Genomic DNA, 50,066 nt, shown 5'->3' with positions numbered 1-50,066 from the left:
CCCACGGATTCAAGGCTGCGGGCGGGCACACCGAGCCGGAGGCGAGGTGCCGAGTGGTGGGGCAAGAGCCTTTTGGTTACTTTTGGGCTCTTTTCAAAAGTGACCCGCTGTAAGAGCGGAACCAATACCCGCCTTAACCACAACAACGGATATACACCCAGCACCCCAACCCCACACCCCCAAAACCCGTACTTCTCAGCTCTTTTCAAGACCTTACCCACCCCCACAACACACCAACCACGATTGCGTGTTTCGTTTTTCTCCTTCCTGTGGTATAAAATGCGCCGCTTTCCGGGGATACCCCGCAAAGCTTAAATCCACACACGTGTCGACACGATGACCTGGGTGCCGGAGGCGAATGCCGCTGGTTGGTCATTGGGATACGTGGAGGCCAAACCCGACTTATTAAGGAACTATCATGTCCCAAGTCAACATGCGCGATATGCTGAAGGCCGGTGTGCACTTCGGTCACCAGACCCGTTACTGGAACCCGAAAATGGGTAAATACATTTTCGGCGCGCGTAACAAGATCCACATTATCAACCTTGAAAAAACCCTGCCAATGTTCAACGAAGCACTGACCTTCGTAGAGCGCCTGGCCCAGGGCAAAAACAAGATTCTGTTCGTCGGCACCAAGCGTTCCGCTGGCAAGATCGTTGCTGAAGAAGCAGCACGTTGCGGTTCGCCGTACGTCGATCACCGCTGGTTGGGCGGCATGCTGACCAACTTCAAAACCATCCGTGCTTCCATCAAGCGTCTGCGTGACCTTGAAGTGCAAGCCGAAGACGGTACTTTCGCCAAGCTGACCAAGAAAGAAGCGCTGATGCGCTCCCGTGACCTGGAAAAGCTCGATCGTTCCCTGGGTGGTATCAAGGACATGGGCGGTCTGCCTGACGCACTGTTCGTTATCGACGTTGATCACGAGCGCATCGCGATCACCGAAGCCAACAAGCTGGGCATCCCTGTTATCGGCGTAGTCGATACCAACAGCAGCCCGGAAGGCGTTGACTACATCATCCCAGGCAACGATGACGCAATCCGCGCTATCCAGCTGTACATGGGTTCGATGGCTGACGCTGTAATCCGTGGTCGTAACCACGTTGCTGGCGGTACCGAGCAGTTCGTTGAAGAAGCTCCGGTAGCAGCCGCTGAGTAATTGACGCCCTGGCGTTGACTCAGTAAGCAAAAAGGGGGCTTGGCCCCCTTTTTGCCACCTCGAAAACCATTTGTGGGCGCCCTTGTGTCAGCGCAACCTAGCGACTGTAACGTGCAGCGGCCTACAACGGAGATTCGGGAAGAATTGATCGCCCGTTTGATCGGGTGGAATGGTTGAAAACCTATCCAAGAGGATTTTGAAATGGCAGAGATTACTGCAGCGTTGGTTAAAGAACTGCGTGAGCGTACCGGCGAAGGCATGATGGATTGCAAAAAGGCCTTGACCAAGGCCGGCGGCGACATCGAAAAAGCCATTGATGACATGCGTGCTTCGGGCGCCATCAAGGCTGCCAAGAAAGCAGGCAACGTCGCTGCTGAAGGCGCTATCGCTCTGGTTGAAGACGGCAAAGCCGCTGTTCTGCTGGAAGTGAACTCCCAGACCGACTTCCTGGCTCTGCAGGACGACTTCAAAGCGTTCGTGGCTGCCAGCGTCAAGAAAGCATTCGACGACAAGCTGACTGACGTCGCTCCGCTGATCGAAGCTCAAGAAGCTGATCGCCTGGTACTGGTCGGCAAGGTTGGCGAAAACGTCAACATCCGTCGCCTGGCTCGCGTTGAAGGTGATGTGGTTGGCGGCTACCTGCACGGCAACAAGATCGGTGTAGCAGTTGTTCTGAAAGGCGGCGATGTTGAGCTGGCCAAAGACATCGCTATGCACGTTGCGGCAAGCAACCCTGAGTTCCTGCTGCCTTCGGAAGTTTCTGCCGAAGCGATCGAGCGTGAAAAAGCTGTGTTCCTGCAGCTGAACGAAGAAAAAATCAAAGGCAAGCCAGAAAACATTGTTGAGAACATGGTCAAAGGCCGTATCAGCAAGTTCCTGGCTGAAGCAAGCCTGGTTGAGCAGGCGTTCGTCAAGAACCCTGAAATCAAGGTTGGCGAACTGGCCAAGAAAGCCGGTGCTGAAATCGTTTCCTTCACTTACTTCAAAGTAGGCGAAGGCATCGAGAAGCCGGTCGACAACTTCGCTGAAGAAGTTGCTGCCCAGCTGGCTGCCGCCAAGCAATAAGACGGTTTTCAACTGTCGCCCAAAAGAGGCTGCCCGCTCACGCGCGCAGCCTCTTTTCAAATGGGAAGGTCGATTTTATTTGGCTTCCCCTCGGAACTGGCTTACAAAGCCGTGTTCCGATGGCGCTGTGACAGCGTCCAGCTAGAGTGAACGCAAGCCGTAAACGGCTCGCCAAGAATTTTTAAAAAATACGCCGCAGGAGAGATTCGCAATGGCTCAGCAGGGCAGTGGTTATCAGGCTCGCTATAAACGCATTCTACTCAAGCTTAGCGGCGAGGCCCTGATGGGCTCGGAAGAGTTCGGGATCGATCCCAAGGTGCTTGATCGCATGGCGCTGGAAGTCGGCCAGCTGGTCGGTATCGGCGTACAGGTCGGCCTGGTGATTGGCGGCGGCAACCTGTTCCGCGGCGCGGCACTCAGTGCAGCTGGCATGGATCGGGTCACCGGCGACCACATGGGCATGCTGGCCACTGTGATGAACGCCCTGGCCATGCGCGACGCCCTGGAGCGTGCCAATATCTCGGCTATCGTGATGTCGGCTATTTCCATGGTTGGCGTGACCGATCACTATGATCGCCGCAAAGCCATGCGCCACCTGAACTCCAAAGAGGTGGTGATCTTCGCTGCCGGCACGGGTAACCCGTTCTTCACCACCGATTCGGCGGCATGCCTGCGTGCCATTGAAATCGATGCCGACGTGGTGCTCAAAGCCACCAAGGTGGATGGCGTGTACACCGCAGACCCATTCAAAGACCCGCATGCCGAGAAGTTCGATCATCTGACCTACGATGAAGTGCTGGATCGCAAGCTGGGTGTGATGGACCTGACGGCTATTTGCCTGTGCCGCGACCACAAGATGCCGCTGCGCGTATTTAACATGAACAAGCCCGGCGCCCTGCTGAATATCGTACACGGCGGCGCAGAAGGGACTCTGATCGAGGAAGGCCAACAATGATCAACGAAATCAAGAAAGACGCCCAAGCGCGTATGCAAAAATCCCTGGAGTCTCTGAGCCACGCATTCGGCCAGATTCGTACCGGTAAAGCGCACCCGAGCATCCTGGGTAGCGTGATGGTGCCTTACTACGGCGCCGACACCCCGCTGAGCGGCGTGGCCAACGTCACCGTGAAAGACTCGCGCACCCTGCAAGTCGTGGCCTTCGAGCGCAACATGCTCGCCGCCGTCGACAAAGCCATCCAGAGCGCCGGCCTGAACCTCAACCCCACCAACCTGGGTGAGCTGCTGCTGATCTCCATGCCGGCCCTGACTGAAGAAACCCGCAAGGGCTTCACCAAGCAGGCGCGCAGCGCGGCTGAAGATGCGCGCGTTGCCGTGCGTAACATCCGTCGTGATGCCTTGGGTGACCTCAAGAAACTGGTCAAGGACAAGGAAATCAGCGAAGACGAAGAGCGTCGTGCCGTCGCTGATATCGATAAGCTGACCAAAGATGCCGAGGCCCAGATCACCAAGGCTACCGAAGAAAAAGAAAAGGACCTGATGGCCGTATAAGGGGTCAGGACGCCTTCATGGAAAAGACCAAGCAGACTGTGCCCTCTGTGGTGCCGCGCCATGTCGCGATCATCATGGATGGGAATAATCGCTGGGCGAAGAAACGCTTTATGCCGGGTGTTGCCGGGCATAAGGCGGGTGTCGATGCGGTACGGGCGGTGATTGAGGTGTGCGCCGAAGCCAAGGTTGAGGTGCTGACCCTGTTTGCCTTCTCCAGTGAGAACTGGCAGCGCCCGGCCGAAGAGGTCAGTGCCTTGATGGACCTGTTCTTCAAGGCCCTGCGTCGTGAGGCCAAGCGCCTCAATGACAACAATATCAGCCTGCGTATCATCGGTGATCGCTCGCGGTTCCATCCGGAGCTGCAAGCGGCCATGCGCGAGGCCGAGGCCATCACCGCGGGCAGCGATCGTTTTGTGTTGCAGATTGCAGCCAATTACGGCGGCCAGTGGGATATTGCCCAGGCTGCACAGCGGCTTGCCCGCGAAGTGCAGGCCGGCCATCTGCGCCCGGACGACATCACGCCCGAACTGTTGCAAACCTGCCTGGTTACTGGCGACCTGCCGTTGCCGGACTTGTGCATCCGTACCGGTGGCGAGCACCGCATCAGCAACTTCCTGCTGTGGCAGTTGGCCTATACCGAGTTGTACTTCTCCGACCTGTTCTGGCCGGACTTCAAACACGATGCCATGCGCACTGCGCTGGCCGATTTCGCTTCCCGTCAGCGTCGCTTCGGTAAAACGAGCGAGCAGATCGAAGCTGGAGCCCGGGTTTAATGCTTAAACAACGAATCATCACAGCACTGATCCTGTTGCCGATCGCCTTGGGTGGGTTTTTCCTGCTCGAGGGTTCCGGCTTTGCGCTGTTTATTGGCTTGGTCGTGAGCCTGGGCGCCTGGGAATGGGCACGCTTGGCGGGCTTCAATGCTCAATTGCCGCGTGTGGCGTATGCCGCTGTCGTGGCGCTGCTGCTGTTCCTGATGTACATCCTGCCGGACGTTGCGCCCTGGGTGTTGGGCGCGGCGGTATTGTGGTGGGCGCTGGCGACATTCCTGGTGCTGACGTACCCGAAAACCAGCGCGCATTGGTCCAGTGTGGCCTGCAAGCTGGTGATTGGTTTGTTGATCCTGCTGCCGGCCTGGCAAGGGCTGGTGGATATCAAGCGTTACCCGATGGGTAACTGGCTGATCCTGGCGGTGATGGTGCTGGTCTGGGGCGCCGATATCGGTGCCTACTTCTCCGGCCGCGCGTTCGGCAAGCGCAAGCTGGCCCCGGCGGTCAGCCCAGGCAAGAGTTGGGAAGGCGTATACGGCGGCCTCGCGTTGACGCTGCTGATCACGTTGGTGGTGGGTATGGTGCGTCACTGGTCGGTGAAGGAGATCTTCCTGGCGCTGTTGGCCACGGCAGTCGTCGTCTTCATCTCGGTGGTGGGTGACCTCACCGAAAGCATGTTCAAGCGCCAGGCCGGGATCAAGGACAGCAGTAACCTGCTGCCGGGGCATGGCGGCGTGCTGGACCGCATTGACAGTCTGACGGCGGCAATCCCGATTTTCGCCGTCCTGCTCTGGATGACCGCTTCGTGAGCCGCCTGCAACAAGTGACCGTGCTGGGGGCAACCGGCTCGGTAGGGTTGAGCACCCTGGATGTAATCGCCCGTCATCCGGACCGCTATCAGGTGTTTGCCTTGACCGGTTTTACCCGCTTGAGCGAGTTGCTGGCCTTGTGTGTTCGCCACACGCCGCGTTTTGCCGTAGTGCCAGAGGCTGACGCCGCGCGGGGCCTGCAGCAAGACCTGCGGGCTGCCGGGCTGGCCACTCAAGTGCTGGTAGGGGAGGAGGGCTTGTGCCAGGTGTCGGCCGATGCCGAGGTGGACACCGTGGTTGCTGCCATTGTCGGCGCTGCCGGCCTGCGCCCGACCTTGGCCGCCGTCGACGCTGGCAAGAAGATCCTGCTGGCCAATAAAGAAGCGCTGGTGATGTCCGGCGCACTCTTTATGCAGGCCGTGCGCAAAAGTGGCGCGGTACTGCTGCCTCTCGACAGCGAGCACAATGCGATCTTCCAGTGCATGCCCGGTGATTTCGCCCGTGGGCTGAGCCAGGTGGGTGTACGCCGGATTCTTCTGACGGCATCCGGCGGCCCGTTCCGGCAAACTCCGCTGGCTGAGTTGGAGCATGTGTCGCCTGACCAAGCCTGCGCGCACCCCAACTGGTCCATGGGGCGCAAGATTTCCGTCGATTCGGCAAGCATGATGAACAAAGGCCTGGAGTTGATCGAGGCGTGCTGGCTGTTCGATGCCCGGCCGGATCAGGTTGAGGTCGTGATTCATCCGCAAAGTGTGATCCATTCCCTGGTCGACTACGTGGACGGCTCGGTATTGGCGCAGTTGGGTAACCCCGATATGCGTACGCCCATCGCCAATGCCCTGGCTTGGCCGGAGCGTATTGATTCGGGTGTGGCGCCACTGGACCTGTTCGCTATCGCGCGGCTGGACTTCGAGGCGCCGGACGAGCAGCGTTTTCCCTGCCTGCGTCTGGCACGGCAAGCGGCGGAGGCGGGTAATAGTGCGCCGGCGATGCTCAATGCGGCCAATGAAGTGGCTGTGGCGGCGTTTCTCGAACAGCGCATCCGCTTTCCGCAGATCGCGAGTATCATCGAGGACGTTCTGGCGCTTGAGCCTGTGGTGGCGGTAAATGATCTGGGGGCGGTATTCGAGGCTGATACGAAAGCCCGGGCCCTGGCCGAGCAATGGCTGAGCCGCAACGCGCGTTAGTCTGTGGGCGTGTTTGAGCCTTGAGGCACTGGATTGGAATGCGGAGAAATTAGATGAGTGCGCTTTACATGATTGTCGGCACCCTGGTTGCTCTGGGTGTACTGGTTACCTTCCACGAATTCGGCCACTTCTGGGTCGCGCGTCGTTGCGGCGTCAAGGTACTGCGCTTTTCCGTCGGTTTCGGCATGCCGCTGTTGCGCTGGCACGACCGCCGCGGCACCGAGTTCGTGATCGCGGCCATCCCGCTGGGTGGCTACGTCAAGATGCTCGACGAACGCGAAGGCGAGGTCCCGGCTGATCAGTTGGACCAGTCGTTCAACCGCAAGACCGTTCGTCAGCGTATCGCGATCGTTGCCGCCGGCCCGATCGCCAACTTCCTGCTGGCGATGGTGTTTTTCTGGGTCCTGGCCATGTTGGGCAGCCAGCAGGTGCGCCCGGTTATCGGCGCGGTCGAAGCCGACAGTATCGCGGCCAAGGCCGGTCTGGTTGCTGGGCAGGAAATTGTTTCTATTGATGGCGAGCCCACCACCGGCTGGGGCGCGGTCAACTTGCAGTTGGTTCGTCGCCTAGGCGAGAGCGGTACCGTCAATGTAGTCGTGCGTGAGCAGGACTCCAGCGCCGAAACCCCGCGTGAGTTGGCCCTCGACCATTGGTTGAAGGGCGCTGACGAGCCTGACCCGATTAAATCCCTGGGCATTCGTCCGTGGCGTCCTTCGCTGCCACCGGTACTTGCCGAGCTGGACCCGAAAGGGCCGGCGCAGGCCGCAGGTCTGAAAACCGGCGACCGTCTGCTGGCTCTCGATGGTCAGGCGTTGGTTGACTGGCAGCAAGTGGTCGACCTGGTACGTGTACGTCCTGATACCAAAATTGTGCTGAAAGTTGAGCGCGAGGGTGCTCAAATCGACGTCCCGGTGACCCTGTCCGTTCGTGGGGAAGCCAAGGCGGCCGGGGGTTACCTGGGTGCCGGCGTCAAGAGTCCCGAGTGGCCACCTTCGATGGTGCGCGAGGTCAGCTTCGGGCCGTTGGCAGCGATTGGCGAGGGTGCAAAACGTACTTGGACCATGAGCGTGCTGACCCTCGAATCGCTCAAGAAAATGTTGTTCGGCGAGCTCTCGGTAAAAAACTTGAGTGGACCGATAACCATTGCTAAAGTGGCGGGCGCTTCTGCCCAGTCGGGTGTCGCGGATTTCCTGAATTTCCTGGCTTATCTGAGTATTAGCCTGGGTGTTCTGAATTTGCTGCCCATCCCCGTATTGGATGGGGGGCATCTGTTGTTTTATCTGGTCGAGTGGGTGCGTGGTCGCCCCTTGTCGGATCGGGTGCAGGGTTGGGGGATACAGATCGGTATCAGTTTGGTGGTCGGGGTGATGTTGTTAGCCCTTGTCAACGATCTGGGTCGACTGTAACGCTTCGCTGAATTGCGAATCTGCCGCATTTTGCGGCAGTTTGTTTATTGCCAGTTGGAATAAGAAAGGACTTCATGAAACGTCTGCTGCTAACTGCGGTTCTCACCGTATTGATGATCGCCGAAGTTCACGCCGAGTCCTTCACCATCTCCGATATTCGCGTCAACGGCCTCCAGCGGGTTTCCGCGGGTAGCGTCTTTGGTGCCTTGCCGTTGAACGTTGGGGAACAGGCTGATGACCGTCGCCTGGTGGAATCCACTCGTGCGCTGTTCAAAACCGGTTTCTTTCAAGACATCCAACTGGGTCGCGAAGGCAACGTCCTGGTCATCACTGTCGTCGAGCGACCGTCCGTCGCCAGTATCGAGATCGAAGGTAACAAGGCGATCTCGACTGAAGACTTGATGAAAGGCTTGAAGCAATCCGGCCTGGCCGAAGGCGAGATCTTCCAGCGCGCCACCCTTGAAGGTGTGCGTAACGAACTGCAACGCCAATACGTTGCCCAGGGCCGCTACTCCGCGACCGTGGAAACCGAAGTGGTCCCGCAACCTCGTAACCGTGTCGGCCTCAAGGTCAACATCAACGAAGGTACCGTTGCGGCGATTCAGCACATCAACGTGGTGGGCAATACCAAGTTCGCTGATGAAGACCTGATCGACCTGTTCGAACTCAAGACCACCAACTGGCTGTCGTTCTTCAAGAACGATGACAAGTACGCCCGTGAAAAACTCTCCGGTGACCTGGAGCGCCTGCGTTCCTACTACCTGGACCGTGGCTATATCAACATGGATATCGCTTCGACCCAGGTGTCCATCACTCCGGACAAGAAGCACGTCTACATCACGGTCAACGTCAACGAAGGCGAGAAGTACAAGGTTCGCGACGTCAAGCTGAGCGGCGACTTGAAAGTGCCTGAAGACCAGGTCAAAGCGCTGCTGCTGGTGCAGAAAGACCAAGTGTTCTCGCGCAAGCTGATGACCACCACGTCCGAGCTGATCACCCGCCGTCTGGGTAACGAGGGCTACACCTTCGCCAACGTCAACGGCGTACCGACCCCGCACGATGATGACCACACCGTGGACATCACGTTCGTCGTCGACCCGGGCAAGCGTGCCTATGTGAACCGCATCAACTTCCGTGGCAACACCAAGTCTGCGGACGAAGTGCTGCGTCGTGAAATGCGTCAGATGGAAGGTGGCTGGGCGTCGACTTACCTGATCGACCAGTCCAAGACCCGTCTTGAGCGCCTGGGCTTCTTCAAGGAAGTGAACGTCGAAACCCCGGCCGTACCGGGTGTGGATGACCAGGTTGACGTGAACTACGCCGTGGAGGAGCAAGCATCGGGTTCCATCACCGCCAGCGTCGGTTTCGCGCAGAGCGCCGGTCTGATCCTCGGTGGTTCGATCACCCAGAACAACTTCCTCGGTACCGGTAACCGTGTCTCCATCGGCCTGACCCGAAGCGAATACCAGAGCCGATATAACTTCGGTTATACCGACCCCTACTGGACTGCAGACGGTGTGAGCCTGGGCTACAACGCCTTCTACCGCACCACCGACTACAAAGACCTCGACGTTGACGTTGCAAGCTATGCGATCGACAGCCTCGGCGCCGGTGTCAACATCGGTTACCCGATCAGCGAGACATCGCGTCTGACGTTCGGCCTGACCGCACAGCAGGATGAGATCAAGACCGGTGTGTACACCGTGGACGAGATCTTCGACTTTACCCGCCGTGAAGGTGACAAGTTCCTGAACTTCAAAGCGTCTGCCGGCTGGTCTGAGTCGACCCTGAACAAAGGTGTACTGGCAACCCGTGGTCACTCTCAGAGCCTGACCCTGGAAACCACCACGCCAGGCAGCGACCTGTCGTTCTTCAAACTCGATTATCGCGGCCAGTTGTTCACGCCGTTGAGCGACAACTACACCATGCGCCTGCACACTGAACTGGGCTATGGCGATGGTTATGGTTCCACCGACGGTCTGCCGTTCTATGAGAACTACTATGCGGGTGGCTTCAACTCCGTACGTGGTTTCAAAGACAGCACCCTGGGCCCGCGTGGTACGCCGAGCCGTGGTGTTCGTCAAACGGGTAACGTAGGTACCGTTGCGGACTCCGACAACGACCCGCTGCCATTCGGTGGTAACGTGTTGATCCAGGGTGGTGCGGAGATTCTGTTCCCGCTGCCATTCGTCAAGGACCAGCGTTCGCTGCGTACGTCGGTATTCTGGGACGTGGGTAACGTGTTTGATTCCAAGTGCGATCAGATCACCAACCCGAGCGGCTTGAAGTCCAACACCCAGTGCAACGACGTGAGCCTGAGCAACCTGGCAAGCTCCGTGGGTGTGGGTGTGACCTGGGTGACTGCGCTTGGCCCATTGAGCTTTGCTCTGGCCATGCCGATCAAGAAACCGGATAACGCTGAAACCCAGATTTTCCAATTCTCCCTCGGCCAGACGTTCTAAGCGTCTGACCCAAGATAACGACAACGGATTCTGTAGGAGTACATCGTGCGTAAGTTGACTCAATTGGTTCTGCTGGCCACTGTGCTGGTAGCCACCCCGGCCTTCGCCGAAATGAAAATTGCCGTTCTGAACTATCAGATGGCGTTGCTGGAATCCGACGCGGCCAAGAAGTACGCCGTCGATGCCGAGAAAAAATTTGGTCCGCAACTGACCAAGCTCAAAACGCTGGAAAGCAGCGCCAAGGGCATCCAGGATCGTCTGGTAGCCGGTGGTGACAAGATGCAGCAAGGCGAGCGTGAGCGTCTGGAGCTTGAATTCAAGCAAAAGGCCCGTGACTACCAGTTCCAGTCCAAGGAGCTGAACGAAGCCAAGGCCGTTGCCGACCGCGAAATGCTGAAACAGCTCAAACCGAAACTCGACAGCGCTGTGGAAGAAGTCATCAAGAAAGGTGCCTTTGACTTGGTGTTCGAGCGTGGCGCGGTAATCGACGTCAAGCCTCAATACGACATCACCCGTCAGGTGATCGAGCGCATGAACCAGCTGAAGTAAGCCATGACCGCGACTATCAAGCTCGGCGAGTTGGCCGAGTTCCTGGGGGCCACCTTGCGTGGCTCCCCGGAGAAGGAAATTACTGGGCTAGCCACTTTGCAAGAGGCTGGCCCAGCTCAGTTGAGCTTCCTCGCAAACCCCCAATACCGTAAATACCTCGTCGACAGCCAGGCTGCAGCCGTATTGCTGAAAGCGGCTGACGCCGAAGGGTTTGCCGGGGATGCGCTGGTGGTGGCCGATCCGTACCTGGCGTACGCGCGGGTGTCGCACCTGTTCGATCCGAAACCCAAGGCAACTGCTGGTATTCATCCGTCAGCGGTCATCGCTGAGGATGCCCAGGTTGACCCTGCGGCCAGCATCGGTGCCTTTGCGGTGATCGAGAGCGGTGCGCGCATTGCAGCCGGCGTAACGGTCGGTGCGCATTGCTTTATCGGCGCACGTTGCGAAATCGGTGCCAATGGCTGGCTGGCCCCCCGAGTGACCCTGTACCACGATGTGCGTATCGGTGAGCGGGTGGTTATTCAGTCCGGCGCCGTGATCGGGGGCGAAGGCTTCGGCTTTGCCAACGCGAAAGGCATCTGGAACAAGATTGCCCAGGTCGGCGGCGTATTGATCGGCGACGACGTGGAAATCGGTGTCAACACGGCAGTCGATCGCGGGGCCTTGGCCGATACCGTGATTGGTAACGGCGTGAAGCTCGATAACCAGATCCAGATCGCCCACAACGTACAGATTGGCGATCACACCGCCATGGCGGCCTGCGTGGGGATCTCCGGCAGCACCAAGATCGGCAAGCATTGCATGCTCGCCGGTGGCGTTGGGCTGGTGGGGCATATCGAAATTTGCGACAACGTTTTCATCACCGGCATGACCATGGTGACCCACTCGATTACCGAGCCGGGTGCCTATTCGTCCGGTACCGCCATGCAGCCCGCAGCTGAGTGGCGCAAGAGTGCAGCACGGTTGAGGCAGCTTGACGACATGGCTCGACGCCTCAAACAGCTGGAAAAGCGTGTTGGAGACGTGACCCCTGGCGGTAATGCTTCATCAGAAGGCTGATACCATTTCCATATCAAGTGTGCACAGCCGCTAGACTGCCTCCTTGATTTGCTAGCGGGGCGGGCTTTTAGTCCGCCCGCCCCCAATCTTTATTACAGGCTTCCCCCCGAAATGATGGACATCAACGAGATTCGCGAATACCTGCCTCACCGTTACCCGTTCCTGCTGGTGGACCGTGTAGTGGACCTCAATGTTGAGGAAAAGCGCATTCGTGCCTACAAGAATGTCAGCATCAACGAACCGTTCTTCAACGGTCACTTTCCCGCGCATCCAATCATGCCGGGCGTGTTGATCATCGAAGCGATGGCCCAGGCTGCCGGTATCCTTGGTTTCAAAATGCTCGACCTCAAGCCTGCCGATGGCACGCTTTACTATTTCGTGGGTTCCGACAAGTTGCGTTTCCGCAACCCCGTCACCCCGGGTGACCAACTGATCCTGGAAGCCAAGTTCATCAGTTGCAAGCGCCAGATCTGGAAGTTCGAATGCCAGGCCTCGGTGGATGGCAAGCCGGTGTGCTCCGCTGAAATCATCTGCGCGGAACGCAAACTATGAGTTTGATTGACCCTCGCGCAATCATCGATCCGTCGGCCGTACTGGCCGCCGACGTTGAGGTTGGCCCTTGGTCGATCATCGGCGCAGGTGTGGAAATCGGCGAGGGGACTGTCATCGGGCCACACGTGATCCTCAAAGGTCCGACCCGCATTGGCAAACACAATCGTATCTACCAGTTCTCCTCGGTAGGCGAAGACACCCCGGACATGAAGTACAAGGGTGAAGAAACACGCCTGGTAATCGGTGATCACAACATCATCCGTGAAGGCGTGACCATTCACCGTGGCACCGTGCAGGATCGCGCCGAAACCACCCTGGGTGATCACAACCTGGTCATGGCCTACGCGCATATCGGCCACGACAGCGTGATCGGCAACCACTGCATCCTGGTCAACAACACCGCGTTGGCCGGCCATGTGCACGTCGATGACTGGGCCATTCTGTCCGGGTTCACCCTGGTGCATCAGTACTGCCATATCGGCGCCCACAGCTTTTCCGGCATGGGCACCGCCATCGGCAAGGATGTGCCGGCGTTCGTCACGGTGTTCGGTAACCCTGCGCAAGCACGCAGCATGAACCTCGAAGGCATGCGCCGTCGTGGTTTCAGTGAAGAGGCGATTCAGGCCCTGCGTCGCGCCTACAAGGTGGTGTACCGCCAAGGGCTGACGGTGAGCCAGGCATTGACCCAGCTGGACGAGCCGGCAGCGTTGTTCCCGGAAGTCGCGGTGTTCCGTGACTCGATCCAGGCGTCGACTCGCGGCATTACGCGCTGATCATGGCTAATCTGCGTATCGCGCTGGTGGCCGGGGAGGCTTCCGGCGATATTCTCGGCGCAGGCCTGATGCGGGCCCTCAAGGCCCGGCATCCCGCGGTAGAGTTCATCGGCGTGGGCGGCCCCCTGATGCAAGCTGAAGGCCTCACGTCGTACTTCCCCATGGAGCGCTTGTCGGTCATGGGGCTGGTCGAGGTGCTGGGTCGACTGCGTGAGCTGTTGGCTCGCCGCAAGTTGCTGATTCAGACTCTGATCGAAGAAAAGCCTGACGTCTTTATCGGAATCGACGCGCCGGATTTTACCCTCAACATCGAACTCAAGTTGCGTCAGGCCGGGATCAAAACCGTGCACTACGTCAGCCCGTCCGTGTGGGCGTGGCGGCAAAAGCGCGTGCTGAAAATCCGTGAAGGCTGCGACCTGATGTTGACCCTGCTGCCGTTCGAGGCCAGGTTCTACGAAGAGAAGGGTGTGCCGGTGCGGTTTGTCGGGCATACCCTGGCCGACACCATTCCCCTGCAGGCCGACCGCGCGGCCGCGCGTGCCGAACTGGGCCTGCCCGACGGCCCGCTCGTCGCGTTGATGCCGGGCAGCCGTGGCGGCGAAGTCGGCCGCCTGGGCAGTGTGTTTTTCGATGCTGCCGAGCGCCTCCTGGCCTTGAAGCCGGGCGTTCGCTTCGTGTTGCCCTGCGCCAGCCCGCAGCGTCGCGCGCAGATCGAAACCTTGCTCGAAGGGCGCAACCTGCCATTGAGCCTGCTCGATGGTCAGTCGCACCTGGCCCTGGCGGCCTGTGATGCGGTGTTGATCGCGTCGGGCACTGCCACCCTTGAGGCCTTGCTGTACAAGCGCCCGATGGTTGTGGCCTATTGCCTGGCGCCGCTGACGTTCTGGATTCTCAAGCGCATGGTCAAAAGCCCATATATTTCCTTGCCCAACTTGCTGGCCCAACGCCTGCTGGTGCCGGAGTTGTTGCAGGACGATGCAACGCCCGAGGCCCTTGCGCAAACCCTACTACCCTTGATCGACGGCGGCGAAGAGCAGACCCGTGGTTTTGACGAGATTCATCGTACCCTGCGTCGCGATGCCTCGAACCAGGCGGCCGACGCCGTATTGAGTTTGATCGGTCACAAACAGGAAGCGTTATGAGCACGCAAATGGGCCTGGATTTCAGCCTGGTTGCCCAGACCCACGAGCTGGTGGCCGGGGTTGACGAAGTAGGGCGCGGCCCGTTGTGTGGCGCGGTGGTGACGGCGGCGGTGATCCTCGATCCGAACCGTCCGATCCTCGGCCTCAACGACTCGAAGAAACTCACCGAAGCGCGCCGCGAAAAGCTCTTCGACGAGATCTGTGAAAAAGCCCTGAGCTGGCATATCGCCCGGGCCGAAGTCGAAGAAATCGACGAGTTGAACATCCTCCACGCCACCATGCTGGCCATGCAGCGCGCGGTTGAAGGCCTGCATATCACGCCCAAGCTGGCGATGATTGACGGTAACCGCTGCCCGAAACTGGCGATGCCGGCGGAGGCAGTGGTCAAGGGTGATAGCAAGGTGCCCGCCATCGCTGCGGCGTCGATCCTGGCCAAGGTCAGCCGCGACCGTGAAATGGCGGCGTTCGAACTGATCTATCCCGGCTATGGCATCGGCGGGCACAAAGGCTACCCGACGCCCGTTCATCTGGAAGCTCTGGCGCGCCTTGGCCCCACGCCGATCCATCGCCGCTCGTTCGCCCCTGTACGTCAGGCCTACGAGCTGCGCGAGAGCCTCAGCGAGGTGTAGTCGCGAGGCTGATGTTTTTGCCAAGGCCCGGTACAATCCCGGGCCTTGTTGTTTCCATGTATCAAGACAGGATCACTATGCCGGCTTCATTTGTTCACCTGCGCCTGCACACTGAATATTCCCTGGTCGACGGCCTGGTACGGATCAAACCGCTGGTCAAAACCCTGGTGGGCATGAACATGCCCGCAGTCGCGGTGACCGATCAGAACAACATGTGTTCCCTGGTCAAGTTCTACAAGAACGCCATGGGCGCCGGTATCAAGCCAATCTGCGGTGCCGACCTGTGGCTGTCGAACAAAGACCCGGATAACCCCCTGAGCCGCATCAGCCTGTTGGCGATGAACGGCGTGGGTTATCGCAACCTGACCGAACTGATTTCCCGTGGTTTCATCGACGGCCAGCGCAACGGCTCGATCATCATCGAGCGCGAGTGGGTCGCCCAAGCCAGCGAAGGCCTGATCATGCTGTCGGCCGCCAAAGAGGGCGAGGTCGGTATTGCACTGCTCGGCGGCAACCCGCAGGAGGCCGAGGTACTGGCGCGCGAATGGATGCAGGTCTTCCCAGGCCGCTTCTACCTGGAAGTGCAGCGCACCAACCGCCCCAATGATGAAGAGCACCTGCATGCCGCCGTGGCCCTGGCCGACAAGCTGGGCGCGCCGCTGGTGGCGACCAACGATGTGCGCTTTATCAAGAAGGAAGATTTCGAGGCTCACGAAACCCGCGTGTGCATCGGCGAAGGCCGGGCCCTGGATGACCCGCGCCGCTCCAAGAACTACAGCGAAGAGCAGTACCTCAAAAGTGCCGACGAGATGGCCGAGCTGTTCAGCGACTTGCCTGAAGCGCTGGAAAACTCTGTCGAGATCGCCAAGCGCTGCAATATCGAAGTGAAGCTGGGCAAGCACTTTCTGCCCAACTTCCCGATCCCCGATGGCATGACCATCGATGAGTATTTCCGCAAAGTCTCGTTCGACGGCCTGGAAGAACGTCTTACCGTTCTGCTGCCCAAGGACACTACCGAAGATTACGAAGCCAAGCGCCAGGTCTATGTTGATCGGCTGAATTTCGAGCTGGATATCATCATCCAGATGGGGTTCCCCGGTTACTTCCTGATCGTAATGGACTTTATCCAGTGGGCCAAAAGCAACGGCGTGCCGGTAGGCCCGGGCCGGGGCTCGGGTGCCGGCTCGCTGGTGGCCTATGTGCAGAAGATCACCGACCTCGACCCGCTGGAATATGACCTGCTGTTCGAACGGTTCCTGAACCCGGAACGGGTTTCCATGCCCGACTTCGACGTCGACTTCTGCATGGACGGTCGCGACCGCGTGATCGAGTACGTGGCCGAGAAATACGGCCGCAACGCGGTAAGCCAGATCATTACCTTCGGTTCCATGGCCGCCAAAGCGGTTATCCGCGACGTGGCGCGCGTGCAGGGCAAGTCCTACGGCCTGGCGGATCGTCTGTCGAAGATGATCCCGTTCGAAGTCGGCATGACCCTGGAAAAAGCCTACGAGCAGGAAGAGATCCTGCGCGACTTCATCAAGGTCGATGAAGAGGCCGCCGAAATCTGGGACATGGCGCGCAAGCTTGAAGGCGTGGTGCGTAACGTCGGTAAACACGCCGGTGGTGTGGTGATCGCGCCGACCAAGCTGACCGACTTTTCGCCGATCTATTGCGATGAAGCGGGCGACGGCCTGGTCACCCAGTTCGACAAGGACGACGTGGAGGCCGCCGGTCTGGTGAAGTTCGACTTCCTCGGCCTGCGGACCCTGACGATCATCGATTGGGCGCTCAAGACCATCAACCGCGAACGCGCGAAGGTTGACGAAGCGCCGCTGGATATCGCGTTTATCCCGCTGGACGACAAGCCGACCTACGCCCTGCTGCAAAAGGCCGAGACCACGGCGGTGTTCCAGCTTGAGTCGCGCGGCATGAAGGAGCTGATCAAGAAGCTCAAGCCCGACTGCCTGGAAGACTTGATCGCACTGGTGGCCCTGTTCCGTCCGGGCCCGCTGCAATCGGGCATGGTGGATGACTTCATCAACCGCAAACACGGACGCGCCGAGCTGGCGTATCCGCACTCGGACTACCAGTACGAGGGCCTCAAGCCGGTACTGGCGCCGACCTACGGCATCATCCTGTATCAAGAACAGGTGATGCAGATCGCCCAGGTCATGGCCGGTTACACCCTCGGCGGCGCAGACATGCTGCGTCGGGCCATGGGTAAAAAGAAACCTGAGGAAATGGCCAAGCAGCGCGGCGGTTTCATCGAAGGTTGCGCCACCAACAATATTGACGCGGACCTCGCCGGTAACATCTTCGACCTGGTAGAGAAGTTCGCCGGTTACGGCTTCAACAAGTCCCACTCCGCCGCCTATGGCCTGGTGTCGTACCAGACCGCCTGGCTGAAAGCCCACTACCCGGCGCCGTTCATGGCGGCGGTACTCTCGGCGGATATGCACAACACCGACAAGGTCGTGACCTTGATCGAGGAAGTGCGCACCATGAAACTGCGCCTCGATGCGCCGGACGTGAACGCCTCGGAGTTCAAGTTCACGGTGAATGACGAAGGCCGCATTATCTATGGCCTGGGGGCAATCAAGGGGGTGGGCGAAGGCCCGGTGGAAGCCATCACCGAAGCGCGTCAGCATGGGCCGTTCAAGGACCTGTTCGACTTCTGTGCGCGGGTTGACCTCAAACGCATCAACAAACGTACCCTTGATGGCTTGATCCGCAGCGGCGCACTGGATCGTCTCGGCCCGTATTTCCATGATGAGCCCAAGGCTTACCAGGCGAACATCGACCGTAACCGCGCAGTGTTGCTGACGGCCATGGAAGAAGCGATCAAGGCCGCCGAACAGACCGCCCGCACCCACGACAGCGGCCACGCCGACCTGTTTGGCGGGCTGTTCGTCGAAGAAGACGCCGATGTGTACGCCAACCATCGCAAGGCCAAGGAGCTGACCCTCAAGGAGCGCCTCAAAGGTGAGAAAGACACTTTGGGCCTGTACCTCACCGGTCACCCGATTGACGAGTACGAAGGCGAGATCCGCCGTTTCGCCCGTCAGCGCATCATTGACCTGAAACCGGCGCGCGATACCCAGACCGTCGCCGGCATGATCATCGCCCTGCGGGTGATGAAAAATAAGAAGGGCGACAAAATGGGTTTCATCACCCTCGACGACCGTTCGGGCCGCATCGAAGCGTCGCTGTTTGCCGATGCGTTCCATTCTGCGCAGTCGCTGTTGCAGACCGACGCCATGGTGGTTGTGGAAGGGGAGGTCAGCAATGATGACTTCTCCGGTGGTCTGCGCCTGCGGATCAAGCGGGTGATGAGCATGGAAGATGCGCGCACCAACCTGGCCGAAAGCCTGCGCCTCAAGGTCAAGACCGAGGCCCTCAAGGGCGATCAGCTACGCTGGTTGGGTGACCTGCTCAAGCGCCACCGTGGCGCGTGCCCGGTGACCATGGAGTACACCGGCAACGACGCCAAGGCCATGTTGCAGTTTGGCGAGACCTGGCGAATTGATCCCGCAGATGGCTTGATTCAAGCTTTGCGTGACCAGTTCGGGCGAGACAACGTCTTCCTCCAATACCGTTGACGGTCAGATATGTCTGACCTCGACTGAACATTTAATCTCGACCTAACCGCGCCTCTCACTTAATGTAGGGCGCGAATAGACAACCGGCTGGCCAGGGGCTCCTTGGCCGTCGACCCAAGACGGACGCTTATGAACCCGAATTTTCTTGATTTCGAACAGCCGATCGCTGACCTGCAAGCCAAGATTGAAGAATTGCGCCTGGTCGGCAATGACAATTCGCTGAACATCGGCGATGAGATCGCTCGCCTGCAAGACAAGAGCAGCACGCTCACCGAAGACATCTTCGGCAAGCTGACCAGTTGGCAGATCGCGCGCCTGGCTCGCCACCCGCGCCGTCCGTACACCCTGGACTACATTCAGCATATCTTCACCGAGTTCGACGAGCTGCACGGCGACCGCCACTTCTCCGACGACGCGGCCATCGTGGGCGGTATCGCTCGCCTGGACGACCAGCCGGTGATGGTGATCGGTCACCAGAAAGGCCGTGAAGTGCGTGAGAAAGTGCGCCGCAACTTCGGCATGCCGCGTCCTGAAGGCTACCGCAAGGCGTGCCGCCTGATGGAAATGGCCGAGCGTTTCAAGATGCCGATCCTGACCTTCATCGACACCCCGGGTGCTTACCCGGGCATCGACGCCGAAGAGCGTAACCAGAGCGAAGCGATTGCCTGGAACCTGCGTGTGATGTCCCGCCTGAAAACCCCGATCATCGCCACCGTTATCGGTGAAGGTGGTTCTGGCGGTGCACTGGCCATCGGCGTCTGCGATCAGCTGAACATGCTGCAGTACTCGACCTACGCGGTGATTTCGCCGGAAGGTTGTGCGTCGATCCTGTGGAAAACCGCCGAAAAAGCCCCGGACGCCGCTGAAGCCATGGGCATCACGGCTGATCGCCTCAAAGGCCTGGGTATCGTCGACAAAGTGATCGCTGAGCCATTGGGCGGCGCCCACCGTGACCCGGCCGCTGCTGCCGCGACCATCCGTGGTGAGTTGGCCTCGCAACTGGCGATGCTCAAGAAGCTGGATAACGAAGCGCTGCTGGCCCGTCGTTATGAGCGTCTGATGAGCTACGGCCTCTAACGTCGCAGCAGTATCAATGTGGGAGGGGGCTTGCCCCCGATTGCTGAGTGTCAGTCAACCTGTCTGGTGACTGGCCCATCGCTATCGGGAGCAAGCCCCCTCCCACATTTGCTTTGTGTATGCTGGTTTATCGCATTCCAGATTGATGGCGGTATTTTTTCATGAAGCCCCCTTTAGCCGCCAAACTCCTGCAAAACCTTGCCCCCTGGCGCAACGCCCCGGCCTGGCATATCGCATTCTCGGGTGGGCTTGATTCCACCGTCCTGTTGCACCTCCTGGCCGCCCTGGCAAAAACCGCAACGCTCCCGCCCCTCAGTGCTGTGCATGTCCATCATGGCCTGCAACCGGTCGCCGATGCCTGGCCGAGTCATTGCCAGGTGGTGTGCGACAGCCTGGGCGTACCCTTGCGGATCATGCGCGTGCAGGTGCAGCCGGGCTCCAGCCTTGAGCGCGCCGCCCGCGATGCGCGTTATCAGGCGTTTGCCGAGGTGGTTGGGGCAGGGGAGGTGCTGCTGACCGGCCAGCATCGTGACGATCAGGCTGAAACCCTGTTGTTTCGCCTGTTGCGTGGCGCCGGGGTGCGCGGGTTGGCGGCGATGCCCGCGCATCGCCCACTGGCGGCTGGGCACCTGGTGCGGCCGCTGTTGGACGTCTCACGCGTTGAATTGGAAGCCTATGCCCGTGAACACCAATTGAAGTGGATCGAAGACCCCTCCAACGCCGATCCACGCTTCTCGCGCAATTACCTGCGTCATCGGGTACTCCCTGCACTGACCGAGCGCTGGCCTCAAGCTGTGCCGGGCTTGGCCCGTACCGCCGAACACCTGAGCGAAGCCCAGGGCTTGCTGGACGAGTTGGCAGTGTTGGACCTGCACGCAGCCGACCAGCCTTCGGCGTTTCCCTGGCTGCCGTTGCCGTCACTGGCGCTCGCACCATTGCGCGAACTGTCCGACGCTCGCCAACGCAATGCCCTGCGCCATTGGCTGGCGCCACTGACTCGTCTGCCCGACACCGACCACTGGGCCAGCTGGTATTCGCTGCGTGACGCCAGGAACGACGCACAGCCTTCATGGCGCCTGGCCGATGGCGAGTTACACCGTTGCGGCGCGCGCATCTGGTGGCTGCCCTCCAGCAGCGCGGAATTTTCCGACGCAACGCTGAGCTGGTCCGATCCGCAAAACCCACTAGAGTTACCCGGTAATGGTCAGTTGAGATTTATCGGCAAGGCCCCTGAAGGCCCGCTGGTAGTGCGTTATCGACAAGGCGGTGAAATCATCGAAGTGCCAGGTCGAGGTCGGCGCGACTTGAAGCGCCTGCTGAATGAATGTGGGTTGCCGGGGTTCATCCGTGGCAGATTGCCGCTGCTCTACCAGGGCGAGCAATTGCTGGCTGTCCCAAGCCTTGCAGGGCTATGGCCGATGCCGTCGGGAGGCTGGCAGCTACATTGGATGCCACAGACCTGCGATCAAGGTTTGAGCTGATAGAGCCTTTCCGGTAGACTACGCTCCCTTCTTGATACAACTTCTGTGGATTCGCCTGAATCGCAGCAGTTGCCGATTACCAAGCAGTCTTTGCTGGGCGATTCCAAAAAATGTGTAGCGATCAACGTACCGGTGTTTCATTGCTGGTCTGTCACAACGCGGCGGTTTTTTTGAAAGGTGCACTGTGATTAATGCAGGTGATCGGGGGCTTCGGCCTTCCTTCGCTTTCCCCGGCGGCTCGTACCGCTTTAACGCAGACTTCTAGGGTTTTTCATGACGCGCTACATATTCGTCACGGGCGGTGTTGTTTCTTCATTGGGGAAAGGCATTGCCTCCGCTTCGTTGGCGGCCATCCTGGAGGCGCGGGGGCTTAAAGTCACCATGCTCAAGCTGGACCCGTACATCAACGTCGACCCGGGCACCATGAGCCCGTTCCAGCACGGTGAAGTGTTTGTCACCCATGACGGCGCCGAGACCGACCTGGACCTGGGCCACTACGAGCGGTTCATCCGCACGACCATGACCCAGAACAACAACTTCACCACTGGCCGTGTCTACGAGCACGTGCTGCGCAAAGAGCGCCGTGGTGACTACCTGGGTGCAACCATCCAGGTGATCCCGCACATCACCGACGAAATCAAGCGCCGCATCATCAAGGGTGCAGGCGATGCCGACGTGGCGATGGTCGAGATCGGTGGCACCGTGGGTGACATCGAATCCCAACCGTTCCTCGAGGCCATTCGCCAGTTGCGTTTCGAAGTCGGCGCCAAGCGCGCGATGCTGATGCACCTGACATTGGTGCCGTACATCGCCACCGCTGGCGAAACCAAAACCAAGCCTACCCAGCATTCGGTCAAGGAACTGCGTTCCATCGGCCTGCAGCCAGACGTGCTGGTGTGCCGCTCGGACCACCCGATCGACATTTCCTCGCGTCGCAAGATCGCGCAGTTCACCAACGTTGAAGAACGTGCGGTGATCGCGCTGGAAGACGCCGACACCATCTACAAGATCCCGGGCATCCTGCACTCGCAAGGCCTGGACGATTTTGTGGTCGAGCGTTTCGGCCTGCAATGCAATGGCGCGGACCTGTCCGAGTGGGAAGCCGTGGTCGACGCCAAGCTCAACCCTGAGCATGAAGTCACCATCGCCATGGTCGGCAAGTACATGGAGCTGCTCGACGCGTACAAGTCGCTGATCGAAGCGATGAGCCACGCCGGTATCAGCAACCGTACCAAGGTCAACCTGCGCTACATCGATTCCGAAGACATCGAGAACCAGGGCACCGCGCTGCTCGAAGGTGTCGATGCGATCCTCGTACCAGGCGGTTTCGGCCTGCGTGGCGTGGAAGGCAAGATCACGGCGGTGCAGTACGCCCGTGAAAACAAGGTGCCGTACCTGGGCATCTGCCTGGGCATGCAAGTGGCCGTTATCGAGTTCGCCCGTAACGTGCTGGGCTGGAAAGACGCCAACTCCACCGAGTTCGACAGCAAAAGCGGCCACCCGGTCGTGGGCTTGATCACCGAGTGGGAAGACGCCACCGGCGCCGTTGAAACCCGCACCGAGGCCTCCGACCTGGGCGGCACCATGCGCCTTGGCGCGCAGGATTGCCTGCTGGAGCCGGGCTCGCTGGTTCACGATTGCTACGGCAAGGACGTGATCGTCGAGCGTCACCGTCACCGTTACGAAGTGAACAACAACCTGCTGCCGCAAATCAAAGAGGCTGGCCTGAAAATCTCCGGTCGCTCCGGTGATGGCGCGCTGGTTGAAGTGGTCGAGGCGCCGGATCATCCATGGTTCGTGGCGTGCCAGTTCCACCCTGAGTTCACCTCGACGCCGCGCGACGGCCACCCGTTGTTCAGCGGTTTCGTCAAAGCAGCACTGACGCAACATCAGAAGAAGGCGTAACCCTGATGGCCCAGAAGATCATTCGCGTAGGCGACATCGAGATTGCCAACGACAAGCCCATGGTGCTGTTCGGCGGCATGAACGTGCTGGAAAGCCGTGACATGGCGATGCAGGTCTGTGAAGAGTACGTAAAGGTTACCCAGAAACTCGGTATCCCTTACGTGTTCAAGGCCAGCTTCGACAAGGCCAACCGTTCGTCCGTGACCTCCTATCGCGGCCCAGGCCTTGAAGAAGGCATGCGGATCTTCCAGGACATCAAGCAAGCCTTCGGCGTACCGATCATCACCGACGTCCACGAGCCTGAGCAGGCTGCCGTGGTCGCCGAGGTGTGCGACATCATCCAGTTGCCGGCCTTCCTGTCGCGCCAGACCGACCTTGTGGTCGCCATGGCCAAGACCGGCGCTGTGATCAATATCAAGAAAGCCCAGTTCCTCGCGCCCCAGGAAATGAAACACATCCTGAACAAGTGCGTGGAAGCGGGTAACGACCAGTTGATCCTTTGCGAGCGTGGTTCGAGCTTCGGCTACAACAACCTCGTGGTGGACATGCTCGGTTTCGGCATCATGAAACAGTTCGAATACCCGGTGTTCTTCGACGTGACCCACGCGCTGCAAATGCCCGGTGGTCGCGCCGATTCAGCCGGTGGGCGGCGTGCCCAGGTGCTGGACCTGGCCAAGGCCGGCCTCAGCCAGTCCCTGGCGGGCCTGTTCCTGGAAGCCCACCCGGACCCGGACAACGCCAAATGCGACGGCCCATGCGCCCTGCGCCTGGACAAGCTGGAGCCTTTCCTGGCCCAGCTCAAGCAGTTGGACGAACTGGTCAAGAGTTTTCCGACGGTAGAGACCGCGTAAGCGTCGTTTCTCCGGTAGACTTTCCCACGCTTTATGCTCAGGCCCACGGGTCTGAGCCTTGTCGCCTGCAAGCCTGCCCCGTTGTTCCACCCTTGCGGTCGGTCATAAGATTCCCTTCAGCTGCGTCGTTTTCGTCAACTTTGGAGTGTTTACAACAATGGCAAAAATCGTCGACATCAAAGGTCGTGAAGTTCTCGACTCCCGTGGCAACCCCACCGTCGAAGCCGACGTGCTTCTCGATAACGGCATCATCGGCAGCGCCTGCGCGCCGTCCGGTGCTTCCACCGGTTCGCGCGAAGCGCTGGAACTGCGTGATGGCGACAAGAGCCGTTACCTGGGCAAGGGTGTCCTCAAGGCTGTAGCCAACATCAACGGCCCGATCCGTGACCTGTTGCTGGGCAAGGACCCGCTGGACCAGAAAGCCCTGGACCACGCGATGATCAAGCTCGACGGCACCGAAAACAAAGGCAGCCTGGGCGCCAACGCGATCCTCGCCGTGTCCCTGGCTGCTGCCAAGGCCGCTGCCCAGGACCAGGACCTGCCGCTGTACGCGCACATCGCTAACCTGAACGGCACCCCGGGTGTGTACTCGATGCCGGTGCCGATGATGAACATCATCAACGGCGGCGAGCACGCCGATAACAACGTCGATATCCAGGAATTCATGGTGCAGCCGGTTGGCGCCAAGACCTTCTCCGAAGGCCTGCGCATGGGCACCGAGATTTTCCATCACCTCAAGGCTGTACTGAAGGCCCGTGGCCTGAGCACTGCGGTAGGTGACGAAGGTGGTTTCGCACCGAACCTGGCGTCCAACGAAGATGCACTGAAAGTGATCTCCGAAGCCGTGGCCAACGCTGGCTACAAGCTCGGCACTGACGTGACCCTGGCCCTGGACTGCGCGGCCAGCGAGTTCTATGAAGACGGCAAGTACAACCTGTCCGGCGAAGGCCAGGTGTTCAACTCCGAAGGTTTTGCTGAATACCTCAAGGGCCTGACCCAGCGCTACCCGATCATCTCGATCGAAGACGGCCTGGACGAGTCGGACTGGGACGGCTGGAAAATCCTCACCGACAAGATCGGCGAGAAAATCCAGTTGGTAGGCGACGACCTGTTCGTGACCAACACCAAGATCCTGAAAGAAGGCATCGACAAAAAGATCGCCAACTCGATCCTGATCAAGTTCAACCAGATCGGCACCCTGACCGAGACCCTGGAAGCCATCCAGATGGCCAAGGCCGCGGGCTACACCGCCGTGATCTCGCACCGCTCCGGCGAAACCGAAGATTCGACCATTGCCGACCTGGCCGTGGGCACCTCGGCTGGCCAGATCAAGACCGGCTCGCTGTGCCGCTCCGACCGCGTTTCCAAGTACAACCAATTGCTGCGTATCGAAGAGCAACTGGCCGGCAAAGCCAAGTACAACGGTCGCGGTGAGTTTCGCGGCTAATCTGTAAATGGTAGAAAGTCGGCGGATTGCGTCGGAAAGTTCACGATAGTGAACATTTCAACGCTAATCTGATGGCTATCAAGCACAAGCCTGGGTCTTCCAGGCTTCGTGCTATCAGTTGCTGTAAAAGTTTTGCATGGCTGTCTTTTTTCACTGGATACCCGATATTCGATGCGCAGTCCCAATTGGTTGTTCCTCGTCTTGCTCTTGTTGCTGGCTGGCCTGCAATACCGCCTATGGGTGGGTAATGGCAGCTTTGCGCAGGTAAAAGACCTGACCCAGCAAATTGCCGATCAGCATGCCGAAAACGAACGCCTGCTGGAGCGCAATCGCGTCCTCGATGCCGAAGTGCTTGAGTTGAAAAAAGGTACGGAGACCGTTGAAGAGCGGGCTCGTCATGAGTTGGGCATGGTCAAGGAGGGCGAAACCCTCTACCAGTTGGCCCAATGAGTATTCCGTCACCGGCCTTCTGGGCCGTGATTCCTGCCGCGGGCGTCGGTGCCCGTATGGCCGCAGACCGTCCCAAGCAATATCTGCAACTGGGCGGGCGCACTATTCTTGAACTCAGCCTTGGCTGTTTCCTCGATCACCCAGGCCTCAAGGGGCTGGTGGTCAGCGTTGCTGTGGATGATCCCTATTGGCCAACCCTGGCGTGCGCCACCGACCCGCGTATCGTGCGGGTGGATGGTGGAGCAGAGCGCTCGGGTTCGGTGCTGAACGCTTTGTTGTACTTGCACGCACAGGGCGCCAGTGATGACGATTGGGTGCTGGTCCACGATGCCGCGCGGCCCAACCTCAACCGCGACGACCTCGACAAGCTGCTCGATGAGCTGGCCGGCGATGCTGTTGGCGGGCTGCTCGCGGTGCCGGCGCGCGACACCCTCAAGCGCGCCGACAAGCAGGGCCGAGTAGTCGAAACCATCGACCGCAGCGAAATCTGGCAGGCTTATACCCCGCAGATGTTCCGCCTGGGCGCCTTGCATCAGGCCCTGGCCGACAGCCTGGTCTCCGACGTGGTGATCACCGACGAGGCGTCCGCCATGGAATGGGCCGGGCACGCGCCGCGCCTGATCGAAGGCCGTGCGGACAATATCAAGGTCACCCGCCCGGAAGACCTTGAATGGCTGCGTCAGCGTCGGGCCAGCCAGCCTGTTTGAGTCAGTCGGTTACCTGCTCCACGCCGGGCCTGGTTTTCAGTGCATCCACCAAGGCTTGCACGCTGCTGAAGGGCTTTTGGTCGATTGACCAGCCTGGCGCGCTGATGGAAAACAGCTTTGCGGTTTGAGTGACCTCGAAGGTTTGGATGTTGCCGCGCCGTGATCGGTAGAGAATCTGCGCAGCCGTGGTGGGCGTGGCCGCCGTTAATTGGAACTGCCCCGGTTTGCTCAGCTGTGCCTGGGGCGATTTGACCGCCAGGCTGTGCGATGGGCCGGGGAGCACGAGCGCGGGTTTTTGCAATGATGTGGTATCAACCCGCAATACAAAGTCGGCCTTCACCGTCGCATCGCCTTTGCCAATTCCCATGCTGGAGGTTCGGCCGGGGTCGGCTTCGATCCCCAGTCGCTGTCCGACGCGCGCGTCCTCTACTCGCAGGCCGATGCTACCGGTCAGCTCGGCCAAGCCGGGGACGCCCCGGTAATTGTTGGTGTGGCTGTCACCGACCAGCGCGACCCATTTCCCTGGATGGCTTTTGGTGGTCTGGACCCACTTGATCACCTCGGTCGCAAAGAAGTTCATCATGCGTTGGCGCAGCGTGCCATTGGCGTCTGTCATGTCCCTGACCATGTAACTGGCGGTGCAGTCGATGGGTTGGATCTTGATCCCTGCCTCCCTGGCTTTGATCAAAATATTCAAAAACGAGTAATGGCTGTCGCTGCGGGGCGGATAAATGCCCCTCAGGTAGCTTATCAATTCATTCGACATGGCTGCCGTCCTGGAACGGTAGAACAGCTTGATCAGCGGCGTGTGAACGTCCGTCAGCAAATGCTCGAAATAGATCCGCTTGACCCCTTCGCGCGCCAGCGCCTGCATGTTGTCCATCAGAAAAGCCTTGCTCGACAGCGCATCGTGGCTTTCGCCGAGCACCAGCCCATCGCTGACGCTGAAGAGTTTGTGGATGATGCTGGTTTGGGACTCGTCGAGGCCGAAGGTCGGTAATACCGGCCGTACGGGGGATGACGTGCGGTTGTTAAAGAAGGTCGTCGCGTCTTCGGCCAGTTTGTTTCTTTTCTCAAAGAACAGGTTGCGTGCATCCCTGAGTGGCTGTTGTTGGCTTCCAAGCGGTTCGAAGTCTGCGGAAAATGAACTGTGGTCGCTCATCATGCTCGCCACGGCCTCGCGCAGCGGGCTGGGCATTTCATAGGCATTGAAAAGGCTGGAATGGGCAGGGCCGCCAAAAAACCGGTAAATGCGCTGCCAGCTGTTGCGGAATGCACCGCCGCCGCTCAGTCCCGCTACCCGCCAGTGCAGATCGGCGCTCTGGATGGCGTAAAGCCCGGTTGCGTGGATGTTCAAGGGGGTTTCTGGGTCATTCATGAACAGTTCGAAAAAACCGCTTTCATCGGGCGTCAGGTAGGTAATGAATGATTTGCCCAGTATCTTCACGGTTTGCAGGCCCGTAGGGCGGGGCCAGGTGCTCAGCACTCGACCCGGATCCGGGACCGGCGTCGAACTGCTGGAGACGATGCTGACCTTGATATTGCCGCTCGCCTGTCGAACAGCCTTGCCTAGCTGACTGCGCAAGCTGTTGAGGGTGGCGGCCTGGGTGCCAAGGCCGTGGATCGCCACGGGCAATGCGTTCAGGGCGCCGAAGATGATCCGCTCCGCGCCTTTGGGTTTGTCTGTGAGTATGTCGTCGGTACCGATTGCCATCTCGGTGAGGCCCTGGGTCAGGAAACAAAACTCTGCAAGCAGTGCTGATCGCATGGCGAGGGCCAGGGGGATCGCCAGCAAACAGCCTTTTTCCAGGGCGTCGAGGGTATTCGCCTTCTTGGTGTCGAGGGGCGAAACGAGGGTGCGCGCCATCAACTTGCTGATACGTGCCTTCACCTGTCGGGTTATATAGTCGAAAGGGTTGCCGCTCAGCGCCGGGTACATGGGGTTGTTGATGTATTGCTCCGGATCCCAATAGGCGTTTGGCAGCAGGCTATTGAAAAGGCCAGACGTCGGGGCGGGGCCGGGAAAGGCGGTCATTCCCACCAAGGCTTCCTCGACCCCACTGTAGATCAGGCCTGCGTCGACGGTTTCGGGTTCGAAATGGTTGGTCAGGGCTTTGCGTTGAGTGGCCGTCTTGGCCGCGCCCACCAGCCACGAGCGCATTGATGCCGGATTGATAAAACCGTGGAAGGGCGACGAGTTGCCCGGAATGTAGAGCAGGGTGATCTGGCTCTGGTTGTCAGTGATGGTGAGAATGTCGGTGGCTTCGCTGTGATGGATACGCAGCAGGCGCAGCGAAAGATTTTTATCCAGCACGTAGGGCGCCTGCAGGTCTTCAAGGGACAAGTCGCTGAAATCCTTGCCGGCGTTGACTCCCGCTGCTCGCGCCGCCAGCCGGCGCTCTTCATCGGTCAGCGTGAATTCTTCGAACTGATTCAGATAGCCTTGGATGAAGGCCATGCGCATCAGGGTTTTGTAGTTTTCCTGGTGCTTGTCCCAGAACGCCGTGATGGCCTCGTTGTAAACCTGCTCGAAATTGCTCGATTGCACCGCGTTGCGAAAGGTTTGCGGGGAGATGCTCAGTTGGGTGCTCGGCCCATAAGCCTGTGGCTCGCTGTGCAGGTAAATCGCCTCATAGCGCCGTGGTGGAATCCAGCCGGCCGCGATGAACTCTTCGTTGAACATCGCCGGGATGCGGTTATCCATCAGGCGCGGCAACTCGGGGACGATGGTGAAATACGGCGCGGTCAGCGAAAAGTCCGTGAAATTGACCAGGCCACCAGGGGGCTCGGGGGCATTGGCGATCATCGCTTCGGTCAGGGTCATCGACTGGACGATGGCGCCGGTGAAAGGCGCGTCGGGGTTATCGGTGTTGTATTCGATAGTCGTCAGCAGCGTGGTGTCAGGGTCCAGCTCTTCGTCGCAGAACGGTTGGGCGTGCTCGCGGATCAACCGGTCAGCAATTTCGCTGGGCACGGGGAAGTCGGCCAGTACCTTGCGGATAAAGTGGTTGGTGCGTTGAATCTGTGGGGTTTGGGTGGTCATCTGTTGGCCTTCACGCAATGAAATCTGTGTGTATTGGCAGGCAAACGGCGGATGACCAGGCGTTATCTATATGGCGGTGTAGACGGCATGTTGTGCCAGCCCGTCTTTGAGGAAGTCGACCAGTTTGCGTACTTTGGGCGAGAGATGGCGTTGTTGCGGGTAAAGCGCCCAAACGGCCGTGTTCGGCGGCTGGTGCGCCTCGAGCAGCGACACCAGGGCCCCGCTTTTCAGGTGCTCCAGCACGTAGTAGTCAGGCAACTGACACAGGCCGACGCCCTGGAGTGCGGCATCCAGCACTGCCTGCCCACTGTTGCAACGCCAGTTTCCCTGTACTCGTTGGGAAAACTCCCGCCCGTCCTGCTCCAGTTGCCAGATATCCGAGCTGCCGATCAGGCAGTTGTGCCGGCTCAGTTCCGACAAGCTGTGTGGGCGGCCATACCGTTCAACGTAGGAGGGTGATGCGCACAGGTACATGCGGCGTGGCGCCAGGCGGCTGGCGACCATGCGCGAGTCGGCAAGGCGCCCCAGGCGAATGGCCAGGTCGAGGCCCTCATGTACCAGGTCCAGCTGGCGGTTGCTCAGCTCCACGTCCACCCGCAATTGCGGATACAGGCCCATAAAGCGTGTCACCAGCGGCACGATAAACCGTTCGCCATACGCCACCGCGCACGTCATGCGCAACATGCCCTTGGGTTCGCTGGCCAGGTCGCCCACGGCGCGCAGGGCTTCCTCGCGGCCATCCTGCAAGCGCTGGCAGTGTTGCAAAAAGGTCTGGCCGGCCTCCGTCAGCGTGACGCGTCGGGTGCTGCGATACAGCAACCGTGTTTGCAGGCGTTCTTCGAGGCGCGCGACTTGCCGGCTGATATGCGACGACGACACGCCCAGCCGCTCGGCCGCTGCCGTGAATTGGCAGCATTCGGCTACGGCGACGAACTCATCAATGCCTTCCCAGCGGTTTTCCAGCATGGTGATTATCCCTGTACAGCAATAAAGTTTTGCTTTTGTCCGGATTATTAATCAGTGAGCCATGTTTTACACTCTCCTTCTCAGTTTTTAACCCGATGGAGAAACCCCGGATGATCAAGTCCCGCGCCGCTGTAGCCTTCGAAGCCAAGAAGCCTTTGGAGATTGTTGAAGTGGATGTCGCCATGCCCAAGGCTGGTGAAGTGCTGTTGCGGGTGGTCGCGTCTGGCGTGTGCCATACCGACGCCTACACGCTGTCGGGCGCTGACCCGGAAGGCATCTTCCCGTCGATCCTCGGCCATGAGGGCGGTGCGGTGGTTGAAGCCATCGGCGAGGGCGTGACCTCGGTTGCCGTCGGCGACCACGTGATCCCGCTGTACACCCCGGAATGCGGCAAGTGCAAATTCTGCCTGTCGGGCAAAACCAACCTATGCCAGGCCATCCGCTCCACCCAGGGCAAAGGCCTGATGCCTGATGGCACCACGCGCTTTTCCTACAAAGGCCAGCCGATTTTCCACTACATGGGCACCTCGACCTTCTCCGAGTACACCGTGCTGCCGGAAATTTCCGTGGCCAAGATTCCTAAAGAAGCGCCGCTGGAAAAAGTCTGCCTGCTGGGCTGCGGCGTCACCACCGGTATCGGTGCGGTGATCAACACCGCCAAGGTCAAGCCGGGCGACACCGTAGCCATCTTCGGCCTCGGCGGTATTGGCCTGTCGGCCATCATCGGCGCAGTCAAGGCCAAGGCTGGCCGTATCATCGCCATTGATATCAACCCGGCCAAGTTCGAAATCGCCAAGCAACTGGGCGCCACCGACTGCATCAACCCGAAAGACTACGACCGCCCGATCCAGGACGTGATCGTTGACTTGACCGACGGCGGTGTGGACTTTTCCTTCGAGTGCATCGGCAATGTCCAGCTGATGCGCGCCGCCCTTGAGTGCTGCCACAAAGGCTGGGGCGAGTCGGTGATCATCGGCGTCGCCGGTGCCGGCCAGGAAATCGCCACGCGCCCCTTCCAGCTGGTGACTGGTCGCGTCTGGCGCGGTTCGGCATTCGGCGGCGTACGCGGCCGCAGCGAATTGCCAAGCTACGTGGAAATGGCCCAGACCGGCGAGATCCCGCTGGATACCTTCATCACCCACACCATGGGTCTGGAAGATATCAACAAGGCGTTTGACCTGATGCATGAAGGCAAGAGCATTCGTACCGTCATCCACTTCTGAGGTCGGCCATGAGTCTGGAAAACCTGTCGTGCCAGAAGAGCTTCGGCGGCTGGCATAAACGCTATAAACATCACTCCGATGTGCTTGGTTGCGACATGACTTTCGCCGTCTATCTGCCGCCGCAAGCGGAGCAGGGCGGCAAGTTGCCGGTGTTGTACTGGCTGTCCGGGCTGACCTGCACCGATGAGAATTTCATGCAGAAAGCCGGCGCCCAGCGCATGGCCGCCGAGTTGGGGTTGATCATCGTCGCACCCGACACCAGCCCGCGCGGCCCCGGTGTGCCGGGCGACCCGGACAACGCTTGGGATTTCGGCCTCGGCGCTGGCTTCTATCTGAATGCCACGCAGGAACCCTGGGCCAAGCACTATCGGATGCATGACTATGTAGTGCAGGAATTGCCTGCGTTGGTTGAAGCGCATTTCCCCGCATCCGATCGGCGCGGTATCAGTGGCCACTCCATGGGGGGCCACGGCGCGCTGATATGTGCTTTGCGCAACCCGGGGCGTTATCAGTCGGTGTCGGCGTTTTCGCCGATCAACAACCCGATGGATTGCCCATGGGGGCAGAAAGCCTTCTCCCGTTACCTGGGTGAAGAGCGCTCAAAGTGGCGCGAATGGGATGCCTGCGTGCTGATCAGCGAAGCCTCGGAAAAACTGCCATTGCTGGTCGACCAGGGCGACCGCGACGACTTCCTCGCGGTGCAGCTCAAGCCTGACGCCCTGGTGCAAGCGGCCAAGGCGGCGAACCACCCGCTGGAACTGCGCCTGCAGCCCGGCTATGACCACAGCTACTTCTTTATCGCCAGCTTCATCGAGGACCATTTGCGACACCATGGTCGTGCTTTGCTCGGTTAATGTGAGGCAAAAGTAGGTAGAATCACGCCCTGAATTAAATCGGGGCGTTTTTTTATGCGTATTGGCCACGGCTACGATGTGCACCGTTTCGCTGAAGGCGATTTCATCACCCTGGGCGGCGTGCGCATTGCACACCACCATGGGTTGCTGGCTCATTCCGACGGCGACGTTGTGTTGCACGCCTTGAGCGATGCCTTGCTCGGCGCTGCGGCGCTGGGTGATATTGGCAAGCATTTTCCGGACACCGACCCGACCTTCAAGGGCGCGGACAGCCGGGTATTGCTGCGCCATGTGGTTGGCCTGATCCACGCCAAGGGCTGGAAGGTCGGCAACGTCGACAACACCATCGTGGCCCAGGCGCCGAAAATGGCGCCCCATATCGAATCGATGCGCGCGCTGATCGCCGCAGACCTGCAAATTGAATTGGATCAAGTGAACGTGAAAGCCACCACCACCGAAAAGCTCGGGTTTACCGGTCGTGAAGAGGGCATCGCGGTGCACTCCGTCGCCTTGTTGCTGCGCGCATGAATGACCTGCAACTGCTGGGCCCACGGGCCTATGGCGAGGCTCTGGGCAGCGCGGTACTGAAGGCTACCGCCGAAGATTTCCAGGTCGATGAAGTGCTGGATATTCCACTGACCGGTGAGGGTGAGCACCTGTGGTTGTGGGTTGAGAAGCGCGGTCTGAATACCGAAGAGGCTGCGCGTCGGATAGCCAAGGCCGCCGGCGTGCCGCTGCGCACCGTCAGCTATGCCGGGCTCAAGGATCGCCAGGCGTTGACCCGCCAGTGGTTTAGTGTGCAACTGCCGGGCAAGGCCGACCCGGACATGAGCGCAGCAGAAAACGATACGCTCAAGATCCTCAAGACCGCCCGCCATAAACGCAAGCTGCAACGTGGCGCGCATTCGGCTAATGGTTTCACCTTGCGTCTGACACAGCTGGCCGGTGATACCGCCGCCATCGACGCGCGGTTGCAACTGATTGCACAACACGGCATCCCCAATTATTTCGGCGCCCAGCGTTTCGGCCATAACGGTGGCAATGTTGTCGATGCCCGTGAATGGGCCGCGCGCAAAGCCTTGCCGGAGCAGCGCAATGTGCGTTCGCGGCTGCTGTCCACCGCGCGCAGCTACCTGTTCAACAAGGTGCTGGCGGCGCGCGTGGCCGATGGATCCTGGCAGCGCGCCCAGGTTGGCGACCTGCTGGCGTTTACCGATAGCCGCAGTTTTTTCCCGGCGGGGGAGGCCGAGTGCAGCGACCCACGCCTGGCGATCCTGGACCTGCACCCCACCGGCCCGCAGTGGGGCGAGGGCGATTCGCCGGCCACCGGTGCAACCCATGCGCTTGAGCAATCGGTTGCCGCCAGTGAAGCCGATCTGCGCGATTGGCTGGTGAATGCCGGCATGAGCCAGGAACGTCGCATTCTGCGACTGCCCATTGGCGGGTTGACGTGGCATTATCCGTCGCTGGACATTCTGCAATTGGAATTCGTCCTGCCGGCCGGATGCTTCGCCACTGTATTGGTGCGCGAGCTTGTTGATCTGGTGCCGGTGGGGCAGACGGACAACCCATGCGTATTCTGATATCAAACGATGACGGTGCCACCGCACCCGGGCTTGCCGCGCTCTATGCTGCGCTGCAGGATTATGCCGAGTGCGTGGTGGTCGCCCCCGACCAGGACAAGAGCGGCGCCAGCAGTTCGCTGACGCTCGACCGTCCGCTGCACCCGCAAGTCCTGGCCAATGGCTTTATCAGCGTCAACGGAACCCCCACCGACTGCGTGCACCTGGCCATCAACAGCCTGTTGGAGCAGGAGCCGGACCTGGTGGTGTCGGGCATCAACCTCGGCGCCAACCTGGGCGACGACGTGCTGTATTCCGGCACCGTGGCCGCCGCGCTCGAAGGGCGTTTCCTGGGGCGTACCGGGTTTGCCTTTTCCCTTGCCTCACGCCAATTGGATAACCTGCCCACCGCCGCTTATTTCGCGCGCAAGCTGGTGGAGGCCCATGGTTCCCTGGTGCTGCCGCCGCGCACGGTGCTCAACGTCAATATTCCCAACCTGCCTCTGGACCATATTCGTGGCATCCAGCTGACGCGCCTGGGCCATCGCGCCCGCGCGAAGCCGCCGTTGAAGGTGGTCGACCCGCGAGGCAAGGAAGGCTATTGGATCGCCGCAGCGGGCGACGCCGAAGACGGCGGCCCTGGCACGGACTTCCACGCGGTAATGCAAGGTTATGTTTCGATTACCCCGTTGCAACTTGATCGCACCTTCAGTGATGCCTTCAGTGGTCTCGATGGATGGCTGGAGGGCCTGAGCTGATGGCGCGTGAACAAGACGACCTGTTGCGTCGCGGCATCGGGATGACCTCCCAGCGTACCCGTGAGCGTTTGATCCAGCGCTTGTACGAAGAGGGCTTGTCCAACGCCCAGGTGCTGGAAGTGATCCGGCGCACGCCGCGGCATCTGTTTGTCGATGAGGCCTTGGCCCACCGAGCCTATGAAGATACGGCGCTGCCCATCGGCCACAACCAGACCATCTCCCAGCCTTACATGGTGGCGCGCATGAGCGAGCTGCTGCTGGCGGCGGGGCCGTTGGACAAGGTGCTGGAAATCGGCACCGGCTCCGGCTACCAGACGGCCGTGCTGGCGCAACTGGTGGAGCGGGTGTTCTCGGTCGAGCGCATCAAGGTGCTGCAGGACCGTGCCAAGGAGCGCCTGGTGGAGTTGAACCTGCGCAACGTGGTCTTTCGCTGGGGCGATGGCTGGGAAGGCTGGCCGGCGCTGGCGCCGTACAACGGCATCATCGTCACGGCGGTGGCCACCGATGTTCCGCAAGCGTTGCTCGATCAACTGGCCCCGGGCGGGCGCCTGGTCATCCCGGTGGGCTCCGGCGAAGTGCAACAATTGATGCTCATTATCCGTGAAGACGACGGCTTTTCCCGGTACGTGCTCGGGGCTGTGCGATTCGTGCCGTTGCTCAACGGTCCGCTGGCCTGATCATTTATCGGCGGGCAGTGAATTCTGCCAGTGAGGATGTGTCTTACGGCGGGGTCTATCGAATCAACAGGGTTGGCGCCGGTATTCAACATACTGAATGTTTCGTTTCAGTCGCGTGCCGGTAAAAAGCCAATGCCCAGTTATACTTGCGACATATTTCAAGCCTGATACAGGCGTTCATGTTCAGCCACCACAAAGGGAGCGGCGGGTGAGTCTCACAGGTCTTGCGCAGCGTATGAGTAAAACAAGCTTTCAGCGACTGGTGCTTGGCCTTGTCTTGAGTTCCCTGTTGGCGGCGTGCTCCAGCTCGCCAAGCAGTGGCGCGCGGGTCGTCGACCGTAACAGTTCGGTGCCGCAAAAGCCGACGGTCACCACGGGCCAATACGTGGTTCGCAAGGGCGACACGATGTTCTCGATTGCCTTCCGCTATGGCTGGGATTACAAGGCGCTCGCAGCTCGTAACAATATTCCCGTGCCATATACCATCCATCCGGGTCAGACCATTCGCTTCGATGGGCGCACCGGTTCAACGCCTACGACAGTTGTGACAAACACTGGATCTTCGCCTTCTTCTTCGAGCCGCACCACGATCATTACCCGGCCTGCAGGTACCGTTGCGCCGACGGTTGCGAGCAAGCCGTCCGCCGCACCGCTGCCGCCCGCAGGGCCTGCGCCGACCGGTTGGGGGTGGCCTTCAAACGGCGTGTTGATTGGAAAATTCTCTTCAAACGGTAGTTTGAATAAAGGCATTGATATCGCCGGGGATTTGGGACAGCCTGTTTTAGCTGCGTCTGATGGGACGGTGGTGTACGCCGGGAGTGGTTTACGGGGCTACGGCGAGCTGGTCATCATCAAACACAGCGATACCTACGTCAGTGCTTACGGTCATAACCGTAGGCTGTTGGTTCGGGAGGGGCAGCAGGTCAAGGTCGGACAGACAATTGCCGAAATGGGATCAACTGGTACGGACCGGGTGAAACTGCACTTTGAGATTCGCCGTCAAGGGAAGCCTGTAGATCCGCTGCAATTCCTGCCTCGTCGTTGATGTGTTGCACAGCCTGTTCCCTCACGTAGAAGGAACAGGCTCCAGCGTTGCCAAGGATAAAGGCGTCGCTTGAGCTTGAGGTCGAACTCACCAAAGGACTATAACAATGGCTCTCAGTAAAGAAGCGCCGGAGTTTGACATCGACGATGAGGTTCTCCTTATGGAAACCGGTATCGCTACGGAATCGATGTCGAATGAGGGACCTGCAGTACCTTCAGTTCGCACCAAATCCAAGAACTCCACTGCGTTAAAGCAGCACAAATACATTGATTACACGCGGGCGCTCGACGCGACTCAGCTGTACCTCAATGAAATCGGCTTTTCCCCTCTGCTTACCCCCGAAGAAGAAGTCCATTTTGCGCGCTTGTCGCAAAAGGGCGACCCGGCCGGGCGCAAGCGCATGATTGAGAGCAACCTGCGCCTGGTGGTGAAAATCGCCCGTCGCTATGTCAATCGTGGGCTGTCCCTGTTGGACTTGATTGAGGAAGGCAACCTGGGCTTGATCCGGGCAGTGGAGAAGTTCGACCCTGAGCGGGGCTTCCGCTTTTCGACCTACGCCACCTGGTGGATCCGTCAAACCATCGAACGGGCGATCATGAATCAGACCCGCACGATCCGGTTGCCGATCCATGTGGTCAAGGAGCTCAACGTCTACCTGCGGGCAGCACGTGAGCTGACACAAAAACTCGATCATGAACCTTCGCCCGAAGAAATCGCCAACCTGCTGGAAAAACCGGTGGGCGAGGTCAAGCGCATGCTCGGCTTGAACGAGCGCGTGTCTTCGGTCGATGTCTCGCTGGGTCCGGATTCGGATAAAACCCTGTTGGACACCCTGACGGATGATCGCCCTACAGATCCATGCGAGCTGCTGCAGGACGATGATCTTTCCCAAAGCATTGACCAGTGGTTGTCTGAGCTTACGGACAAGCAGCGTGAGGTGGTGATTCGCCGCTTCGGCCTGCGTGGCCATGAGAGCAGCACCCTGGAGGACGTAGGCCTGGAGATTGGCCTGACCCGTGAGCGGGTTCGGCAGATCCAGGTGGAAGGGCTCAAGCGCTTGCGTGAGATCCTGGAGAAGAATGGCTTGTCGAGTGAGTCGTTGTTCCAATAAGCGACGCAGCTTGAATGCTTGAATGTGGGAGGGGGCTTGCCCCCGATAGCAGTGTGTCAGTCAATGTAAGTATCGACTGATCCACCGCCATCGGGGGCAAGCCCCCTCCCACATTTTTTTGTGCCTGGCATTACGTTGGCGTTGGGGCCAAATCCCAGGCATAAAAAAACCCCGCTTTTAAGGGCGGGGTCTTTTCGACTAAGTCAGTACAAGTTAGATAACTTGAACTTCTTCAGCTTGCATGCCTTTCTGACCGCGGGTAGCGATGAAAGAAACCTGTTGGCCTTCTTTCAGGCTTTTGAAGCCGTCGGATTGGATAGCTTTGAAGTGAACGAACAGGTCGTCACCGGATTGTGGAGTGATGAAGCCGAAGCCTTTTTCATCGTTGAACCACTTAACGGTACCAGTTTGGCGATTAGACATGGTGTATCTCCTTGGACAAAGTTAACTGCGACTCAGGAAAAGCCCTGGCCGAGACTGAGTGCAAAGAGCAGGAAAAATTCTTGGAGATGGTTGGATCGAAATTCAACATATCGTGTAGAGATTCTCAGTGACACAAGCAGCACAGTGGCGCCACCTTAACCCTTTTTCCGGAACGTGCCAATGGTATTTCCTAAGGTTTCTCTATTTTCGTGACTGGCGGTGGTATTTACAGTCACTGGCGGCGGCGGCCTGGGTCCCGGCCCCGCTGGCTGCGGCTTTAACAGCAGGTGCATTCGTCAGGGCATTCATCAACAAAAGCCCCGTGGCCTTTGAACCCCAACGCCGGCCCCGGTAAGATGCCCAACAGAATTTTTCCACCTCGCTATTCAGGACACCCGCCATGAGCATCAAATCGGACAAGTGGATTCGCCGCATGGCGCAAGAGCACGGCATGATCGAACCGTTCGTTGAGCGCCAGATTCGCGGCGAAGGCGATGAGCGCGTGATTTCGTACGGCGTTTCCAGCTACGGCTACGATGTACGCTGCGCCGATGAGTTCAAGGTGTTCACCAACATCAATTCGGCGATCGTCGACCCTAAGAACTTCGACGAAAAAAGCTTCGTCGACGTCAAGAGCGACGTCTGCATCATCCCGCCAAACTCCTTCGCGCTGGCGCGCACCGTGGAGTTCTTCCGTATCCCCCGTGACGTGCTGACCATCTGCCTGGGTAAAAGCACCTACGCGCGCTGCGGCATCATCGTCAACGTGACGCCACTTGAGCCTGAGTGGGAGGGCCACGTGACCCTGGAGTTCTCCAACACCACCACGTTGCCGGCGAAGATCTATGCCAACGAAGGCGTGGCGCAGATGCTGTTCCTGCAGTCCGACGAGGCCTGTGAAGTGTCCTATAAGGACCGTGCAGGCAAGTACCAGGGCCAGCGCGGCGTCACACTCCCACGCGCTTGATCGAAAGGTCTTACGCGTAAAGGGAATTAGTCTGCGGAAAGTGACTCTATCTAGGTGTACTGCCTCGGCGCGTGTAAAACGCGCCGAGCCACGCTTGAGGAGTACCTTATGAAGATCGACCCGCGAATCAGCGCAGAACTTGCCCGGCTTGAACCCAACCAGATTGGCGTTCTGGCCTGGTCCCTGATGGCCGATCCCGCCTACGCGGGCGGCATTCCCGGCCAACCTGAGCCGGACTACCCACAGCCTACCGAACCCGGTGAGCCGACCCTGCCGGACGAGCCACCACCGGCGCCTGTTGCCTAAAAACACGCACTTCGCCTGTGGCGAGCGTGCTTGTTGTGGCGAGCGGGCTTGCCCGCGTTGGGCTGCGAAGCAGCCCCAGTAACGTCACTGCATTTTTCCTGAAAGAACTCCGCGTCTGGTTTGGGGCTGCTACGCAGCCCAACGCGGGCAAGCCCGCTCGCCACAGAAGCTGATCTGCGACAGATCTGGCAAACCAGTCAACGCACTGGCCATACCTCGTGGTCGCCGATCACAAAGATTCGATGGTCACTGTGCTGTTCTACTGCAAACCCGCCGGTAAATGCGCCGAACGCCGGCAGTAAGCTGACCCGCGTGCCAATCTGAAAACACGGCAGCCGCAGGCTCTGGCGGCCCTTGCCGCGCAGCCGATACACCGGATGCACATGCCCCGCCAGCACATGATGGCTGGGGTGGGCGTCCGGCTCGTGCTGCAGGGCGAAAGGGCCCATCAGCAGCGGCTCGGGGACTACCTCAATCCTCAGGTCGCCAGGCGGATCGCCCGCGCGCTTGTCGTGATTGCCGCGAATCAATGTCATCGGCAGCTCAGGGTTACGCGCCCGCCAGCTTCTCAGGGCACTCAGGGTGCCGCTGGCATGCGAGCCGGGCCCATGCAGGAAGTCGCCGAGAAAGATTAACTGCGCGCACGGCAGCGCGGCCAGCAACCGATCCAGGCGCTGCAGGTTTGCGGTGGTGGTCCCCTGCGGCACCGGCTGCCCCAGGCTGCGATAGGCCGAAGCCTTGCCAAAATGCGCATCGGCGATCAACAGGCACTGGCGCGCCGGCCAGTACACCGCCTTGTCCGCCAGCAACCATAGCTCTTCGCCCTCAAGCATCAGTGTGCAGTGCATCAGCGCTTCCCGTTATCCGCGACGTTTTCCAGGTCCTTGACCATCCGCGCAATGCGCTCCGAGAGTTTTTCCGAACTCATGCTTTCACGCATACGCTCCACCAGCAGCGGAAATGCCAGTGGCGTAGGCCTTTCGATCCGATGCAGGTCCAGTTTCAGCGCCGACAGGTGACGCAAGGTCTCTTCCAACCGATGAATATCCAACTCGTCGCGCAGGACTTCTTCAGCGGCCTGGGCCAGTAACAGGTTCTGCGGGTCATATTGCTTGAACACCTCAAAAAACAACCCGCTGGAGGCCTGCACCTGGCGCGTACTTTTTGGCGCGCCCGGGTAGCCGGCAAACACCAGCCCGGCGATACGCGCAATCTCGCGAAAGCGGCGCAGCGCCAGTTCCCCGGCATTCAGGCTGGCCACCACATCTGCCAGCAGGTTCTGCGGACTCAGCAGCGCATCGTTCAGCCACGACGGCCAATCCACCTCGGTGGCACTCAGCAGCTCCAAACCGTAGTCATTGACGGCGATCGAGAAGGTCACCGGTTGGTTCCGGCTGACCCGCCAGGCCAGCAGACTTGCCAGCCCGAGGTGCACTTGGCGCCCGGCAAACGGGTAGAGGAACAGGTGCCACCCCTCGCGCGATTTCAGCGCTTCGGCCAACAAGTGATCACGCGTCGGCAAGCCTGACCAGCGCAACTGCGTGTGCAGCAGAGGTTGCACCGCCTGCATCTCCGGGCCGTCGAAATGCCCGTGGGCGGCGGCGTCGAAGCGTTCCACGACGGCTTGCGCCAGCTCGTTGGAAAGTGGCATGCGCCCGCCATTCCAGCGCGGTACGGCGGCTTTTTTAGCCGTGCTGCGGCGTACGTAGGCGGTCATGTTTTCCACCCGTACCAACTCCAGCAAGCGCCCGGCGAACAAAAAGCCATCGCCCGGCTTGAGCCGCGCGATAAAGCCTTCCTCGACACTGCCCAGGTTCTTGCCGCCACCGCCTTTGCTCCAGAATTTCAGCTGGATGCTGGCGTCACTCACGATGGTGCCCACGCTCATGCGATGGCGGCGCGCCAGGCGGGCGTCGGGGACGCGCCAGATGCCATGCTCGTCCGGCTCCACGCGGCGGTAGTCGGGGTAGGCGGTCAGCGACAGGCCGCCATGGCGCACAAACCCCAGGGCCCAGGCCCAATCGGCATCGGTGAGGTCGCGATAGGCCCACGCCCCACGGACCTCCGTCAGCAACGCCTCAGGGGTAAAACCACCGCCCAGGGCCATGCTGACCAAGTGCTGTACGAGCACGTCCAGTGGTTTGTGCGGCGATTGCCGTGCTTCGATACGTCGCTGGGCTATCGCGTCCTGCGCTGCTGCAGCCTCCACCAGCTCCAGGCTGTGGGTCGGCACCAGCGTTACCCGTGATGGCCGCCCCGGCGCATGCCCCGAGCGCCCGGCACGTTGCATCAGGCGCGCGACGCCCTTGGCCGAGCCGATCTGCAGCACCCGCTCCACCGGCAGAAAATCCACCCCCAGGTCCAGGCTGGAGGTGCACACCACCGCCTTGAGCTGGCCGTCTTTGAGTGCGCGCTCAACCCAGTCACGGGTTTCGCGCGACAGCGAGCCATGGTGCAGGGCAATCACCCCGGCCCAATCCGGGCGGGCATCGAGCAGCGCCTGGTACCAGATTTCCGATTGCGCCCGCGTGTTGGTAAACACCAGGCAACTGCTGCTGCTTTCCACCTCGGCCACCACTTGCGGCAGCATCTTCAAACCGATGTGCCCGGCCCACGGAAAGCGCTCGGCGATGGGCGGCAGCAAGGTGTCGACTTTCAGCTGTTTGGCCGTTTGCCCCTGCACATTGATCCCGTCGCCTTGTGGGACCAATACCTCCAATGCATGGGACTGATTACCCAGGGTCGCCGAAATCCCCCACACCATCAGTTCCGGATGCCAACGCCGCAGCCGCGCCAACGCCAGTTGCAGCTGCACGCCGCGTTTGTTGCCGATCAGTTCATGCCATTCATCCACCACGACCATGCGCAGGTGCGCCAGGCTCACTTCGCTGTCGGCGCGGGCGAGCATCAGGGTCAGGCTTTCCGGGGTGGTGACTAGTGCGGTGGGTTGGCGTCGGGTCTGGCGCGCGCGTTCGCTGCTGCTGGTGTCACCCGTGCGCAGGCCGACACTCCAGGGAATCTGCAAGGCCTCCAGCGGTGCTTCGAGGGCGCGGGCGGTGTCGGCGGCCAACGCGCGCATGGGGGTAATCCACAGTACTGTCAGCGGCTCGGCGGGCGCCTTGCGTTTGCCGGTGGCCGGCGGGCGGGTAATGGCAAACCGATTGAGCGCGGCAAACCACAGGGCATAGGTTTTACCCGCGCCGGTACTGGCATGCAGCAAGCCCGAGCGGCCATCCCGGACCGCCGCCCAGACGTCTTTCTGAAAGGCGAACGGCTTCCAGCCCTTGGCCTTGAACCACTGTTTAGCGAAGTCGAGGGGTTTTGCCATGCGGCTGCGAACGCTCTGGAGGGCCTATTCCACAGACCCTCCAGGCGTCGCAAAGGTTTACTTCAAATTACCACTCAGGAACTGCTGCAGACGCTCGCTTGTGGGGTTGCCCAGCACATCCTCCGGCGCGCCTTGCTCTTCCACCAGGCCCTGGTGCAGAAACAGCACCTGGCTCGAGACCTTGCGCGCAAAGCTCATCTCGTGGGTCACCATGATCATGGTGCGGCCTTCCTCGGCCAGGCCCTGGATCACTTTCAACACTTCGCCGACCAGCTCCGGGTCAAGCGCCGAGGTCGGTTCGTCGAACAGCATGACCTCCGGCTCCATGGCCAGGGCGCGGGCGATGGCCACCCGTTGCTGCTGGCCGCCGGACAGGAACGCCGGGTATTGATCGGCCACGCGTGCGGGCAGGCCGACTTTGTCGAGGTAGCGCCGGGCGCGGTCTTCGGCGTCTTTCTTGCTGCAACCCAACACCCGGCGCGGGGCCATGGTGATGTTTTCCAGCACGCTCATGTGGCTCCACAGGTTGAAGTGCTGGAACACCATCGCCAGGCGCGTGCGCAGGCGTTGCAGTTCGGCGTCATCGGCGACGCGCATGCCGCTGCCGTCGCTGACCATGCGGATCGGCTGGCCGTCGAGGGTCATGGCGCCGTCGTTGGGGGTTTCGAGGAAGTTGATGCAGCGCAGGAAGGTGCTTTTACCCGAGCCACTGGCGCCGATCAGGCTGATCACGTCACCGGTCCTGGCCTTGAGCGAAACACCTTTGAGCACCTCATTGTCGCCATAGCGTTTATGCAGGCCTTCAACGGTCAATTTGTACATGGGGCGTGCATCCTCAAGGCGAAAGTAGGTAGCCGCTACGGTAGGCCTCGGTGCCTGCGACATGGCCGATGACCATCCCTGCAGTGGCCATCCGGCGTAGCGAACGGGCGTAAAGCAGGCCGGCCTTCTGGCAGTGCACGGGCGTTACGCGGTCGGTAATGGGGTCGATGATTTCCGCGATCAGTTGCCCGGCTTCCAGGTACTCACCGGGCAGCGCGGTGAACACCAGCAGGCCGCCGACTGGCGTGGCGACCGGTTCGACGCCCGCCAGCGGGGTGGCCGGGTAGGGCAGGTCGGGCAAGGGCGGCGCGTCGCCGCTGATCGCGCCAAAGTGAATCAGGTAATCGATGATCGCCTGGCAGTCGAGGCGGGCCAGGCCGTGGTTGACGTCGCCCTGGCCACGCAGCTCGACGGTCACTGAAAAGCTGCCCATGGGGATCGGGAAGCGCGCGCCGAAACGTTGCTGCAATTGCCACCACACCAGGGTGAAACATTCATCGAAGGATTGCCCGCCGGAATCGGTGGCCAGCAAGTTGGCTTCCGAGCCGATGTAGCGCGCCAGCGGCTCGACCTGCGGCCACGCCTCGGGCGTGGTGTACAGGTGCGCCACGGCCTCGAAGTCGCAATGCAGGTCCAGCACCATGTCGGCATCGCAGGCCAGGCGTTGCAGCACCAGGCGCTGGGATTGCAGCTGGGTGTCGGCGGTGTGTGCCGCCAGGGCGGTGATCAGCGCGGCGCGGATCAGTTCGACGTTGTGCTGCGGATCATCGCCCAGCAGGCCTTCAACCTGATTGCCGACCGCTTCACTGAGGTCGACAAACCGGCGATTGAAATTTTGCCCGCTCTCCAGCTCATAGCGGCCCAGCGGGATATCCATTAACACCTGTTCCAGGCCCACCGGGTTGGCAATGGGCACCAGCACGATCTCGCTCAACAACCGCCCAGCGGCCGCCAACTCGGCCAGACGCACCTTGAGGTGCCAGGCCACCAGCATGCCCGGCAGCTCATCGGCATGCAGCGAGGACTGGATGTAAATCTTGCCTTGGGCCTGCTGCGGGCCAAAGTGAAAACTGTGAATCTGCCGCGCCGTGCCGGGCACGGGCGCGATCAGTTCATGCACCTGATGACGCATACGATCTCCTTAGTGACTCGGCCCGAGAAACGCCAGCCAACGGCGCTCTGCCAGCCGAAACAGACCGACCAGGGCAAAGGTCACGGTCAGGTAGATCAGCGCGGCGATGCCGAACGATTGAAACGTCATGAAGGTAGCCGAGTTGGCGTCCCGCGCCACTTTTAGAATGTCGGGGATGGTCGCGGTAAATGCCACGGTGGTCGAGTGCAGCATCAGGATCACTTCGTTGCTGTAGTAAGGCAGCGAGCGGCGCAACGCCGACGGCATGATCACGTAGGCATACAGCTTCCAGCCGCTGAGCCCGTAAGCCTTGGCCGCCTCGACTTCGCCGTGGGCCATGCTGCGGATGGAACCGGCGAAAATCTCGGTGGTGTAGGCGCAGGTGTTGAGCGCGAAGGCCAGGATGGTGCAGTTCATCGCGTCGCGAAAGAACGCATCCAGCAGCGGTTGTTCACGCACGGCGGCAATGCTGTAGATGCCGGTGTAGCAGATCAGCAATTGGATGTAGAGCGGCGTGCCACGAAACAGGTAGGTGTAGAACTGCACCGGCCAACGCACCAGGCGTTTGCGCGATACCCGGGCGATGGACAGCGGGATCGACACCAGAAAACCAATCACCAGAGCGGCGCTGAGCAGCCACATCGTCATGGCCAGGCCGGTGATGTGCTGGCCGTCGCTATAAAGGAAGGGGCGCCAGTATTCCTGCAAGAGTTCGATCATCGCACTGCCTCCCGGGAGCCTGCGGAGTAGCGACGTTCAAGACGGCGCAGGACAAAGTTGGACGCGCTGGTGATCAACAGGTAGATCAGTGCGGCGAGCACCAGGAAATAGAACAGTTGGTAGGTGCTCTTGCCAGCGTCCTGGGCGGCCTTGACCAGGTCTGCCAGGCCGATGATCGACACCAGCGCGGTGGCCTTGAGCATGACCATCCAGTTGTTGCCGATGCCCGGCAGGGCAAAGCGCATCATCTGCGGGAAGGTCACGTAGCGAAACCGCTGGCCGCGCTTGAGCCCATAGGCGGTGGCGGCCTCCAGCTGGCCGCGGGGCACGGCGAGGATCGCGCCGCGAAACGTCTCGGTGAAATACGCACCGTAGATAAAGCCCAGGGTGATCACCCCGGCGCTGAATGGGTCGATCTCGATGTATTCCCATTCCATGAAGTCGGTAAGGCCGGTGAGCCAGGTTTGCAGGCTGTAGAAAATCAGCAGCATCAGCACCAGGTCGGGCACCCCGCGAATCAACGTGGTGTAGAGCTGGGCGGGGATGCGCAGGAAGGGCAGGCTGGAGAGTTTGGCGCTGGCGCCGAGCAGGCCCAGCAACACGCTGACGGCCAGGGACAGCACCGACAATTTGATGGTCATCCAGGTGCCTTGCAGCAACAGCGGGCCGAAACCCTTCAAACTGAGCGCGCTCAGCCCGAGGGTTTGCAACAGTTCTTCGAACATAAATCAGGACCTATGGCGATAAAAAAGCGCCCCTTGGGTGAAGGGGCGCCTCGGGCATTACTTGCCGCTGTACAGGTTCAGATCGCCAAAGTGTTTCTTCTGGATGGTGGCGTAGGTGCCATCATCGTGTAACGCTTTGATACCTTTATCCAAAAGTGCCTTGAGCTCAGTGTTACCTTTTTTGATACCGATCGCGGTTTTCGATGGCAGCAACGGGTCATCGATGGCGGCGCTGACTTCGTAACCGGCACCGGCCGGCGACTTGAGGAAGCCCAGTTCGGCTTGCAACATGTCTTGCACGGAGGCGTCGAGGCGGCCCGACGTCAGGTCAGCGTAAACCTGGTCCTGGTTGGCGTAGGCCTTGGTGGTCACACCGGCTTTGTCCAGCACCGCCTTGGCGTAGGCTTCCTGGATGGTGCCTTGCTCGTAGCCCACGGATTTGCCCTTGAGGGACTCAGGCGTCGAGTAGCCAGCGCCTTTCTTGAACACCAGCGAAGTAGGGCCGGAGAACAGTTCGCTGGAGAAGTCGATCGCCTTTTCACGCACCGGGGTCACGGTCATGGACGAAATCACGCCGTCGAACTTGTTGGCCTTGAGGCCTGGAATCATGCCGTCAAAGTCGCTTTCGACCCACTTGCACTTCACTTTCAGCTCGGCACAGATCGCATTGCCCAGGTCGATATCGAAGCCCACCAGGCTGCCGTCGGCCGCTTTGGATTCAAACGGCGCGTAGGACGGATCGACACCAAAACGCAATTCCTTGTATTCCTTGGCCAAGGCGGTACCGGCGGCCATGCACAGAGCCAGTGCAGAAAGGGTCAGCAATGCTTTTTTCATTATGTAATCCCTGGAAACCAAGATAAGCGCTTGTGGCGCGTTTAGGACTGTTACTGAACGGTGTCAGACGGATCACAAGTAGCAATTTCTGCACCATAGTTCCGAATGAGCGTTTTAAAAGGTGAGACGAGGGAAATTTGAGTGTAGGAGATGCCCGAAAATGGGCATCGCCAAATGAGTGCACTGTTTTGGATGTGATGCAGATCAAAATGTGGGAGCGGGCTTGCTCGCGAATGCGGCGGCTCAGTTAAAGAGGTATTGACTGGCCCTCCGCTATCGGGAGCAAGCCCCCTCCCACAGGGGATTTATCTCAGGCCAGCAGGTCCTGCAATGTGCCCAAATTATCGGCTTCCTCCACCGCCTTATCCTGCCGCCAGCGCAACATCCTTGGAAACCGCACCGCAATCCCGCTCTTGTGCCGCTTGGACAGGGCGATCCCCTCGAACCCCAGCTCGAACACCATGCTTGGCGTCACACTGCTGACCGGGCCGAATTTTTCCACTGTGGTCTTGCGCACAATGGCGTCGACCTTGCGCATCTCTTCATCGGTCAGCCCCGAATAGGCCTTGGCGAACGGCACCAGCGTGCGCTCGCTGCCAGGTGGGCCGTCCCACACGGCGAAGGTGTAATCGCTGTAGAGGCTGGCGCGGCGACCGTGGCCGCGCTGGGCGTAGATCAACACCGCGTCGACGCTGAACGGGTCGACTTTCCACTTCCACCACAGGCCCATGTCCTTGGTGCGGCCCACGCCGTAAAGGCCTTTGCGATCCTTGAGCATCATGCCTTCCACGCCTAGCTGGCGTGAGGCTTCGCGTTGCTGTGCGAGGTCCTGCCAGGTTTCGCCCGTCAGCAGGGGCGAGGGCAGCAGCACGGGCTGCTTGCACTCGGCGATCACCTGTTCAAGCTGCGTGCGACGTTCAGCCTGGGTGTGGTTGCGCCAGTCGTCGCCCTGGTGTTCCAACAGGTCGTAAGCCAGGAGGGCGACCGGTGCATCCTCGAGCACCTTTTTGCTCAGGGTCTTGCGGCCAATGCGCTGTTGCAGCAGGGCGAACGGTTGCACGGCGTCCTTCCACACGACGATTTCGCCATCGATGACGGTGCCGTCGGGCAGGCCGCTGACCAGGCTATGCAGCTCGGGAAACCGCTCAGTCACCAACTCTTCGCCACGCGACCAGATCCATAACCGGCCCTCACGTTTGACCAGTTGGGCACGAATGCCATCCCACTTCCATTCCACCTGCCAGTCGCTGGGCGAGCCGAGCAGGGTGTCGAATTGTTCCAGCGGTTGCGACAACCCGTGAGCGAGAAAAAACGGATAGGGCTGACCTCCGCGTTGCGCATGCTCGTCGGATGATTCGGCGGCGATCAGCTTGAGATAGCCCTCAGGTGTAGGGCGATTCGACAGATCGGTGTAGCCGACCAGCCGCTGCGCCACCCGCTTGCTGTCCAAATCAGCCATGGCCGCGAGCGCGCGGGTCACCAGAAGCTTGGACACCCCAACGCGAAAGCTGCCAGTGATCAACTTGATGCACACCATCAGGCTCGGCTGGTCCAGTTGTGCCCACAGCGCCGGTAGACGCTCAGCCAATTCCAGCGGAGGCACGCCGCGCAAAGGCAGGAGTTTTTCCTCCAGCCACACGGCCAGGCCGTCTTCGGAGGTGTAGGTCGATTCCGGCAGGAGCAGGGAAATGGTTTCGGCCAGGTCGCCCACCGATTGGTAGCTTTCTTCAAACAGCCAGGGCTCGATGCCGGACGCCTCGGTGGCCATATCACGCAGCAGGCGCGTGGGGACCAATTGCCGCGGCCGCCCGCCCGACAGAAAGTACACGGCCCAGGCCGCATCTTGCGGCGCGGCCTCACCAAAATACGCCTGTAGCGCAGCCAGCTTGGCGTTGCTGGAGGTGGTGGCGTCGAGGTTGGCGTACAGCTCGGCGAAGGCTTTCATGCCGTGGCTTCCTCTTCGTCATCACCGTACTCGGTGGTGAAGCCCTGGGCATCCAGGCCTTTTTCCCGCAAGTGGCGCACCAATACGCCGACGGAGCCGTGGGTGACCATCACCCGCTCGGCGCCGGTCTGCTCGATGGCCCACAACAGCCCAGGCCAGTCGGCGTGGTCCGACAGCACGAAGCCGCGGTCCACGCCGCGCCGCCGCCGCGTGCCACGCAGGCGCATCCAGCCACTGGCGAAGGCGTCGCTGTAATCACCAAAGCGCTTGATCCAGCTACTGCCACCGGCAGAGGGCGGAGCGATGATCAGGGCTTGGCGCAGCAGCGGGTCGGTCTTTTTGAAATCACCGGCGTAGAGGGTTTCGGGGATGTAGATGCCGGCCTCGCGGTACACCCGGTTCAGCGGCTCGACCGCGCCGTGGCTGAGGATCGGGCCGATGCTGGCGTCGATCCCATGCAGGATGCGTTGGGCCTTGCCGAATGAGTAACAGAACAACACGCTGGCCTTGCCGGCGGCGATATTCGCCTGCCACCACTGGTTGATCCCGGCAAAGATCTGCGCCTGGGGTTGCCAGCGGTAGATCGGCAGGCCGAAGGTGGATTCGGTGATAAAGGTGTGGCAGCGCACTGGTTCGAAGGGCGCGCAGGTGCCGTCGGGTTCGACTTTGTAGTCGCCGGACGCGACCCAGACTTCGCCCTGGTATTCCAGGCGTACCTGGGCCGAACCGAGTACGTGCCCGGCGGGGTGGAAGCTCAGGGTCACGCCGTGGTGCACGAGTTTTTCGCCGTAGCCCAGGGTTTGCAGGTTGATGTCCTGGCCCAGGCGCGAGCGCAGGATGCCTTCGCCGGGAGCGGCCGCCAGGTAATGTTGGTTGCCGGTGCGGGCATGGTCACCGTGGGCGTGGGTGATGACCGAACGCTCCACCGGGCGCCAGGGGTCGATGTAGAAATCTCCGGCGGGGCAGTAGAGGCCTTCGGGCCGGGCGATGACAAGGTCCATGGGCGTGCCAGGGGCAGTGGGCTTATCAGGTAGGAG

Annotated in this window: 45 protein-coding genes; 33 read left to right on the top strand and 12 right to left on the bottom strand. The window is 60.2% G+C overall.

Annotation, left to right across the window (positions count from 1 at the left end; translation table 11 throughout):
* The first annotated feature begins 418 nt into the window (after positions 1-418).
* From rpsB to ispD, 23 genes are all read left to right on the top strand, one after another.
* Entirely contained in the window at positions 419-1,156 is a 738-nt protein-coding gene (gene rpsB / locus GIW02_RS16325) for a 30S ribosomal protein S2 (RefSeq protein WP_003189158.1), read from the top strand.
* A gap of 201 nt (positions 1,157-1,357) precedes the next feature.
* On the top strand, positions 1,358-2,221 hold the full coding sequence (tsf, locus tag GIW02_RS16320; RefSeq protein ID WP_236418971.1) for a translation elongation factor Ts: 864 nt from the start codon (positions 1,358-1,360) through the stop codon (positions 2,219-2,221).
* A 211-nt stretch (positions 2,222-2,432) separates the two neighbouring features.
* A complete protein-coding gene (pyrH, locus tag GIW02_RS16315; protein WP_003189161.1) occupies positions 2,433-3,176 on the top strand; it encodes a UMP kinase in 744 nt (247 codons plus the stop codon).
* Complete coding sequence (frr, locus tag GIW02_RS16310) at positions 3,173-3,730, top strand: ribosome recycling factor (protein ID WP_016974404.1); 558 nt, start codon at positions 3,173-3,175, stop codon at positions 3,728-3,730. The genes pyrH and frr overlap by 4 nt, the downstream gene beginning before the upstream one ends.
* A gap of 17 nt (positions 3,731-3,747) precedes the next feature.
* A complete protein-coding gene (gene uppS, locus GIW02_RS16305; RefSeq protein ID WP_101267255.1) occupies positions 3,748-4,503 on the top strand; it encodes a polyprenyl diphosphate synthase in 756 nt (251 codons plus the stop codon).
* Entirely contained in the window at positions 4,503-5,309 is an 807-nt protein-coding gene (locus GIW02_RS16300) for a phosphatidate cytidylyltransferase (RefSeq protein WP_236418972.1), read from the top strand. Before uppS ends, GIW02_RS16300 begins: the two co-directional genes overlap by 1 nt.
* Positions 5,306-6,496, top strand: a complete 1,191-nt coding sequence (gene ispC, locus GIW02_RS16295; protein WP_236418973.1) for a 1-deoxy-D-xylulose-5-phosphate reductoisomerase — start codon at positions 5,306-5,308, stop codon at positions 6,494-6,496. The genes GIW02_RS16300 and ispC overlap by 4 nt, the downstream gene beginning before the upstream one ends.
* 53 nt (positions 6,497-6,549) lie before the next feature.
* Positions 6,550-7,902, top strand: a complete 1,353-nt coding sequence (gene rseP / locus GIW02_RS16290) for a sigma E protease regulator RseP (protein ID WP_236421944.1) — start codon at positions 6,550-6,552, stop codon at positions 7,900-7,902.
* A gap of 74 nt (positions 7,903-7,976) precedes the next feature.
* Positions 7,977-10,364, top strand: coding sequence for an outer membrane protein assembly factor BamA (gene bamA / locus GIW02_RS16285; RefSeq protein WP_236416453.1), 2,388 nt, complete (start codon positions 7,977-7,979; stop codon positions 10,362-10,364).
* Positions 10,365-10,409: 45 nt separating this feature from the next.
* Entirely contained in the window at positions 10,410-10,913 is a 504-nt protein-coding gene (locus GIW02_RS16280) for an OmpH family outer membrane protein (RefSeq protein WP_003219314.1), read from the top strand.
* 3 nt (positions 10,914-10,916) lie between these two features.
* On the top strand, positions 10,917-11,972 hold the full coding sequence (gene lpxD, locus GIW02_RS16275) for a UDP-3-O-(3-hydroxymyristoyl)glucosamine N-acyltransferase (RefSeq protein ID WP_236416450.1): 1,056 nt from the start codon (positions 10,917-10,919) through the stop codon (positions 11,970-11,972).
* A 111-nt stretch (positions 11,973-12,083) separates the two neighbouring features.
* Complete coding sequence (gene fabZ, locus GIW02_RS16270) at positions 12,084-12,524, top strand: 3-hydroxyacyl-ACP dehydratase FabZ (protein WP_003172281.1); 441 nt, start codon at positions 12,084-12,086, stop codon at positions 12,522-12,524.
* Positions 12,521-13,297 (top strand): acyl-ACP--UDP-N-acetylglucosamine O-acyltransferase, encoded by a 777-nt coding sequence (gene lpxA, locus GIW02_RS16265; protein WP_236416448.1) that lies wholly within the window; start codon positions 12,521-12,523, stop codon positions 13,295-13,297. Before fabZ ends, lpxA begins: the two co-directional genes overlap by 4 nt.
* Positions 13,298-13,299: 2 nt before the next feature.
* The gene (lpxB, locus tag GIW02_RS16260; RefSeq protein ID WP_236416446.1) at positions 13,300-14,439 is read left to right on the top strand and encodes a lipid-A-disaccharide synthase; all 1,140 of its coding nucleotides are present in this window, start codon (positions 13,300-13,302) and stop codon (positions 14,437-14,439) included.
* Complete coding sequence (gene rnhB / locus GIW02_RS16255; protein WP_236416442.1) at positions 14,436-15,068, top strand: ribonuclease HII; 633 nt, start codon at positions 14,436-14,438, stop codon at positions 15,066-15,068. Before lpxB ends, rnhB begins: the two co-directional genes overlap by 4 nt.
* Before the next feature lie 77 nt (positions 15,069-15,145).
* Complete coding sequence (gene dnaE, locus GIW02_RS16250; RefSeq protein ID WP_236416439.1) at positions 15,146-18,667, top strand: DNA polymerase III subunit alpha; 3,522 nt, start codon at positions 15,146-15,148, stop codon at positions 18,665-18,667.
* Between the two features lie 129 nt (positions 18,668-18,796).
* On the top strand, positions 18,797-19,744 hold the full coding sequence (locus tag GIW02_RS16245; RefSeq protein ID WP_012722607.1) for an acetyl-CoA carboxylase carboxyltransferase subunit alpha: 948 nt from the start codon (positions 18,797-18,799) through the stop codon (positions 19,742-19,744).
* Positions 19,745-19,905: 161 nt separating this feature from the next.
* Entirely contained in the window at positions 19,906-21,225 is a 1,320-nt protein-coding gene (tilS, locus tag GIW02_RS16240) for a tRNA lysidine(34) synthetase TilS (RefSeq protein ID WP_236416436.1), read from the top strand.
* Positions 21,226-21,498: 273 nt separating this feature from the next.
* On the top strand, positions 21,499-23,130 hold the full coding sequence (locus GIW02_RS16235; RefSeq protein WP_010212443.1) for a CTP synthase: 1,632 nt from the start codon (positions 21,499-21,501) through the stop codon (positions 23,128-23,130).
* Positions 23,131-23,135: 5 nt separating this feature from the next.
* A complete protein-coding gene (kdsA, locus tag GIW02_RS16230; RefSeq protein WP_003172292.1) occupies positions 23,136-23,981 on the top strand; it encodes a 3-deoxy-8-phosphooctulonate synthase in 846 nt (281 codons plus the stop codon).
* A gap of 157 nt (positions 23,982-24,138) precedes the next feature.
* Positions 24,139-25,428: a phosphopyruvate hydratase gene (gene eno, locus GIW02_RS16225; protein WP_024073841.1), complete on the top strand. Its 1,290-nt coding sequence runs from the start codon at positions 24,139-24,141 to the stop codon at positions 25,426-25,428.
* 171 nt (positions 25,429-25,599) lie between these two features.
* On the top strand, positions 25,600-25,878 hold the full coding sequence (gene ftsB, locus GIW02_RS16220; RefSeq protein ID WP_003172294.1) for a cell division protein FtsB: 279 nt from the start codon (positions 25,600-25,602) through the stop codon (positions 25,876-25,878).
* Entirely contained in the window at positions 25,875-26,585 is a 711-nt protein-coding gene (gene ispD, locus GIW02_RS16215; protein WP_236419944.1) for a 2-C-methyl-D-erythritol 4-phosphate cytidylyltransferase, read from the top strand. Before ftsB ends, ispD begins: the two co-directional genes overlap by 4 nt.
* 1 nt (position 26,586) lies before the next feature.
* On the opposite strand, the gene GIW02_RS16210 is transcribed toward ispD, so the two are convergent.
* Positions 26,587-29,628: a membrane-targeted effector domain-containing toxin gene (locus GIW02_RS16210; protein WP_456361647.1), complete on the bottom strand. Its 3,042-nt coding sequence runs from the start codon at positions 29,626-29,628 to the stop codon at positions 26,587-26,589.
* Between the two features lie 66 nt (positions 29,629-29,694).
* Positions 29,695-30,594 (bottom strand): LysR substrate-binding domain-containing protein, encoded by a 900-nt coding sequence (locus GIW02_RS16205; protein WP_236418210.1) that lies wholly within the window; start codon positions 30,592-30,594, stop codon positions 29,695-29,697.
* 110 nt (positions 30,595-30,704) lie between these two features.
* Here GIW02_RS16205 and GIW02_RS16200 point away from each other — a divergent pair, with 110 nt between their 5' ends.
* From GIW02_RS16200 to rpoS, 8 genes are all read left to right on the top strand, one after another.
* Positions 30,705-31,817: an S-(hydroxymethyl)glutathione dehydrogenase/class III alcohol dehydrogenase gene (locus GIW02_RS16200; protein WP_101267287.1), complete on the top strand. Its 1,113-nt coding sequence runs from the start codon at positions 30,705-30,707 to the stop codon at positions 31,815-31,817.
* 8 nt (positions 31,818-31,825) lie between these two features.
* Positions 31,826-32,671, top strand: coding sequence for an S-formylglutathione hydrolase (gene fghA / locus GIW02_RS16195; RefSeq protein WP_236418211.1), 846 nt, complete (start codon positions 31,826-31,828; stop codon positions 32,669-32,671).
* 54 nt (positions 32,672-32,725) lie between these two features.
* On the top strand, positions 32,726-33,199 hold the full coding sequence (gene ispF, locus GIW02_RS16190) for a 2-C-methyl-D-erythritol 2,4-cyclodiphosphate synthase (RefSeq protein WP_012722614.1): 474 nt from the start codon (positions 32,726-32,728) through the stop codon (positions 33,197-33,199).
* Positions 33,196-34,254, top strand: coding sequence for a tRNA pseudouridine(13) synthase TruD (gene truD / locus GIW02_RS16185; protein ID WP_236418212.1), 1,059 nt, complete (start codon positions 33,196-33,198; stop codon positions 34,252-34,254). The genes ispF and truD overlap by 4 nt, the downstream gene beginning before the upstream one ends.
* Positions 34,242-34,991 carry a 5'/3'-nucleotidase SurE gene (surE, locus tag GIW02_RS16180; RefSeq protein WP_236418213.1) on the top strand — a complete coding sequence of 250 codons (750 nt, stop codon included), beginning with the start codon at positions 34,242-34,244 and terminating at the stop codon, positions 34,989-34,991. The genes truD and surE overlap by 13 nt, the downstream gene beginning before the upstream one ends.
* 41 nt (positions 34,992-35,032) lie before the next feature.
* Positions 35,033-35,668, top strand: a complete 636-nt coding sequence (locus GIW02_RS16175) for a protein-L-isoaspartate(D-aspartate) O-methyltransferase (RefSeq protein WP_236418215.1) — start codon at positions 35,033-35,035, stop codon at positions 35,666-35,668.
* A 208-nt stretch (positions 35,669-35,876) separates the two neighbouring features.
* A complete protein-coding gene (locus GIW02_RS16170) occupies positions 35,877-36,713 on the top strand; it encodes a peptidoglycan DD-metalloendopeptidase family protein (RefSeq protein ID WP_236418214.1) in 837 nt (278 codons plus the stop codon).
* Between the two features lie 106 nt (positions 36,714-36,819).
* The gene (rpoS, locus tag GIW02_RS16165; protein WP_025855149.1) at positions 36,820-37,824 is read left to right on the top strand and encodes an RNA polymerase sigma factor RpoS; all 1,005 of its coding nucleotides are present in this window, start codon (positions 36,820-36,822) and stop codon (positions 37,822-37,824) included.
* 213 nt (positions 37,825-38,037) lie between these two features.
* Here the strand turns inward: rpoS and GIW02_RS16160 are convergent, their stop codons facing one another.
* Positions 38,038-38,247, bottom strand: a complete 210-nt coding sequence (locus GIW02_RS16160; RefSeq protein ID WP_002554837.1) for a cold-shock protein — start codon at positions 38,245-38,247, stop codon at positions 38,038-38,040.
* Between the two features lie 400 nt (positions 38,248-38,647).
* On the opposite strand from GIW02_RS16160, the gene dcd reads away from it, so the two are divergent.
* Together dcd and GIW02_RS16150 are read left to right on the top strand one after the other, a co-directional pair.
* Positions 38,648-39,214: a dCTP deaminase gene (dcd, locus tag GIW02_RS16155; protein WP_003189215.1), complete on the top strand. Its 567-nt coding sequence runs from the start codon at positions 38,648-38,650 to the stop codon at positions 39,212-39,214.
* Between the two features lie 108 nt (positions 39,215-39,322).
* The gene (locus tag GIW02_RS16150; RefSeq protein ID WP_010212420.1) at positions 39,323-39,520 is read left to right on the top strand and encodes a hypothetical protein; all 198 of its coding nucleotides are present in this window, start codon (positions 39,323-39,325) and stop codon (positions 39,518-39,520) included.
* A gap of 197 nt (positions 39,521-39,717) precedes the next feature.
* Here GIW02_RS16150 and pdeM read toward each other — a convergent pair whose 3' ends face one another.
* The 9 genes from pdeM to GIW02_RS16105 form a co-directional block, all read right to left on the bottom strand.
* A complete protein-coding gene (gene pdeM, locus GIW02_RS16145) occupies positions 39,718-40,368 on the bottom strand; it encodes a ligase-associated DNA damage response endonuclease PdeM (RefSeq protein WP_236418440.1) in 651 nt (216 codons plus the stop codon).
* Positions 40,368-42,848 (bottom strand): ligase-associated DNA damage response DEXH box helicase, encoded by a 2,481-nt coding sequence (locus GIW02_RS16140; RefSeq protein ID WP_236418442.1) that lies wholly within the window; start codon positions 42,846-42,848, stop codon positions 40,368-40,370. Before GIW02_RS16140 ends, pdeM begins: the two co-directional genes overlap by 1 nt.
* Before the next feature lie 57 nt (positions 42,849-42,905).
* On the bottom strand, positions 42,906-43,670 hold the full coding sequence (locus tag GIW02_RS16135) for an ATP-binding cassette domain-containing protein (RefSeq protein ID WP_236418444.1): 765 nt from the start codon (positions 43,668-43,670) through the stop codon (positions 42,906-42,908).
* 13 nt (positions 43,671-43,683) lie between these two features.
* Positions 43,684-44,802 carry a succinylglutamate desuccinylase/aspartoacylase family protein gene (locus tag GIW02_RS16130; RefSeq protein ID WP_236418446.1) on the bottom strand — a complete coding sequence of 373 codons (1,119 nt, stop codon included), beginning with the start codon at positions 44,800-44,802 and terminating at the stop codon, positions 43,684-43,686.
* 9 nt (positions 44,803-44,811) lie between these two features.
* Positions 44,812-45,522: an ABC transporter permease gene (locus GIW02_RS16125; RefSeq protein WP_236418447.1), complete on the bottom strand. Its 711-nt coding sequence runs from the start codon at positions 45,520-45,522 to the stop codon at positions 44,812-44,814.
* Positions 45,519-46,247 (bottom strand): ABC transporter permease, encoded by a 729-nt coding sequence (locus tag GIW02_RS16120; RefSeq protein WP_053137181.1) that lies wholly within the window; start codon positions 46,245-46,247, stop codon positions 45,519-45,521. The genes GIW02_RS16125 and GIW02_RS16120 overlap by 4 nt, the downstream gene beginning before the upstream one ends.
* A gap of 57 nt (positions 46,248-46,304) precedes the next feature.
* Positions 46,305-47,084: a transporter substrate-binding domain-containing protein gene (locus GIW02_RS16115; protein WP_027604451.1), complete on the bottom strand. Its 780-nt coding sequence runs from the start codon at positions 47,082-47,084 to the stop codon at positions 46,305-46,307.
* A 310-nt stretch (positions 47,085-47,394) separates the two neighbouring features.
* A complete protein-coding gene (locus tag GIW02_RS16110) occupies positions 47,395-49,029 on the bottom strand; it encodes an ATP-dependent DNA ligase (protein WP_236418448.1) in 1,635 nt (544 codons plus the stop codon).
* Positions 49,026-50,030 (bottom strand): ligase-associated DNA damage response exonuclease, encoded by a 1,005-nt coding sequence (locus GIW02_RS16105; protein ID WP_236418449.1) that lies wholly within the window; start codon positions 50,028-50,030, stop codon positions 49,026-49,028. The genes GIW02_RS16110 and GIW02_RS16105 overlap by 4 nt, the downstream gene beginning before the upstream one ends.
* Between the last annotated feature and the right edge of the window lie 36 nt (positions 50,031-50,066).

The sequence above is a fragment of the Pseudomonas syringae genome (assembly GCF_021606685.1).
GTDB lineage: Bacteria > Pseudomonadota > Gammaproteobacteria > Pseudomonadales > Pseudomonadaceae > Aquipseudomonas > Aquipseudomonas syringae_R.
Note: the sequence above shows the minus strand (reverse complement) of the source record. Positions and strands in the feature narration are given on the sequence as shown.

What these genes read in the sequence shown, in the direction of transcription:
- fabZ (WP_003172281.1), top strand. Translation starts at nt 12,084, where the DNA reads ATGATGGACATCAACGAGATTCGCGAATACCTGCCTCACCGTTACCCG.
- ispF (WP_012722614.1), top strand. Translation starts at nt 32,726, where the DNA reads ATGCGTATTGGCCACGGCTACGATGTGCACCGTTTCGCTGAAGGCGAT.
- uppS (WP_101267255.1), top strand. Translation starts at nt 3,748, where the DNA reads ATGGAAAAGACCAAGCAGACTGTGCCCTCTGTGGTGCCGCGCCATGTC.
- GIW02_RS16110 (WP_236418448.1), bottom strand. Translation starts at nt 49,029, where the DNA reads ATGAAAGCCTTCGCCGAGCTGTACGCCAACCTCGACGCCACCACCTCC.
- rpsB (WP_003189158.1), top strand. Translation starts at nt 419, where the DNA reads ATGTCCCAAGTCAACATGCGCGATATGCTGAAGGCCGGTGTGCACTTC.
- rpoS (WP_025855149.1), top strand. Translation starts at nt 36,820, where the DNA reads ATGGCTCTCAGTAAAGAAGCGCCGGAGTTTGACATCGACGATGAGGTT.
- tsf (WP_236418971.1), top strand. Translation starts at nt 1,358, where the DNA reads ATGGCAGAGATTACTGCAGCGTTGGTTAAAGAACTGCGTGAGCGTACC.
- frr (WP_016974404.1), top strand. Translation starts at nt 3,173, where the DNA reads ATGATCAACGAAATCAAGAAAGACGCCCAAGCGCGTATGCAAAAATCC.
- GIW02_RS16175 (WP_236418215.1), top strand. Translation starts at nt 35,033, where the DNA reads ATGACCTCCCAGCGTACCCGTGAGCGTTTGATCCAGCGCTTGTACGAA.
- eno (WP_024073841.1), top strand. Translation starts at nt 24,139, where the DNA reads ATGGCAAAAATCGTCGACATCAAAGGTCGTGAAGTTCTCGACTCCCGT.
- lpxB (WP_236416446.1), top strand. Translation starts at nt 13,300, where the DNA reads ATGGCTAATCTGCGTATCGCGCTGGTGGCCGGGGAGGCTTCCGGCGAT.
- GIW02_RS16205 (WP_236418210.1), bottom strand. Translation starts at nt 30,594, where the DNA reads ATGCTGGAAAACCGCTGGGAAGGCATTGATGAGTTCGTCGCCGTAGCC.
- kdsA (WP_003172292.1), top strand. Translation starts at nt 23,136, where the DNA reads ATGGCCCAGAAGATCATTCGCGTAGGCGACATCGAGATTGCCAACGAC.
- dnaE (WP_236416439.1), top strand. Translation starts at nt 15,146, where the DNA reads ATGCCGGCTTCATTTGTTCACCTGCGCCTGCACACTGAATATTCCCTG.
- pdeM (WP_236418440.1), bottom strand. Translation starts at nt 40,368, where the DNA reads ATGCACTGCACACTGATGCTTGAGGGCGAAGAGCTATGGTTGCTGGCG.
- GIW02_RS16300 (WP_236418972.1), top strand. Translation starts at nt 4,503, where the DNA reads ATGCTTAAACAACGAATCATCACAGCACTGATCCTGTTGCCGATCGCC.
- GIW02_RS16210 (WP_456361647.1), bottom strand. Translation starts at nt 29,628, where the DNA reads ATGACCACCCAAACCCCACAGATTCAACGCACCAACCACTTTATCCGC.
- GIW02_RS16130 (WP_236418446.1), bottom strand. Translation starts at nt 44,802, where the DNA reads ATGCGTCATCAGGTGCATGAACTGATCGCGCCCGTGCCCGGCACGGCG.
- GIW02_RS16245 (WP_012722607.1), top strand. Translation starts at nt 18,797, where the DNA reads ATGAACCCGAATTTTCTTGATTTCGAACAGCCGATCGCTGACCTGCAA.
- ftsB (WP_003172294.1), top strand. Translation starts at nt 25,600, where the DNA reads ATGCGCAGTCCCAATTGGTTGTTCCTCGTCTTGCTCTTGTTGCTGGCT.
- tilS (WP_236416436.1), top strand. Translation starts at nt 19,906, where the DNA reads ATGAAGCCCCCTTTAGCCGCCAAACTCCTGCAAAACCTTGCCCCCTGG.
- GIW02_RS16135 (WP_236418444.1), bottom strand. Translation starts at nt 43,670, where the DNA reads ATGTACAAATTGACCGTTGAAGGCCTGCATAAACGCTATGGCGACAAT.
- surE (WP_236418213.1), top strand. Translation starts at nt 34,242, where the DNA reads ATGCGTATTCTGATATCAAACGATGACGGTGCCACCGCACCCGGGCTT.
- lpxD (WP_236416450.1), top strand. Translation starts at nt 10,917, where the DNA reads ATGACCGCGACTATCAAGCTCGGCGAGTTGGCCGAGTTCCTGGGGGCC.
- fghA (WP_236418211.1), top strand. Translation starts at nt 31,826, where the DNA reads ATGAGTCTGGAAAACCTGTCGTGCCAGAAGAGCTTCGGCGGCTGGCAT.
- truD (WP_236418212.1), top strand. Translation starts at nt 33,196, where the DNA reads ATGAATGACCTGCAACTGCTGGGCCCACGGGCCTATGGCGAGGCTCTG.
- GIW02_RS16120 (WP_053137181.1), bottom strand. Translation starts at nt 46,247, where the DNA reads ATGTTCGAAGAACTGTTGCAAACCCTCGGGCTGAGCGCGCTCAGTTTG.
- rnhB (WP_236416442.1), top strand. Translation starts at nt 14,436, where the DNA reads ATGAGCACGCAAATGGGCCTGGATTTCAGCCTGGTTGCCCAGACCCAC.
- GIW02_RS16160 (WP_002554837.1), bottom strand. Translation starts at nt 38,247, where the DNA reads ATGTCTAATCGCCAAACTGGTACCGTTAAGTGGTTCAACGATGAAAAA.
- GIW02_RS16200 (WP_101267287.1), top strand. Translation starts at nt 30,705, where the DNA reads ATGATCAAGTCCCGCGCCGCTGTAGCCTTCGAAGCCAAGAAGCCTTTG.
- GIW02_RS16125 (WP_236418447.1), bottom strand. Translation starts at nt 45,522, where the DNA reads ATGATCGAACTCTTGCAGGAATACTGGCGCCCCTTCCTTTATAGCGAC.
- GIW02_RS16115 (WP_027604451.1), bottom strand. Translation starts at nt 47,084, where the DNA reads ATGAAAAAAGCATTGCTGACCCTTTCTGCACTGGCTCTGTGCATGGCC.
- GIW02_RS16105 (WP_236418449.1), bottom strand. Translation starts at nt 50,030, where the DNA reads ATGGACCTTGTCATCGCCCGGCCCGAAGGCCTCTACTGCCCCGCCGGA.
- GIW02_RS16140 (WP_236418442.1), bottom strand. Translation starts at nt 42,848, where the DNA reads ATGGCAAAACCCCTCGACTTCGCTAAACAGTGGTTCAAGGCCAAGGGC.
- bamA (WP_236416453.1), top strand. Translation starts at nt 7,977, where the DNA reads ATGAAACGTCTGCTGCTAACTGCGGTTCTCACCGTATTGATGATCGCC.
- GIW02_RS16150 (WP_010212420.1), top strand. Translation starts at nt 39,323, where the DNA reads ATGAAGATCGACCCGCGAATCAGCGCAGAACTTGCCCGGCTTGAACCC.
- rseP (WP_236421944.1), top strand. Translation starts at nt 6,550, where the DNA reads ATGAGTGCGCTTTACATGATTGTCGGCACCCTGGTTGCTCTGGGTGTA.
- ispD (WP_236419944.1), top strand. Translation starts at nt 25,875, where the DNA reads ATGAGTATTCCGTCACCGGCCTTCTGGGCCGTGATTCCTGCCGCGGGC.
- pyrH (WP_003189161.1), top strand. Translation starts at nt 2,433, where the DNA reads ATGGCTCAGCAGGGCAGTGGTTATCAGGCTCGCTATAAACGCATTCTA.
- dcd (WP_003189215.1), top strand. Translation starts at nt 38,648, where the DNA reads ATGAGCATCAAATCGGACAAGTGGATTCGCCGCATGGCGCAAGAGCAC.
- GIW02_RS16235 (WP_010212443.1), top strand. Translation starts at nt 21,499, where the DNA reads ATGACGCGCTACATATTCGTCACGGGCGGTGTTGTTTCTTCATTGGGG.
- lpxA (WP_236416448.1), top strand. Translation starts at nt 12,521, where the DNA reads ATGAGTTTGATTGACCCTCGCGCAATCATCGATCCGTCGGCCGTACTG.